Source organism: Ignatzschineria sp. 22MB058224, assembly GCF_058188435.1.
On the sequence record NZ_CP187366.1, the window covers coordinates 1983015 to 2040685 of the forward strand.

The 57671-nt window shown below is 39.9% G+C and carries 52 protein-coding genes (2 of these 52 cut by a window edge); 40 read left to right on the forward strand and 12 right to left on the reverse strand.

The genetic code is table 11. The features are described from left to right. From atpA to ACPF7B_RS08750, 8 genes are all read left to right on the forward strand, one after another. Positions 1–135, forward strand: the 3' portion of a protein-coding gene (gene atpA, locus ACPF7B_RS08715) for a F0F1 ATP synthase subunit alpha (RefSeq protein WP_490505418.1). The gene continues 1416 nt to the left of window position 1, outside the view; 135 of the gene's 1551 nt are visible here — the last part of the coding sequence; the start codon falls outside the window, past its left edge; the stop codon is at positions 133–135. A 46-nt stretch (positions 136–181) separates the two neighbouring features. Beyond that, on the forward strand, positions 182–1078 hold the full coding sequence (gene atpG / locus ACPF7B_RS08720; protein WP_490505419.1) for a F0F1 ATP synthase subunit gamma: 897 nt from the start codon (positions 182–184) through the stop codon (positions 1076–1078). Between the two features lie 44 nt (positions 1079–1122). Continuing rightward, entirely contained in the window at positions 1123–2511 is a 1389-nt protein-coding gene (gene atpD, locus ACPF7B_RS08725; protein ID WP_490505420.1) for a F0F1 ATP synthase subunit beta, read from the forward strand. 12 nt (positions 2512–2523) lie between these two features. Next, on the forward strand, positions 2524–2940 hold the full coding sequence (locus ACPF7B_RS08730) for a F0F1 ATP synthase subunit epsilon (protein ID WP_490505421.1): 417 nt from the start codon (positions 2524–2526) through the stop codon (positions 2938–2940). A gap of 60 nt (positions 2941–3000) precedes the next feature. Next, positions 3001–5067 (forward strand): polyphosphate kinase 1, encoded by a 2067-nt coding sequence (ppk1, locus tag ACPF7B_RS08735; RefSeq protein ID WP_490505422.1) that lies wholly within the window; start codon positions 3001–3003, stop codon positions 5065–5067. An 11-nt stretch (positions 5068–5078) separates the two neighbouring features. Further along, complete coding sequence (locus tag ACPF7B_RS08740) at positions 5079–6890, forward strand: SLC13 family permease (protein WP_490505423.1); 1812 nt, start codon at positions 5079–5081, stop codon at positions 6888–6890. A gap of 24 nt (positions 6891–6914) precedes the next feature. Beyond that, positions 6915–8111, forward strand: coding sequence for an amino acid aminotransferase (locus ACPF7B_RS08745; RefSeq protein ID WP_490505424.1), 1197 nt, complete (start codon positions 6915–6917; stop codon positions 8109–8111). Positions 8112–8317: 206 nt separating this feature from the next. After that, positions 8318–9301, forward strand: a complete 984-nt coding sequence (locus ACPF7B_RS08750) for a biotin--[acetyl-CoA-carboxylase] ligase (RefSeq protein WP_490505425.1) — start codon at positions 8318–8320, stop codon at positions 9299–9301. A gap of 101 nt (positions 9302–9402) precedes the next feature. On the opposite strand, the gene ACPF7B_RS08755 is transcribed toward ACPF7B_RS08750, so the two are convergent. The 3 genes from ACPF7B_RS08755 to ACPF7B_RS08765 form a co-directional block, all read right to left on the reverse strand. Continuing rightward, positions 9403–11988: a peptidoglycan-binding protein gene (locus tag ACPF7B_RS08755; RefSeq protein WP_490505426.1), complete on the reverse strand. Its 2586-nt coding sequence runs from the start codon at positions 11986–11988 to the stop codon at positions 9403–9405. Positions 11989–11991: 3 nt separating this feature from the next. Continuing rightward, a complete protein-coding gene (gene mnmG, locus ACPF7B_RS08760; RefSeq protein ID WP_490505427.1) occupies positions 11992–13908 on the reverse strand; it encodes a tRNA uridine-5-carboxymethylaminomethyl(34) synthesis enzyme MnmG in 1917 nt (638 codons plus the stop codon). Positions 13909–14082: 174 nt separating this feature from the next. Then, a complete protein-coding gene (locus ACPF7B_RS08765) occupies positions 14083–14667 on the reverse strand; it encodes an invasion associated locus B family protein (protein WP_490505428.1) in 585 nt (194 codons plus the stop codon). 178 nt (positions 14668–14845) lie between these two features. On the opposite strand from ACPF7B_RS08765, the gene gmk reads away from it, so the two are divergent. The 3 genes from gmk to ACPF7B_RS08780 all read left to right on the forward strand — a co-directional run bounded on the left by gmk (position 14846) and on the right by ACPF7B_RS08780 (position 18192). Next, positions 14846–15469: a guanylate kinase gene (gene gmk, locus ACPF7B_RS08770; RefSeq protein ID WP_490506521.1), complete on the forward strand. Its 624-nt coding sequence runs from the start codon at positions 14846–14848 to the stop codon at positions 15467–15469. A gap of 149 nt (positions 15470–15618) precedes the next feature. Beyond that, positions 15619–15849, forward strand: coding sequence for a DNA-directed RNA polymerase subunit omega (rpoZ, locus tag ACPF7B_RS08775; RefSeq protein ID WP_490505429.1), 231 nt, complete (start codon positions 15619–15621; stop codon positions 15847–15849). Between the two features lie 162 nt (positions 15850–16011). Next, entirely contained in the window at positions 16012–18192 is a 2181-nt protein-coding gene (locus ACPF7B_RS08780; RefSeq protein WP_490505430.1) for a RelA/SpoT family protein, read from the forward strand. Between the two features lie 82 nt (positions 18193–18274). On the opposite strand, the gene ACPF7B_RS08785 is transcribed toward ACPF7B_RS08780, so the two are convergent. Then, entirely contained in the window at positions 18275–19036 is a 762-nt protein-coding gene (locus tag ACPF7B_RS08785) for an RsiV family protein (protein WP_490505431.1), read from the reverse strand. Between the two features lie 215 nt (positions 19037–19251). Here ACPF7B_RS08785 and ACPF7B_RS08790 point away from each other — a divergent pair, with 215 nt between their 5' ends. From ACPF7B_RS08790 to ACPF7B_RS08810, 5 genes are all read left to right on the forward strand, one after another. Continuing rightward, positions 19252–20451: a JmjC domain-containing protein gene (locus ACPF7B_RS08790; protein ID WP_490505432.1), complete on the forward strand. Its 1200-nt coding sequence runs from the start codon at positions 19252–19254 to the stop codon at positions 20449–20451. After that, the gene (locus tag ACPF7B_RS08795) at positions 20444–20977 is read left to right on the forward strand and encodes a DUF192 domain-containing protein (RefSeq protein WP_490505433.1); all 534 of its coding nucleotides are present in this window, start codon (positions 20444–20446) and stop codon (positions 20975–20977) included. The genes ACPF7B_RS08790 and ACPF7B_RS08795 overlap by 8 nt, the downstream gene beginning before the upstream one ends. Positions 20978–21067: 90 nt before the next feature. Then, on the forward strand, positions 21068–21334 hold the full coding sequence (gene rpsO / locus ACPF7B_RS08800; protein ID WP_490505434.1) for a 30S ribosomal protein S15: 267 nt from the start codon (positions 21068–21070) through the stop codon (positions 21332–21334). Positions 21335–21569: 235 nt separating this feature from the next. After that, on the forward strand, positions 21570–23660 hold the full coding sequence (gene pnp / locus ACPF7B_RS08805) for a polyribonucleotide nucleotidyltransferase (RefSeq protein ID WP_490505435.1): 2091 nt from the start codon (positions 21570–21572) through the stop codon (positions 23658–23660). Between the two features lie 128 nt (positions 23661–23788). Next, positions 23789–24400 carry a histidine phosphatase family protein gene (locus ACPF7B_RS08810; RefSeq protein WP_490505436.1) on the forward strand — a complete coding sequence of 204 codons (612 nt, stop codon included), beginning with the start codon at positions 23789–23791 and terminating at the stop codon, positions 24398–24400. A gap of 21 nt (positions 24401–24421) precedes the next feature. Here the strand turns inward: ACPF7B_RS08810 and ACPF7B_RS08815 are convergent, their stop codons facing one another. Beyond that, the gene (locus ACPF7B_RS08815) at positions 24422–24676 is read right to left on the reverse strand and encodes a DUF2798 domain-containing protein (protein ID WP_490505437.1); all 255 of its coding nucleotides are present in this window, start codon (positions 24674–24676) and stop codon (positions 24422–24424) included. A 186-nt stretch (positions 24677–24862) separates the two neighbouring features. On the opposite strand from ACPF7B_RS08815, the gene ACPF7B_RS08820 reads away from it, so the two are divergent. From ACPF7B_RS08820 to ACPF7B_RS08840, 5 genes are all read left to right on the forward strand, one after another. Next, on the forward strand, positions 24863–25756 hold the full coding sequence (locus ACPF7B_RS08820; protein WP_490505438.1) for a LysR family transcriptional regulator: 894 nt from the start codon (positions 24863–24865) through the stop codon (positions 25754–25756). A 70-nt stretch (positions 25757–25826) separates the two neighbouring features. Then, positions 25827–27071 carry a D-amino acid dehydrogenase gene (locus ACPF7B_RS08825; RefSeq protein ID WP_490505439.1) on the forward strand — a complete coding sequence of 415 codons (1245 nt, stop codon included), beginning with the start codon at positions 25827–25829 and terminating at the stop codon, positions 27069–27071. A 147-nt stretch (positions 27072–27218) separates the two neighbouring features. Continuing rightward, positions 27219–28205, forward strand: coding sequence for an HlyD family secretion protein (locus tag ACPF7B_RS08830; RefSeq protein WP_490505440.1), 987 nt, complete (start codon positions 27219–27221; stop codon positions 28203–28205). A 14-nt stretch (positions 28206–28219) separates the two neighbouring features. Next, on the forward strand, positions 28220–29413 hold the full coding sequence (locus ACPF7B_RS08835) for an ABC transporter permease (RefSeq protein ID WP_490505441.1): 1194 nt from the start codon (positions 28220–28222) through the stop codon (positions 29411–29413). 58 nt (positions 29414–29471) lie between these two features. Then, positions 29472–30599, forward strand: a complete 1128-nt coding sequence (locus tag ACPF7B_RS08840) for an ABC transporter permease (RefSeq protein ID WP_490505442.1) — start codon at positions 29472–29474, stop codon at positions 30597–30599. 91 nt (positions 30600–30690) lie between these two features. On the opposite strand, the gene ACPF7B_RS08845 is transcribed toward ACPF7B_RS08840, so the two are convergent. Next, positions 30691–31206, reverse strand: coding sequence for a DUF1307 domain-containing protein (locus ACPF7B_RS08845; protein ID WP_490505443.1), 516 nt, complete (start codon positions 31204–31206; stop codon positions 30691–30693). A 162-nt stretch (positions 31207–31368) separates the two neighbouring features. Here ACPF7B_RS08845 and mnmC1 point away from each other — a divergent pair, with 162 nt between their 5' ends. After that, positions 31369–32691, forward strand: a complete 1323-nt coding sequence (mnmC1, locus tag ACPF7B_RS08850) for an FAD-dependent 5-carboxymethylaminomethyl-2-thiouridine(34) oxidoreductase MnmC1 (RefSeq protein WP_490505444.1) — start codon at positions 31369–31371, stop codon at positions 32689–32691. On the opposite strand, the gene phnD is transcribed toward mnmC1, so the two are convergent. The 4 genes from phnD to ACPF7B_RS08870 all read right to left on the reverse strand — a co-directional run bounded on the left by phnD (position 32651) and on the right by ACPF7B_RS08870 (position 36597). Further along, positions 32651–33649: a phosphate/phosphite/phosphonate ABC transporter substrate-binding protein gene (gene phnD, locus ACPF7B_RS08855; protein WP_490505445.1), complete on the reverse strand. Its 999-nt coding sequence runs from the start codon at positions 33647–33649 to the stop codon at positions 32651–32653. The genes mnmC1 and phnD overlap by 41 nt on opposite strands. A gap of 98 nt (positions 33650–33747) precedes the next feature. Then, positions 33748–34437 carry an MBL fold metallo-hydrolase gene (locus ACPF7B_RS08860; protein WP_490505446.1) on the reverse strand — a complete coding sequence of 230 codons (690 nt, stop codon included), beginning with the start codon at positions 34435–34437 and terminating at the stop codon, positions 33748–33750. A gap of 218 nt (positions 34438–34655) precedes the next feature. Next, entirely contained in the window at positions 34656–35552 is an 897-nt protein-coding gene (locus ACPF7B_RS08865; RefSeq protein WP_490505447.1) for a sulfite exporter TauE/SafE family protein, read from the reverse strand. A 76-nt stretch (positions 35553–35628) separates the two neighbouring features. Beyond that, a complete protein-coding gene (locus ACPF7B_RS08870) occupies positions 35629–36597 on the reverse strand; it encodes a quinone oxidoreductase family protein (protein WP_490505448.1) in 969 nt (322 codons plus the stop codon). Positions 36598–36849: 252 nt separating this feature from the next. Here ACPF7B_RS08870 and ettA point away from each other — a divergent pair, with 252 nt between their 5' ends. From ettA to tsaB, 3 genes are read left to right on the forward strand one after another with little or no spacing between them, the layout of a single operon-like run. Next, positions 36850–38520, forward strand: a complete 1671-nt coding sequence (gene ettA, locus ACPF7B_RS08875; RefSeq protein ID WP_490505449.1) for an energy-dependent translational throttle protein EttA — start codon at positions 36850–36852, stop codon at positions 38518–38520. 11 nt (positions 38521–38531) lie between these two features. Next, positions 38532–38699, forward strand: coding sequence for a zinc-finger domain-containing protein (locus tag ACPF7B_RS08880; protein WP_490505450.1), 168 nt, complete (start codon positions 38532–38534; stop codon positions 38697–38699). Between the two features lie 6 nt (positions 38700–38705). Then, complete coding sequence (gene tsaB / locus ACPF7B_RS08885) at positions 38706–39434, forward strand: tRNA (adenosine(37)-N6)-threonylcarbamoyltransferase complex dimerization subunit type 1 TsaB (RefSeq protein ID WP_490505451.1); 729 nt, start codon at positions 38706–38708, stop codon at positions 39432–39434. Positions 39435–39545: 111 nt separating this feature from the next. Here tsaB and ACPF7B_RS08890 read toward each other — a convergent pair whose 3' ends face one another. Next, positions 39546–41267, reverse strand: coding sequence for a proline--tRNA ligase (locus tag ACPF7B_RS08890; protein ID WP_490505452.1), 1722 nt, complete (start codon positions 41265–41267; stop codon positions 39546–39548). Between the two features lie 180 nt (positions 41268–41447). Further along, positions 41448–42662, reverse strand: a complete 1215-nt coding sequence (locus ACPF7B_RS08895; protein ID WP_490505453.1) for a M20 metallopeptidase family protein — start codon at positions 42660–42662, stop codon at positions 41448–41450. Between the two features lie 196 nt (positions 42663–42858). Between ACPF7B_RS08895 and ndhC the strand changes: the two genes are divergently transcribed. From ndhC to mog, 15 genes are all read left to right on the forward strand, one after another. Next, positions 42859–43212: an NADH-quinone oxidoreductase subunit A gene (gene ndhC / locus ACPF7B_RS08900; RefSeq protein WP_490505454.1), complete on the forward strand. Its 354-nt coding sequence runs from the start codon at positions 42859–42861 to the stop codon at positions 43210–43212. Continuing rightward, complete coding sequence (locus tag ACPF7B_RS08905) at positions 43203–43688, forward strand: NuoB/complex I 20 kDa subunit family protein (RefSeq protein WP_490505455.1); 486 nt, start codon at positions 43203–43205, stop codon at positions 43686–43688. Before ndhC ends, ACPF7B_RS08905 begins: the two co-directional genes overlap by 10 nt. Before the next feature lie 7 nt (positions 43689–43695). After that, positions 43696–44394 carry an NADH-quinone oxidoreductase subunit C gene (locus ACPF7B_RS08910; protein WP_490505456.1) on the forward strand — a complete coding sequence of 233 codons (699 nt, stop codon included), beginning with the start codon at positions 43696–43698 and terminating at the stop codon, positions 44392–44394. Positions 44395–44399: 5 nt separating this feature from the next. Continuing rightward, positions 44400–45665, forward strand: a complete 1266-nt coding sequence (locus tag ACPF7B_RS08915; protein WP_490505457.1) for an NADH-quinone oxidoreductase subunit D — start codon at positions 44400–44402, stop codon at positions 45663–45665. A 28-nt stretch (positions 45666–45693) separates the two neighbouring features. Next, on the forward strand, positions 45694–46215 hold the full coding sequence (locus ACPF7B_RS08920; protein WP_490505458.1) for an NADH-quinone oxidoreductase subunit NuoE family protein: 522 nt from the start codon (positions 45694–45696) through the stop codon (positions 46213–46215). Then, complete coding sequence (nuoF, locus tag ACPF7B_RS08925) at positions 46215–47501, forward strand: NADH-quinone oxidoreductase subunit NuoF (RefSeq protein ID WP_490505459.1); 1287 nt, start codon at positions 46215–46217, stop codon at positions 47499–47501. The genes ACPF7B_RS08920 and nuoF overlap by 1 nt, the downstream gene beginning before the upstream one ends. Then, entirely contained in the window at positions 47501–49831 is a 2331-nt protein-coding gene (nuoG, locus tag ACPF7B_RS08930) for an NADH-quinone oxidoreductase subunit NuoG (protein WP_490505460.1), read from the forward strand. The genes nuoF and nuoG overlap by 1 nt, the downstream gene beginning before the upstream one ends. Beyond that, entirely contained in the window at positions 49832–50884 is a 1053-nt protein-coding gene (nuoH, locus tag ACPF7B_RS08935; protein ID WP_490505461.1) for an NADH-quinone oxidoreductase subunit NuoH, read from the forward strand. Positions 50885–50905: 21 nt separating this feature from the next. Beyond that, positions 50906–51397: an NADH-quinone oxidoreductase subunit NuoI gene (nuoI, locus tag ACPF7B_RS08940; RefSeq protein WP_490505462.1), complete on the forward strand. Its 492-nt coding sequence runs from the start codon at positions 50906–50908 to the stop codon at positions 51395–51397. Between the two features lie 9 nt (positions 51398–51406). Next, on the forward strand, positions 51407–52087 hold the full coding sequence (locus tag ACPF7B_RS08945) for an NADH-quinone oxidoreductase subunit J (RefSeq protein WP_490505463.1): 681 nt from the start codon (positions 51407–51409) through the stop codon (positions 52085–52087). A gap of 1 nt (position 52088) precedes the next feature. Further along, complete coding sequence (gene nuoK / locus ACPF7B_RS08950; protein WP_490505464.1) at positions 52089–52397, forward strand: NADH-quinone oxidoreductase subunit NuoK; 309 nt, start codon at positions 52089–52091, stop codon at positions 52395–52397. Positions 52398–52399: 2 nt separating this feature from the next. Then, positions 52400–54406 (forward strand): NADH-quinone oxidoreductase subunit L, encoded by a 2007-nt coding sequence (gene nuoL / locus ACPF7B_RS08955; RefSeq protein ID WP_490505465.1) that lies wholly within the window; start codon positions 52400–52402, stop codon positions 54404–54406. Between the two features lie 18 nt (positions 54407–54424). Then, a complete protein-coding gene (locus ACPF7B_RS08960; protein ID WP_490506522.1) occupies positions 54425–55930 on the forward strand; it encodes an NADH-quinone oxidoreductase subunit M in 1506 nt (501 codons plus the stop codon). Between the two features lie 12 nt (positions 55931–55942). After that, a complete protein-coding gene (locus tag ACPF7B_RS08965; protein ID WP_490505466.1) occupies positions 55943–57403 on the forward strand; it encodes an NADH-quinone oxidoreductase subunit N in 1461 nt (486 codons plus the stop codon). A 103-nt stretch (positions 57404–57506) separates the two neighbouring features. After that, positions 57507–57671: the 5' end (the start) of a molybdopterin adenylyltransferase gene (mog, locus tag ACPF7B_RS08970; protein ID WP_490506523.1), read on the forward strand. The gene runs 405 nt beyond the window's last position; 165 of the gene's 570 nt are visible here — the first part of the coding sequence; the start codon lies at positions 57507–57509; its stop codon lies off the right edge, out of view.

Below are 57671 nucleotides of genomic sequence, written 5' to 3' on the forward strand. Positions count from 1 at the left end.
GTTTCAGCAAACGCAACAGACCAAGATCTCTTAAAAGACATCAACAGTAAAGGCGCTTACAATGACGAAGTTCTTGCAGCACTTGATAAAGTTGTAAGTCAATTTAAGAAAGGTGAAAGCTGGAAAACAGCATAACGGCTGTTTTCGAGTTGGTGTCAAATAGCAATTAGGTAGGAATTTCATGGCTGTTGGAAAAGAAATACGTAGTAAGATTAAAAGTATTAGTAATACTCAAAAAATTACTAGTGCGATGGAGATGGTTGCAGCAAGTAAAATGCGTGCTACGCAGATTCGCCGCAATAAATCTTTGCCATATGCTCAGCAAATCATTAAGCTCGCTGCGCATCTTGGTGAAGCAACACCTGAAGAGTTCAAACATCAATATTTGATTCCACGTGACACAAAACGTGTAGGAATTATCGTCGTTAGCTCAGATCGTGGCTTAGCAGGTGGCTTGAATAATAACTTATTTAAAGTCGTTGCTAATAAAATGAAAGAGTGGCATGAGCAAGGCATTGAGGTTGAGATTGCAACGATTGGGAATAAAGCAAATGCTTTCTTCTCACGTTTTGGTGGAAATCTTGTAGCATCGGTAAATAATTTAGGTGATACCCCCGCGTCTAAGGATCTAATTGGCGTCACAACCACAATGCTAGATCTTTTCCAAGATGGAAAAATTGATGAACTCCATGTTTTTGCTAACGAGTTTGTGAATACGATGACGCAAAAGCCGTCAGCGATCCAAGTGTTACCAGTAATCCCTGGGGCATTGCAAGATCGTTTGGGCTTTGAAAGCCTTGCGAGTAATTCAAGCTTAGCATGGGATTATGTCTATGATTCTGCGCCAGTAGAGCTTATGAATATTGTGTTAGATCGTTATATTGAATATGTTATTTATCAAGCAGTTGTTGAAAACGTTGCCTGTGAAATGGCTGCGCGAATGATAGCAATGAAGGCCGCAAGTGATAATGCTAGCGACTTGATTGATGAATTACAATTGGTATACAACAAAGCTCGTCAAGCAGCAATTACTCAGGAAATTACTGAGATTGTCAGTGGTGCAGCAGCAATCAATTAGTACGACGTTAACAAAAATTTGGGTTAAAGAGGTTTAGATAGAGTATGTCAGGAAAAATTGTACAGGTAATTGGTGCAGTTGTTGACGTGGAATTCCCACGTGACGCCGTACCAAGTATATATAGTGCACTGAAAGTCGTTGGCTCTAAAGACGATCTAGTCTTAGAAGTTCAACAACAATTAGGTGATGGAATTGTAAGAACAATCGCAATGGGAAGTTCTGATGGTTTACAACGTGGATTAGAGGTAGAGGATACACATAGCCCTATTTCTGTACCCGTTGGAGCAGGTACATTAGGTCGTATCATGGACGTTCTCGGGCGCCCAGTTGATTATGCTGGTCCTGTTGAAGCATCTGAGCATTGGGCGATTCATCGTAAGGCGCCAAGCTACGAAGACCAAGCAGGTTCAACAGAAGTTTTAGAAACAGGTATCAAAGTTATTGACTTACTCTGTCCGTTTGCAAAAGGTGGTAAAGTTGGTCTTTTCGGTGGTGCTGGTGTTGGTAAAACTGTCAATATGATGGAATTAATCAACAATATTGCTAAAGCGCATGAAGGTCTTTCAGTGTTTGCTGGTGTTGGTGAGCGTACTCGTGAAGGAAATGACTTCTATTACGAGATGAAAGATTCTAATGTACTTGATAAAGTTGCGATGGTGTATGGTCAGATGAATGAGCCACCTGGAAACCGTCTACGTGTAGCACTTTCAGGCCTTACAATGGCCGAGTACTTCCGTGATGAAGGTCGCGATGTACTTCTCTTTATCGATAATATCTATCGTTATACACTAGCAGGTACTGAAGTTTCAGCCCTTTTAGGTCGTATGCCTTCTGCGGTAGGTTACCAGCCAACACTGGCTGAAGAGATGGGTGTACTTCAAGAGCGTATTACCTCAACGAAAAAAGGTTCGATCACATCAGTACAAGCAGTATACGTACCCGCGGATGACTTAACTGACCCATCTCCGGCAACAACGTTTGCTCACTTAGATGCAACAATCGTTCTTTCTCGTGATATTGCTTCTTTAGGTATCTATCCTGCTGTTGACCCACTTGACTCAACATCACGTCAGCTTGATCCATTAGTTATTGGGCAAGAGCATTACGATGTAGCGCGTGGTGTACAGATGATTCTTCAGCGTTATCAAGAATTGAAAGATATCATTGCAATTCTTGGTATGGATGAGTTATCAGAAGATGATAAATTAACAGTATCTCGTGCACGTAAAATTCAACGTTTCTTATCGCAACCATTCCATGTTGCGGAAGTATTCACAGGTGCGCCAGGTAAATATGTTTCTTTGCAAGATACAATCACAAGCTTTAAAGCGATTTTAGCAGGTGAAGGTGATCATATTCCTGAGCAAATGTTCTATATGACAGGAAACTTTAACGAAGTTCTTGATCGTTACGCGAAAGAGAATAAGAAGTAATAAGGGGATAATATGAAAACTATCAATGTCACTGTTGTAAGTGCTGAGAAAGAGCTTTATGCCGGTGTTGCGACATTTTTTGCCGCAACAGCAGTTACAGGTGAGATAGGTGTTTATCCTGGTCACGTTCCGACTTTAGCGCAATTAAAGGCAGGTCAAGTTCGTCTAACACTAGAAGATGGTAAAGAGGAGATTATTTGGATTTCAGGCGGTCTGCTTGAAATTCAACCTCAAGAAATCATTGTGTTAGCGGACAGTGCTGAAAGGGCGAAGGATTTAGATGCCGTCGCTGTTGAAAAAGCTCGGGCTGAAGCTAAAGCTGTTCTTGAGTCAGGTGCTAAATCTGACTTGGATATCGAAAAAGCTCTGATTGAGCTGTCGTTAGCAAAATCTCAGCTAGATGCGGTTAACAGATTAAAAAGTTTTTAATAATTACTGAAAAGCCCGTCAGGTTGACGGGCTTTTTTTTCACTTGAGAGGGTAAAACCAATGGATGATTTACCATTCATTAATCGAGAAAAATCGATCTTGGCATTTCAAGAACGAGTTTTGAAACAAGCTGAAAATATTGAAACACCGCTTTTAGAACGACTCAATTTTATTACTATTGTCTCATCAAATCTTGATGAGTTTTTTGAGGTTCGGTTTGCGAATATCAAAGAACGTATTTTTGCTGGGGAAACTCATGTTGATGGGGATTCTGTTTTAGATTGGCAAGAGTCGATTAATCAACGAGTATCAGCTTTAGTACATGAGCAGTATAAAGTCTTTTCTCATGGAATTTTGCCGCTTCTTGAAAAAGAAGCAAATGTGAAATTTGTTAAGCGTAAAGAGTGGGATGATGAAGATCGTAATCAGTTGGATAATTACTTTCATGAGTCTATTAACCCGCTTTTGACACCTATTGCACTTGATGTTGCCCATCCTTTTCCTCATATTTACAATAAATCTTTAAATTACATTATAGAGTTGGAGGGAAAAGATACCTATGGTCGTGAAGTGGATACGGCAATGTTATCCCTTCCTAAAAATCTTCCGTCCCTTATCCTTTTAAAAAATAAGGGTACTGGTATACGTTTTACCTCTATTTGTGAAGTGATTCGAGATCAACTTACAACGATTTTTAATGGTTTTACTATTAAAGCTGCGTATCAATTTCGTGTCACTCGCAATAGCCATCTTTTTATAGATAAAGAGGAGCTTACTAATTTACACCAAGCATTGAAAGGCGAGCTACACCAGCGCAACTTTGGGCATGCGGTACGTCTTGAGATTAGCAAGCAGATGCCAAAACGGATCGAAAACTTTCTTGCAAAAGAGTTTGAGCTTCAAGATTCAGAAATTTATCCGATTCATCATTTTATCGATTTGACCCGTTTTAGAGAATTACGAACTTTTCTAAAAGGGCATACCGAACTTTTTTATCCTGAATTTCAACCCAAATATGCGGATAAATGGAAAGAAAAAGAGGATATTTTTGAAATAATTCGTACTAAAGAGCAGTTGTTTCATCATCCCTATGATAGTTTTGCACCAACTGTGCAGCTGTTAGAGGTAGCAGCAAAAGATCCTCAGGTTCAAATGATTCGTATGACCATTTATCGTACGGGTAATGATTCTCAATTAATGCAGCATTTAGTTACGGCTGCCAAAAATGGGAAAGAGGTGAATGTTGTCTGTGAGTTAATGGCGCGCTTTGATGAGGAAACGAATCTTGCCTGGGCTTCGATTTTAGAAGAAGCTGGTGCAAAAGTAGTGTACGGGATTTTTGGTTACAAAACGCATGCTAAAATGTTGCTAATTGTACGTCATGAGCCAACAGATGAGAATCCAGATCATCTTGAATATTATACGCATGTAAGTACGGGGAATTATCATACCGGAACGGCTAAGGTTTATACCGATTTTGCTCTGATGACGAGTGATCGTGACATTGCGCAAGATATCACGAATATTTTTGTGAATTTAGGGAGTTTAGGACGGCCGTCTACATTTCGTCGGTTATGGCAGTCACCTTTCACACTTTATGAAAACTTAATTTCTTATATTGATTTTGAAATTGAAGAGGCAAAAGCGGGGAGAGATGCTTATATTATTGCGCGAATGAATGCTCTTCTTGAAAAGAGTTTAATTGAAAAGCTTTATGAAGCCTCTAACGCGGGTGTGAAAATTGATCTGCTAGTGCGTGGCGCATGTTCATTACGGCCAGGATTAAAAGGATTTTCAGAAAATATTCGAGTAATTTCAATTGTTGGCCGTTTTTTGGAGCATTCGAGGGTATTTTGCTTTTGTCATGGTGGTGAACAACCACTTTTTATTTCAAGCGCCGATTGGATGCATCGTAACTTTTTCCGCCGAATTGAAATTGCTGTGCCCATTGTAAATGAAGCAATTAAAGCACATATTCTTCGAGAGGGACTACTCTCCTATTTTGATGATTATACGGCATGGATCTTAGATGGTGAAACAGGTGAATATTATCAACGTCCATTTACAAGTGAAGAACGAGCGACTATGCTTTCTACACAGGAAAAATTATTATTATCACGTGAGTAGATGAGGCCACAATGTTTACATTGTTTTCTGAACCACTAATTAACGGTATCACCAACGTACAACTTTATGCGTTGGTGATTTTGCTATGTAGTTTTATCGCTTTTATGATGGGACGTTGGCGTTTTGATGTTGTTGCTTTAGGGGCGCTATTAGCCCTTGTTCTTGTGGGCGTGATCCCGATAAATAATGCATTTTCTGGCTTTAGTCATCGTGCGGTAATTACCGTTGCATCCGTCCTTGTATTGAGTAATGCATTAGGTAATACGGGTGTTACCTATCATTTATCACAGCATTTAAGTCGTTTTTCAGATCGACCAGCACTATTAGTGTTAACGCTGACTGGTTTGGTCGCATTCTTTTCCGCATTTATGAATGATGTCGGAGCATTAGCACTTATTATGCCGGTTGCGATTCAAGTGTCGCAGCGCTATAAAATTCCAACATCCCGACTTTTAATGCCGATGGCATTTGCGTCCTTGCTTGGTGGAACCGTAACCTTAATTGGAACACCTCCGAATATGATTATCGCGCAATACCGGGAAACCGCTGATTCAACTGTTGGTGCTTTTACGATGTTCGATTTTTTACCAACAGGAATAGTCGTAGTCGTTGTAGGGCTACTTTATATCTCATTTATCGGATGGCGCTTAATTCCTGTACGGGGTGCGGATCGCCATGAACGACTTTTTGAAACAGATGATTATCTACTTGAAGCGACAATTACGCCTAATAACAAATTTATCGGTAAAACTATTCGTGATCTTGAAAAAGTGACGGAAGATCATGTTGAAGTGGTTACATTATTGCGAGGAGCCCGTCGTCTCTTATCGCCAAGTAAGGAAGAGAGTTTACGGGTAAATGATATTTTATTAATCGAAGGTCAACCAGAAGATCTGAAACAACTTGAGCTCTTAACGGGCGTTGATATCGATTTTTCAAAAGAGAATAAAGAGAAGCATGGTACAGATAGTATTGAAGTGCTTGAAGTGATTGTCAATCCTGGTGCGCGTATCACAAATGCTACAATTTCAGAGCTTTATTTAAAAGAGCAGTACAACATTAATATCTTAGGGATATCTCGACAAGGAGAGCGTATTCGACAGCGTTTTTCACGTTTAACACTAAAAGCTGGGGATATACTTCTTATTCAAGGATATAAGCGTGAATTACCGGAGATGATGAGTTATCTTGGTTGTCTGCCTTTAGCAGAGCGTAATATTCGTCTTAAGCCCTCTTCTAAAATGCTCCCGACAGCGGGGATTTTTGTGTTATCGATTTTAGCTGTTGCTTTTCAAATTTTACCGCCTCATATTGCCTTTCCGTTGGCGATTTTTCTCTTGATTATATTTAAATTAATTACTCTAAGAGAGGTTTATCAGAGTATTGATGGACCGCTAGTGGTACTTTTGGGGTGTTTTATTACGGTTGGTGCGGCTCTTGAATCAACTGGCGCAACAAATATTATTGTTTCATCCATTGTTCCGCTTTTAGAAGGACTTCCTGCTATGTTAGTATTGTCCTTAGTCATGTTAATTACAATGTTGGTAACGGATGTGATTAATAGTTCGGCAACAGCGGTGATTATGGCACCTATTGCAGTTGGAATCGCTAATATGATGGGTCATAGTATTGATCCATATCTAATGATTATTGCAATTGCATGCTCTTGTGCTTTTAATACGCCGATTGGTCATCATTCTAATACATTAGTGATGGGACCTGGCGGATATCAATTTGGGGATTATTGGCGAATGGGTTTACTGCTTGATCTATTGTTAATTATTACGGTAGTTCCTGCGGTTATGTACGTTTGGCCATTATAGTGAGTGAAGAGAGGAAAAGAAGCAATGAAATTATTTAATGAAGTCCCTTTAGCAGCTGATGATGCAATTCTGGGAGTCGTTGAGGCATATAAGAAAGATCCACGCGAAAAAAAAGTAAATTTAAGTATTGGTATCTATTCAGACCATGAAGGAAAAGTACCAGTTTTGAAAGCTGTACAAGAAGCTGAAAAATATCTTTTTGAACATCCAGAGCCGAAAGTATATTTGCCCATGAGTGGGCTTGGAAGTTATGTGGATTGTGTGCAAAAGTTGCTTTTTACGGAAGATCATTCACTTTATCAAGATAAACGTTTGGCAACGGTTCAATCGCTGGGTGGGACGGGCGCTCTAAAAGTCGGTGGTGACTTTTTATCTACCATTGTTCCAGATAGTACAGTGTATGTCTCTTCACCAACTTGGAATAATCACATCGCAATCTTTGAAGGCGCGGGTTTTAAAGTAGAGAGTTATCCTTACTTTGATCCTGAGACTAAAGGTGTTGCTTTTGATAATTTTTATCAATTTGTTTGTCAATTACCGATGAAATCAATTGTTGTTTTACATGCATGTTGTCATAACCCAACGGGCGCAGATTTAACGACAGAGCAGTGGCAAAAACTTGCACAAGTATTTAAAGAACGCGATCTAATTCCATTCTTAGATATGGCTTACCAAGGTTTTTCTAAGGGTATTCGCGAAGATGCTGAAGCGATTCATATTTTTGCTGAACAGAATATTCCGGTTTTTATTGCGACCTCATTTTCAAAATCATTCTCTCTTTATAGTGAACGCATTGGCGCGCTAACAGTGATTACTTCTAGCCAAGAAGAGCAGGAGCGTATCACATCACAGTTAAAAACAATGGTGCGGGCAATATACTCTTCACCTCCTGCCTATGGTGCGCAATTAGTTCATTATGTTTTGGCAAATCCCATATTAAGAACTTCTTGGGAAAAAGAACTAGCTGAAATGCGTGATCGTATTAAATCAATGCGCGCAAAATTTGTAGCACTTCTCAATAGTAAACAAGATAAAGTTGATTTTAGTTTTATTAATGCGCAAGCAGGGATGTTTTCTTACTCAGGACTTAGCTCAGATCAAGTTGAGAAAATGAAAAAAGATTATGCTATCTATACAGTTAACTCTGGCCGAATTTGTATTGCTGCATTGAACGATCAGAATATTGAGCTTGCGGCGGAAGCTGTTGTTAATGTATTATAATCTTATTTCATAGTGAATAATTTGTGGGGAAGTTGGCATGTCTGAAAGTGTATTTATTTACAAATTACCACTCTATATTATCGGTTTACTCTGCTTAACAGGCTGGGTTCTGCTTTTTGGAGTAATTTTCTTTAGCTAATTTAAAGAATTTTTAATGGAAAGAGTGCTTTATAATCGAAGCACTCTTTTTTATTGGGATATTAAAAATGACAAAAATGATGTTGATAGAGCGCTTGTTCAAGCTGGTTTCTCAGAAAGGGGAGTATTGTTTATCAGATCTCGCCTTAAACTTGCAGCTTGATGAGTCACAGCTTGAGACCGTCGTTATTTCGCTTGCATCATTGAGTGATTTTTATGAGTATAATCCAAGACGACAAAGCTTGATAACATTGATAAGCTATATACCTTTAGCTCAAGACTCCATTATTGCTTCTATCCCTTCTTTTATCGCTAATAAGATGCGTATTGCGACACTTTTTTCCACAGAATCGACGAATCTAGAATTAATAGGTAAAAAAGATTCGGTGTTTGATATTGATGTTGTTGTCGCTGAAATGCAGAAGAAAGGTCGTGGACGACGTGAAAAAACATGGGTTTCACCATTGGCAAAAAATCTTTATTTCTCATTAAAATGTCGATTTTCTCTAGACATTGCAGAGCAGCTAAATTCATTAAGTTTATATGTTGGTTTTGTTTTACTGCAGGCACTTAAAGCGCAAGGAGTGTGTGAGGCGAAGCTTAAATGGCCTAATGATGTCTGGGTCAATGGTCAGAAAATTGCAGGTATTTTGATAGAGAGCCAAGTCCGTGCAGGGATGATTGAGGTAGTGATAGGAATCGGTGTGAATAATCATCACGATCAGGGTCTTCAATTATTAGATAATCATCCAACTTGTTGCGAAGCAGTTTTGGGTAAGCCTATTGATCGCAATCAATTAGTTGCCAGTTTAGTGGAATCTATTTATCAATTATCGCAAGCGTATTTGAACAGATTACGATTACCAGATTTAGTTAGGGAATGGCCAAAATATAGCTGTTTTTATGGTAAAAAAATTCAACTTATTGCTGAAAATAAAACGTTATATGGAAAAGAGGTGGGTATTGATTATTCTGGGGCGCTCTTAATTGAGACGAGTAATGGGCAAGTTCAGCGTATCTATTCTGGTGAATACTCTTTAAGAGCTCGATAAGCGATGTAGTTCCCCTAATAATCGGCTTTCTAAGAAATATAAAAAAGCTCAACATTAATAATAATTAAGGTTGAGCTTTTGTACAGTACTATTGTGATAATTTATTTACAGTTCATCGAGAGAACGCGTCCATTTCGATAGAGAACTCGGCAGCTAGATCCATTTCGTTTACCACTGCACCAGTCAGCAGCCATCGTAATATTTTTTACCTTGCAGCCAACTACTGCCCCTGAATTATTTTTCATAATCTGTAATGTACCATTTACCGTGCTTGAGGGTGCATTAGATAGGATTTTTTCTTGCTGTAAGCCTTTTTGTAAACGTGGCGCGGTACCTGTTTTGCGTGTTGTTGCCGAGCTTGTAGAGGATGATTGTGAACCATTTCGGGTAAGTTTCTGTTCTAAGGCTGTTTTTAAGTCCATTAAAATGGTAGCCGTTACAATATCTGAAGCAGGTTTTTTTTGTGTCTTTAAGAATGCATTTAATTGTTTCTTGGAATTTTTACCAAAAATCCCATCTGGTTTTATTGGGTACCCCAATTTTTGTAGGTAGGCTTGCGCTTGTTTAGGTGCAGCTTTCTTAAAAGATTGTAGAAGGTTATTATCAATCTGATTACCTTTACTTAATCCTTGTTGTGAACGATATGTGCTAATTGCTTTTTCTGTCGCAGGCCCCATTTTTCCATCGGCTTTGCCATTAAGAACGCCAAAACCAATGAGGAATGCTTGCGTCTCCTTGATACTCTCTTCAGCTTCACGAAGCTTAATAACTTTTTCGTAGTACTCTTTTGAAAATTTAGTATCTTGCTCTTCATCAATCAGGATGAGATATGCAGGAATATCGAGTGATTCATTGACTTTATAGCCATAGCGGTTTTTTAAAATTCCAATAGCGCGGCGAGTCTTAGGACCTAAAGTTCCAGTAGGATCATCTTTCATATACTCGGTGCGTTTGAGATAACGTTGGAACTTATTGATATTTTCAATATCCAATTTTTCTTGAGTCTTCTTATCTAATTTTCCTGTTTGTGGAAGATTAAAAGCTTTTTGGAAGGCTTTTACAGCATTGGTGGTGGATGGGCCGGTTAAGCCATCAACAGTGCCAGATAAGAAACCTAGATAGGCTAATTGTAGCTGAGAAAGTGCAATATCTTCTTTACTTTTGGTATGAGAAAGGTCAAATTTTTTCACAGAAGAACGGTAAACCTCCTCATTCTTATTGCTATCAGCTTTGAGTTCTTGATCTTCTTCTGCAGAAACTGGCGAAGTTCCATCGTCAGTGACATCTTCAGGAGAGTCCGTAGGAATTTCCTCGCTATCTACCATTGGTTCATTGAGGTCAGTATTGAAAAGTGTAAGGAGTAATGCCGGTGTTAATTGTCCTACTTCTTCGGTATTGACAGATTTTTCATAGGCTTTGATTGCATTACGGGTGCCGGAACCGGTAATCCCATCAATTTCTCCTTCATATAATCCATCTTGTTTTAGGCGATATTGGACTAGACGATACATTATTTGGCGTAGAGGCGTTTGCCAACGAGGTAGAATCTCACCTGTTTCTTTTTGATTGAGAGCTTTTTCAAATGCACGAATTGCAGAGCGGGTTGCCGGGCCGTTGGCACCATCAAGTGGTCCCTCATAGAGATCTAAAAGGCTCAAGGCAACTTGTGCAAAAAAGATATCAGAGCGCTTAGCTTTAATTAAAATTTGATCGACTTCGGCGCGTGATAACTCAAATGGTCGTAGAGGTTCTTCAAGTTCCACGATACTTTTGAGGGCTATTCGGCCTTCGGGATCGTTCTCAATATCTTCAGCTTCTTCAAGGTTAGAGACGCTTACGGGGGGATTATCTTTTGCTAAAATAGAAAGGGCTCCCTGAGTTGCTGGTGCAAAAGGGAGAGTAATATCATTAGTGTTGTTGTCTACTTGGGGAGCTTCGGTGTCGGAACTAGCCGAATGTTGATCACTGTTGGGTACCTGTACTGTATTGGAGGTTATTGTCGTCATTGTAGTTGAAGAGCGATCTTTTGCGGCGGGTTCTTGAATGGAAGTTGTCTTTTCATTCTTAGGAGCTTCTTCAAGTGCAGATTTTTCTATTACTGTTGAGGTTTCCCGAGATGTTGTTTTGGCATTCTCAGGCAGGAAACGAGGGTTGAATAGATGAAATAAGACAATAGGAGCTAAAGTTCCTGTTTCCTGTAAATTTACACTTTTTTCATAAGCCCGAATCGCATTGCGGGTTGCAGTGCCATTACGGCCATCAATTGTTCCATTATAAAATCCGAGAAGTTGTAGTTGTCTTTGAACTGCCTTTCTGACTTCTGTTTCTAAAGGGCTCTCCCATTGAGGATGCGGAATACCATCAGCTTTCTGTCCAAGAGATTCCTGATACTTGCCAATAGCGATACGCGTATCTGAACCTGCCATACCATCAATTTTCATGGACGATGGATAATAACCCGCAATCCGTAACCACGTTTGGTTGGTAAGTGCTTTTGCAGAGCGAGGATTTTTTGTTAGTGCATCAATGTCTGCAGGCGATAAATCAAAATAAAGAGTAAATTCTTTAGATGTACTCAAAGCTTGCGGCTCCCTATTATTTGGGTTAGCCATAAGATTATTGGCAGAGATCAGTGATAGGGCGAGTATCGATGATAGTGCTATTTTGAGTAGTGATTTTCGCATCATGAATTAATCCTTTGTCTGTCTGTTTCTAAGAGGAAGTTTTCCTTTACGCAGATGAACCAGTATGAGTGAGATTGCCGCAGGTGTAACCCCTTGAATACGAGATGCTTGTCCAAGTGTTTCTGGTTGTGCTTGATTTAAGCGCTCTTGAATTTCGATCGATAAGCCTTCGATTTGACTGTAATCGATATTGGCAGGGAGCGCGGCATTTTCAAATTTTTGATTTCGCTTAATATCTTCAATACTACGTTGGATATAGCCTTCGTATTTCGTATGAATCTCAATTTTTTGAAGAACTTCTGATGAAAATTCTGTTAAATCAGGTCCTTGTGTATCATTTAATTCTATCAGTGTATCAAGATGTATTTCTGGGCGTTTTAGCAGATTGATTGCTCTGATATTTTGTTTAAGATCAATATTGTGCTCTTGTTGCACCTTTTGTCCTGCTGGGGAGTCAGCTCGAATCATCCAATCTTTAAATTGCTGTTCTGCTTTAGCGATCGACTCTTGTTTTTCGAGGAATTTTTCCCAACGATAATCATCTACTAATCCAAGCTCTCTGCCAATGGGAGTCAGACGTTCATCTGCATTATCTTCCCGTAAAATAAGACGATGTTCCGCACGTGATGTAAACATACGATAAGGTTCACGTACCCCAAGATTGATGAGATCATCAACCATTACTCCAATATAGGCTTCATGACGCTTGGGATACCATGCATCTTGCTCTAGGTAACGTCGAGCGGCATTTACTCCTGCTAGAAGCCCTTGTGCAGCGGCTTCTTCGTAGCCAGTTGTACCATTAATTTGCCCTGCAAAGTAGAGGTTTTCAATTGCTTTTGTTTCTAAAGTGAATTTAAGATCGCGAGGATCATAAAAATCATACTCAATAGCATATCCTGGGCGCGTGATATGAGCATTTTCAAGTCCTGGGATTGAACGGACAAGTTTTACTTGAATGTCGAAAGGAAGACTTGTGGAGATTCCGTTCGGATAATATTCGTGTGTTTCTAATCCTTCTGGCTCCAGAAAAACATGATGCTGATCTTTATCAGCAAATTTCATAATTTTATCTTCAACGGATGGACAATAACGCGGGCCTAACCCTTCAATTTTTTTATTATCGGCATACATTGGCGAACGATCGAGGCCGCTGCGAATAATGTCATGCGTTTGTTCATTGGTATATGTCGTCCAACAAGAGACTTGACGAGGATGCTGTTCACGTGATCCAAGATATGAAAACACCGGAGTTGGCGTATCGCCGGGTTGTTCTGTCATATTACTAAAATCGATACTTTTACCATCAATTCGTGGAGGTGTTCCTGTTTTGAGACGTCCTTTATGAAGTTGTAACTCTGCTAACTGATGGGCAAGTGTTATCGATGCGCTATCTCCCATGCGACCGCCACTATAATTTTCCATACCAATATGGATAAGGCCAGAAAGGAATGTTCCTGCGGTGAGAATGACAGTTTCTCCATGAAATCGAATACCTGTTTGTGTTACAACGCCGCAAACTTTATCACCTTTAAGAATTAAATCATCAGCCGCTTGTTGGAAAAGATAGAGATTGGGTTGGTTATCTAAAATTTTCCGCATCGCTGACTTATAGAGCGTTCTATCTGCCTGTGCACGTGTTGAACGAACGGCAGGGCCTTTAGATGCGTTTAAAATGCGAAATTGTATGCCCGCAAGATCAGTCACATGAGCCATAGCACCACCAAGCGCATCAATTTCTTTGACAATTTGCCCTTTGCCGATGCCACCAATCGCAGGGTTACAGCTCAGCTGGCCCAGAGTTTCAATATTATGTGTTAATAGAAGTGTTGGCACGCCTAATCGCGCTGCTGCAAGTGCCGCTTCCGTACCAGCGTGACCGCCACCGATCACAATTACGCCAAAATGTTGTGGATAGTCCATAGATAAATAGTGATGACTTATATTTCAATATATTAAATAGAGAAAGGCGGAAAATCTACGACTAAAATCGTAGGTTGGCCTTTAAGAAAAGAAAAATAGATAGATAATTATAATCTAAAAAAGGGATCGAACCAATGGCGATCCCTTCTGAAATAGTGCTATTTCTGTAAGTTTTTATTTTGCGGTTGCCTGTTTTGTTAAATCATCAAGTGCCGCAGTAAAACCTTTCATTGAAACATCAATTTTTACATTATTTGGATCCGGTCCTAAGAAGTCATGAGTATAGCTTACATTGAGTTTGTTAGAGCCTTTAAGTGTATTTAATACCTTTTCATCAACAATCGGTAAGCCTGTGATACAGCCATCAGGCAAGCAACGCTCAAAGCTTAAACCAGTAACTTTTGATCCGTCAATTTCGAGTTGTTTTCCATCAATTTTGAGTTCAAGACCGGGGATTAATAGTGCGCCAGGGAGGGCACTGAAAATTAATGTTGGGTTTTCACCAAGATAGACAACCGATGCTCGAAGAGCTTTGATTTTTTGCTTTTGTGTTTCATCTTCAGGATTCGTTAATTCGATATCTCCTGTTGTAGACATTAAGCAATTTTCAAAAGTTCCTTCAGGAGATTCATCTTGCAGGCATTCAACTTTCCAGTCGCCATGTTGTTTAAGATAAATAACTTCAGTCTGTCCTTGAGCTGATGCAATGCCGCCTAATAGTGCAACAATGCTTGCGCTTAATAATAAATTTTTCAACATAATTGAGTTTTACTCCAAATAATTAGGAACTAACTTGATATTAAATTGTGCTTTTAGCAAATTGAATAACATTACTAACGCTTTATTATATACTAGTTCAATAATCCTTCAAGAAAAGCCTCTATCTGAAAAATAAATAGAGAAGAGAGAAAGAATGCAAAGCACAAATAAATCAAATGTGGGGAAAGGTCTGCTATATGTTGTTTCAGCCCCCTCTGGTGGTGGTAAAACAACGTTAATTAATGCTTTAATGGCACAAGATTCGCGGATTACTCGTGCTGTCACTCATACCACACGAGCGCCAAGAGACGGTGAGGAAAATGGTATTCATTACCATTTTGTTGATGTGTCTGAATTTGAAAAGCTTATCGGTGAAGGGGCCTTTTTAGAATATGCTGAGGTCTTTGGTAATTTCTACGGTACATCCCTAAAAGAGGTGGAGAAGCATACGACCACGGGAAAGGATGTGGTACTTGTGATTGATTGGCAAGGCGCCGCATCCGTAAAAAAACTTATGCCGGAAGCAGAATTAATTTTTATTCTACCACCATCTATTGAAGCGCTTGCGAAACGTTTGAATGATCGCCAGCAAGACTCTGCTGAGGTTGTTGCAAAAAGGATGCAAGATGCGGTGAATCAAATGCAGCATTATGATAAATTTGATTATGTTGTAATTAATGATCAATTTGAGATCGCTTTAAAAGATATGGCACAGATCTTCGCAGTCAATCGTTTAAGGACATCTTATCAAAAGATGCAGAACCAACAGCTGCTCGTTGATCTGTTAGAAGAAAAAAGATAAAAAGCTCGGTATTTAAAGGTATAATGATCCACTGTCTGAAAAGTCATGATTCTCGAGATATCATACTTTTTATTTATAACGTTATTTGATAATAAAACTATTGTAGGCACCTTTTTGTGTCCTCTATGTTTCGAATTTTAGGAGTTAACATGGCACGTGTAACCGTTCAAGATTGTTTAGAAAAAGTAGATAACCGTTTTCAATTAGTCACGATTGCTGCAAAGCGTGCAAGACAATTGGAAAGGGGAGTAGAGCCGACAGTTGCAAGAACTAGTCGTGCATCAAAACCAACAGTGATAGCGCTTCGTGAAATCGCGAAAGGTGGTATTACGATTGATGAGATTAAGGCAAAAGATCAAGAGTACAACGTTGAGTTTTAATTTTTAACGATTGTGTTTATTAGGGTTGGTAAATAAATGCTTTAGAAAGAATATTTTAAATATAAGTTCATTTTCTTTAGATGATGTTGTCGACAAATAAAGGTATTATTCTTCATTGAAAGTATGCAGGGTAATTTTGAGGATGAAATCTGAGGAGCGAAAATGGAAAACATTCAACTTCCTCCTAATCTCCTTCCATGGCGTAAAGAATTTGAGATAAAAGTCGATCGTTTAGTGCGAATTATTCGACGCTATCTCACGCCAGAAGAGGTAGATGAGGTAAAACGAGCGTGTGTTTATGGTGCTTTTGCGCATCAGGAACAATTTCGCTCATCGGGCGAGCCTTATATTTTTCATCCTTTAGCTGTTGCACTTATTTTAAGTGAAGTACAAATTGATAAAGCATCTTTAGTGGGTGCTATTTTGCATGATGTAATTGAAGATACCGAAATTGGTTACGATGAAATCGCCACTGAGTTTGGTGATGAAGTTGCAAAAATTGTTGATGGTGTCACAAAGCTTACTCAGATTAAATTTCGCTCGAAAGAAGAAGCCAAAGCTGAAAACTTCCGCAAAATGATTCTTGCAATGACGAAAGATCTTCGCATTATCATGGTGAAGTTAGCAGATAGATTGCACAATATGCGGACACTAGGGTCGTTGCCAGCTTATAAAAAACGTCGTATTGCCTATGAGACGCTAGAAGTATATGCCCCGATTGCTGCTCGTCTAGGGATGTATGTTTTACAGGTTTATTTGGAGAATCTCTGTTTCGAAAATATCTATCCGATGCGTTATGCTGTTTTAGCAAAAGCAATTGAAGAAAAGTATGAAAATGAGAATCAAAACCTCACTAAAATTAAGGATACGATCTACGAACGACTTGTGCGCAGCAATATTTTATCCCGTATTTCAACACGTAAAAAGCACCTGTGGAGTATCTATAACAAGCTTAAAGTCAAAGGTAAAATTGAACTCGTTTATGATATTTTTGCGATTCGTGTAATTGTCTCTACCGTAGATGAATGTTATCGGGTTCTAGGAATGGTGCATCAACTTTATAAACCGATCATTGGTGGATTTAAAGATTATATTGCAATTCCCAAAGGAAATGGTTATCAGAGCCTTCACACTATCGTTTTCGGGCGTAATGGTTTGCCGGTAGAGGTTCAAATCCGAACGCGTGATATGCATGTGATAGCGGAAGCGGGAGCAGCAGCGCATTGGCGTTATAAAGATGCATATGAAGGGCAAGGTCACAATCAAATGCGAACGAATAAGTGGCTTGATTCTGTGACAGAACTCCAAGATAGTGGTGTCTCTTCTGAAGAGTTTATGGAAGCGATGAAGGCAAATCTTTTTCCAAAAGAAATTTATCTCTTTACGCCCAAAGGGCGTATTATTGAGCTCCCAAAAGGCTCAACGGGAATCGATTTCGCTTATGCCGTCCATACTGAGGTCGGGAATCACTGCCAAAAAATATTAGTAGACGGGCAAGAAGTTCCATTATCGCAATCTCTGCATAACGGTCAAACAGTAGAGATTATTACCGATCAAAATGCACATCCAACAGCTAAATGGCTTGATTATGTTGTTAGTGCACGAGCGCGTACGAGTATTTTGAGTTATCTTTCGAGGCTATCAGATAAGGAAGCTTATACTGCTGGGGAAGTACTACTTTTTGAAGAACTTGAAGCAAAAGGGGTTGTCCTTGATGACTTTACTCAAGAGGAACGAGATCTTTTACTTGAAGAGGTTGAGCTTGGAACAAAAGAAGAGTTATTAATGGCGATTGGCCGCGGGAAATATCCTGTCCATTATATCCTTAATCGATTCTTGGTGAAGCAAGGTTTGGCGGCAGAACTCCATGAAACATCGGAACTTGATGATGACGGATTGGAAGTATCAAATGACATTATCATTGGTGCTGAAAAGATGAAAACAACACTAGGACGTTGTTGTTATCCGCTACCGGGAGAATCGATTATTGGTTATCTTAGTCAACGTCATGGTATGGTTATTCATCAGGTTGATTGTGCAAATGTGGAAAACTATAAAAAGCAGACAGATCGCTGGATCCCTCTGGCTTGGAGCAAAAAAGCACAGGGTGATTTTCCAGTACAGCTAACTCTGCTTGCAAAAAATCGACGTGGAGCGATTGCTTCTGTGAGTGCAAAAGTGACAGAGATGAATCTCGATTTTGGTGAGTTTACCTCAGAACCTATTAGTGAGGAGCTTGTAAAAATTCGCTTTGTGGTTGATGTTAGTGATCGAAAACATTTAGCGGATATAATGCGTGAGCTACGACTATTGCCTCTTGTTGAACGAGTCTCTCGAAGATAGTTGCTAATATATGTTGGATTAGAATCTTAAAAGCACTATTGGACGCGTCGATAGTGCTTTTTGGTAAGTATTGAGATATTAGCTATTTCTGCCAATGACGTAAAATTGGCAGGAATGTATCTTTAATAATTCCTTGTAGCTCGTCGATATTCACAGTGATTTCGATGGGGCCTAGAGCATAAGGACCAATTTCATATTGATTGTAGAGAAAGGTTATGCCGTTTGAGGTTGGGGTAAAGTTTTGTGTAGAGAAAAACTCCCAAGATCCATCATCAAAATGGTCATCAATATTGATATCATATTCAGAAAATACTGTTCGAAGTGCTTCATATTGGAGGGATGCAAGGGTATTTTTTGCTTCTTCGTCGACTAGTAAATCTTCAAGCAGAATTATACTTTTGGTTTCTGTATCCAATAGATAGAACGTCAGTTGTTCATTGCCGTGTGCTGCACCTTTAAAGTAGGTTTCATTGCGTTCTAACAGCGCAATATAATTTTTATAGCGGCCTTGAGGTATAATATTTTGGCCAAGAAATTGTGTTTCGATCGTATTGAAATCAGGGTCGAATTCAATCATTGATTGCACAACTTCTTTCAAGTAAATATCGATTTGTGCTTTGATGTCATTTTGGGGATTGAAGTTTTTATCGCCAATTAAATTTTTCACAATAAATTCATTCACCCAATTGCTATTGGCAAATATCGGTAATGAGACCTCAATTGTAGAACATTCCAGCTCTTCTCTTGGATCTGTAAGGCAGGCGCTCTCTTCATATTTTAAGATTTCTTGAGCCAGGGAGATGCTTAGAAAACTAAGAAGAAAAATAGGGATTGTTTTTTTCATTGCCGATCCTAAATTTTGGTGTTAAAAACTGTTGGCACTATAGCAGATCGGAGCAATTCGGAGAATAGCGTGTCGATAATTTGAATAGAGAGTTTTGCGTCTTCTTAATTTGAAAGAATAATCTTGAGAGATATTTTTTGATGAATTAAGTTGGTACTCTTATGTATATCTCAGGTATTATGAGGTTATTATTCGCTTTTTAAAATGATGAAATCATGACAAACAAAACTCCATTAAAATTTCTTGGCGGTCTTACCGCATATGAGTTCTTAACTGAATATTGGCAGAAAAAGCCTCTCTTTATTAAGAATGCGTTTGCAAATTTTGAAGATCCTCTTACTGCTGATGAAATTGCTGGGTTGGCATTTGAACCCTTCATCCCGTCGCGTTTTATTTTTGAAGAGGGGGGTGAGCACCCTTGGCAGCTAAAAATGGGGCCAGCAAGTGAGGATGATTTTGAAAATTTATCTGATAAAAAGTGGATGCTCGTGGTGAATGATGTCGAGAAAAATCTTCCAGAATTAAAAGAGATGGTTGAGCCATTTGAGTTTATTGCTAATTGGCGTTTAGATGATTTACAAGTCAGTCTTGGAGATGATGGCGGTAATGTTGGAGCACATTGGGATGATTACGATGTTTTTTTAATCCAAGGTCAAGGGAAAAAACGCTGGCAGATTAGTTACGCTCCTGTATCTGAAGATGACTTTTTAGATGGCGTGGATATTCGCTTAATTGAGCATTTTAAACCAGATGAGGAATGGATTGTAGAACCAGGTGATATGCTTTATCTCCCTCCTCGTATTGGTCATTATGGTGTCAACATTGGCCGAAGTGTTACCTGGTCTGTTGGTTTTAGAGCGCCAAAACATCGTGAAATGTTGCGAGATTTTATGGAGATGAAATTTGAAAAAATTATGGAAGATGCTCGTTACAGTGACCCTGAAATAGAGGCTTCAGATAACTACGGCATATTGAGTGAAGATGCTATTGATCGTGTTGTGAATGTTATTCAGGAATCGCTTAAAACCGATCGTGAAGAGATTGCTAGGTGGTTTGGAGCTTTTATTACGGAACCTAAAATGTTTCAGGTGCCAGAGCCGATAGAAGAAGAGTTTTCAACAGATAGTATTTTAGAGTTTTTGGATGATGGCGGTTATTTAGAAGTCCATCCGGGGCTTACGTTGATCTATCGAATCGCAGTTGGTGAAGTAATTCTTTTTGCAAGTGGAAAGAGTTATTCTTTACCTAAATCAGAACTTAACTTTGTACGTATGATTGTAGAGAGTGATGAACTTAGTTATGAAGATCTTGAAGAGTTCTTAGATTCAGATATTGCACAGCAATTATTAGTACGATTAATTAAAGATGGCATTTTATTAATGGATGATGAGGGAGAAGATGATTTTGGTGAGTAATTCTCTAAAAAGATGGCTGATGATGTTGGGTATAAGCATCATTGTTGTATTTAACTTTGTGAAAGCTCAGTTGAGGGATACGCAAGAGTTACAAAATATCCAGCAGGCTAGGGAGGGGATTGTCAAACCAGCATTTGGTTTTTCACCAAGCTCTGGTTTACGAGAGGGAGAGATGCGCATTCATGATCAACCAATTATTGTAGAGCTAGCGCTTGATTCAGCTTCGCAAGCGCGGGGTCTGATGTTTCGGGAATCGATGCCGGAAGATCGTGGAATGCTCTTTATGTTTCCAAGAACTCAGTCACTCTCGTTCTGGATGAAAAATACTTTAATTCCGCTTGACATTATCTATATTGCAGAAAATGGTGATGTTGTTGATATCGCTAGTGCAGTCCCTTGTAAAACAGAGAACTGTCCAACATATCCAGCAAAAGCACCCGGAAAATATGTACTTGAGCTCAATGCGGGTGAGGCTCAAAAACGAGGATTAAATGTGGGTGACAATCTCATTTGGAAATGGAATTAAGCTTGGTGTTTTATAAGAAACGTACTATAATGCCGACAGTAAATGCTGTCATCGCCATTGACACTTTTATATATTTTGGAGTTTAAATTTATGTTAACAGCTGAGAAAAAAGCGGAAATCGTTAAAGATTTTGGTCGTGGTGCAAACGACACAGGTTCACCAGAAGTGCAAGTGGCACTTTTAACATTCAACATCAATGCGCTTCAAGCACATTTTGCTGTGAATAAAAAAGATCATCACTCTCGTCGTGGTCTTTTACAAATGGTTAACAAACGTCGTAAGTTGCTTACATACCTTAAATCAAAAGATTTAGGTCGTTATCAAGATCTTATCGATCGTTTATCATTACGTCGTTAATTGATAAATATGCAGTTTCTCGCAGGTTATACTCAGCACACTATCTATGCGCTAGGTGTAGTCTGTCCGTAGATTAAAGCCCTCGCATTTTTGCGAGGGTTTTTTATAGCATCTTTAAATAAAGATATCTGTAGGGGCACTGTTTTACGCTTTACAACGGGCTTAAACCGTAAAACAGTTCCCTTAGATTCTATAGTTCTTTATTTGAAGAGTCAGAGAATTAAAGAGGAAAATTATGAAATTAGAACCAATCGTTCAAGAGTTTATTTATGGTGGCCGTAAGGTCACAATCGAAACAGCTGAAATTGCCCGTCAAGCAACTGCAGCAGTTATGGTCGATATTGAAGGAACAACTGTGTTTGTATCTGTTGTTGCCTCTAAAAATGCCGACCCTTCACGTGATTTCTTCCCATTAACAGTGGATTATCAAGAAAAAACTTATGCCGCAGGTAAGATTCCTGGAGGTTTTTTCCGCCGCGAAGGTCGTCCTTCAGAGCAAGAGATCTTAATCTCACGTTTAATCGATCGTCCCATTCGTCCATTATTTCACGAAGCATTCACAAATGAAGTGCAAATCGTTGCAACGGTTGTATCTATCAATCCTGAGATCAGCACCGATATTGTTGCAATGATTGGAGCTTCAGCGGCACTTTCAATTGCTCGTTTACCATTTAATGGCCCATTAGGTGCAGCGCGTGTTGGCTATAAAGATGGTCAATACATCATTAATCCAACGCTGACAGAACTTAAAACATCTGATTTAGACCTTGTTGTCGCGGGTACTGAAAATGCAGTATTGATGGTTGAATCTGAAGCAAATCTTTTAAGTGAAGATGTCATGCTCGGTGCAGTGATGTTTGGTCATAACGAATTCCAAGTGGTCATTAAAAATATTCAAGAACTAGCTGATAAAGTAGATAATGAAAAATTCCCATTTGAAGTGCCTGAAGCGAATATTGCACTTCAAACTGCTGTTTCAGATATTGCGCGTAAAGACCTTGAGGCTGCATTTAAAATCACTGTAAAACAAGACCGTGGTGCCGCAATTAATGCTGCAAAAGAGAAAGCGATTGAAGCATTGGTGACAGGTGAAGAAGACGGCTTTACCGCAGCAGAAGTTGCAAATGAGATTGGGAATATCAGTGCACAAATTGTGCGTGGGCAGATTCTTGCGGGTCAACCTCGTATCGATGGTCGTGATACAAAAACAGTTCGTCCAATCGTTTCACGTGTTGGCGTGTTAAAACGTACACATGGTTCTGCGCTTTTTACACGTGGAGAAACGCAAGCATTAGTTGTTGCAACACTTGGTACAGAGCGTGATGCGCAAATTATTGATGCACTTTCAGGTGAATATAAAGAAAACTTTATGCTTCATTACAATTTTCCTCCATATTCAGTTGGAGAGACAGGTCGTGTTGGTTCACCAAAACGTCGTGAAATTGGTCATGGTAATCTTGCAAAACGTGGAGTTTCTGCAGTATTACCAAACATGGATGAGTATCCATATACAATTCGTGTTGTCTCTGAAATTACTGAATCAAACGGTTCAAGCTCAATGGCATCAGTGTGCGGAAGTTCATTAGCCTTAATGGATGCGGGTGTTCCTTTGAAAGCTCCAGTTGCTGGTATTGCAATGGGTTTAATTAAAGAAGGTGCGGATTATGCCGTATTAACGGATATTCTTGGTGATGAAGACCATCTTGGTGATATGGACTTTAAAGTTGCAGGTACTACTGACGGTATCACGGCATTACAGATGGATATCAAAATTGATGGTATCACTAAAGAGATTATGGAAACTGCGCTTTCACAAGCAAAAGTTGCACGACTGCATATTCTTGATGAGATGAATAAAGTGATTAGTCATTCACGTGAGTCAATTTCTGAGTTTGCACCACGCATTACAACAATTCGTATTAACCCAGATAAAATTCGTGATGTTATTGGTAAAGGTGGGGTTACAATCCGTGCAATTACTGAAGAAACTGGTGCAATTATTGAAATTGAAGATAGCGGTGAAGTGCGTATTTCAGCTGTGAATAATGACCAAGCTGAAGCTGCGAAAAAACGTATTGAAGAGATTACTTCTGATATTGAAATCGGTTCAGTATATGAAGCGCCAATTGTTCGTATTATGGACTTCGGTGCATTTGTAAACTTGCGTCCAGGACAAGATGGAATGGTGCATGTTTCACAAATTCCGTCAGAAGAGCGTATTCAAAATGTTGGTGATCATCTTGCAGTCGGTCAAGTTGTAAAAGTTAAAGTACTTGAAATTGACCGTCAAGGCCGTATTCGCCTTACGATGAAAGAAGTTGAGTAAATATAATTTAATTAACTTATTGATTATATTTAAGTTTTAATGATATATAAAACGCTAAGCTATGAACAATGGCTTAGCGTTTTATATTGATCAAGATTTATGGATTGGATAGATGGGGAATGACCACGATGAAGAAAATTACGATATATAGACATGCAGAGAGTGAAACAAACATTGGCGGTATTAGTAAGCCTAATGCAGAGATATTAATTACAGATGAAGGTCAACAAAAAGCGAAAATTTTGGCTCAATCAATTGTTGATAAGCCAACAAAGATTTATATCTCCGAGTTTATACGAACAAAACAATCAGCGAAGCCATTATGCTCTAAATTCAATCTCGAACCTCAGCCTTTAGCGCAATTAAATGAATTTAATACAATTAGTTTTGAGCTAGTAGAAGGATTAACAGGTGAGCAGAGAGTGCCGTTAACTCGTAAATACTGGGTTAAATCCGATCCAAATGCCCGATTTGGAAAGAATGCGGAGACGTTTAATGAGTTTACTAAACGCGTTATTGACTTTACCCAGGTGCTCAAAACACTTGAAGATGGAAGTATTATCTTTTGTCATGGTATGTGGATGAGTTATTTTTTATGGAGCCAACTAGGTAGGGGAAAAGAGAATAACCGATATGTAATGCGGAACTTTTTCCGATTCCATCAGAGTATTAAAATTGGTAATTTAGAGCCATTAACTGTTCTTATTCAAGGCGATGAACTTTTTATAAAATTGCGTTAAAACAATGCAATAACAACGACTTTATAATGTTTTTTTGATAAAAAACATTGCTAATTTGCGGACGATAGGTAGTAAAATTAGTACTGAAGGGAAAGCTATTAGCCAAGAGAACATCCAAGCATTTAGCCATTCGGTTACAGCAAATTTTTCCCAGCCAATACTCATAATTGTGCTGACAAAGGAAACGATGCATGACATTCCACAAGAGAGGAATAGTGGAACCAAGATATGCATCGCTTTAGACGGTAGTTTATATTTATCAAAGGTTGAGTGCATAGTATCTTTTAATATTATTATATTTTTAGGTATATTAAATGCGATAGTAGCGAGCAAGCCTTAGAAAGTCAATTACCATATAGATTTTATTAAGAGCGTAGGCATTTAATATCTGTTTTGTTGCGTCGTTGAGGTATAGTAGTTTCATAGATGTAATTGAATTTTTTCTTTGTAAGATAATAGGCAATGAATACTCGTCATTTAGAGGCTTTTTATGCGGTAATGGTTTGTGGCTCTATTTCAAGAGCGGCAGATATGTTGAATATCTCTCAACCAGCTGTCAGTAAAACATTAAAGCATGCTGAAATACGGCTTGGTTATCTATTGTTTGAACGAACCCGTGGAAAGCTCGTTCCAACAAAAGAAGCGCTGATTCTGTTTGACAAAGCAAAACTGATTTACGAAGAACTCAATGATTTACAGTCAATTGCCACGAATCTCGCTCAAAGTTCTCATGCAAAACTGTCGATGGGTTGTCTACCGAGTTTAGGTCTTAGTTTGATTCCGGAAGCAACAACACTTTTTTTAAAACAGCATCCCGATGCTCAAATTGAGGTTAGCACACATCATACGGGAGAGTTAATTCGGTTGTTAAGTGCTTATCAGCTTGATTTTGCGATCAGTTTTAAGCCGCTTCAGGAGCAAGGGATTATTTCGGTCCCTATTGCAAAAGTCCCTTTAGTCTATTTAGATGCGGTGTCCGTTGATGGTGTAGAAATAGACGTTGATGATATAGATGAAAATCGGTGGATTAATCCGGGTGCTGATTCTCTATCAATGTTGATCCATCAATATCGGACTTTCAAAACGGCGCAACTTAATGTTCATACCTATTATATGGCAGCGGAGTTTGTAAAGCGGGGTGTTGGCTGTACTATTAGTGATATTTTTTCAGCGATGGAAGTTTTACCATTATCCATGATTTACCCGCTTAAAAAGCCGATGATGCTGGAGCTTTGTCTTTTATATCGTTCTGATCGTCCATTACGTAAAATATCTAAAGATTATCAGAAGCTTATTCAGAAATATCTTCATAAAAGGCTCTTTGAGCATAACCAAAGGTTATATCTTCCTAGATAAATTCAATTGTGATCAATCTTAAAACAACGTCTAATGGATCATACCGATCTTAGAGGTTGAATAATAAAAGATGGCAAAATATATCACTGTTGTAGGTGGAGGAATAATAGGTCTCTCGACAGCGCTATCGGCAATTTTAAAAGGTACAAAAGTTACCTTAATTGATGCAGAATGTGGCGTTGGTGAAGGTGCAAGCTTTGCAAATGGAGGCCAGCTAAGTTATCGGTATGTTTCACCCCTTGCTGACAAAGGCGTGCTTTGGCAAGGGCTAAAATGGATGGGGAGATCAGACTCCCCCCTTAATTTACGAATAGAGCCTTCGTTATTTCAATGGCGTTGGCTCTATCGTTTTATTAAGGCTTGTAATGCAAAACAGAATGAAACAGGGTACCGAAATACTCTGCGCCTTGCTCTTTATAGTCAGAAAATTTTAAGTCAATGGCGTGAGCTTAATATTCTGGGGGATTTTGGTTGGAAACGTTCTGGTAAATTAATTATTCATCGTAATCGATGTGATTTTAATAAAGCAGTAAGGAAAATTGATCCCACTTTCCAAGAAGTTTTAACTCCTTTACAAATCTCCGCCTTAGAACCTGCTCTAAAAGGTATCGAAGAAACGTTAGTTGGTGGCATATATGCGCCTAGAGATGAAACAGCAGATGCCTATCAGTTTTGTCAAGCGATTCTTAAATTTTTGCAGTCTCATCCTGATTTCACTTTTAAAATGAACTGTAAAGTTGAGAGTATAATCATTGACAATGCAAAGGTGATAGCGCTTAAAACAAATCAAGGGGATGTCAAAGTTGACCATCTCGTAATTGCTGCCGGGAATGGTGCGCGTGCACTCCTTAAACCCATTGGCATTGATCTGCCAATCTATCCACTTAAAGGGTATAGTCTTACATTACCGCTAACACAAACAACAAAGTCTGCAATTCCTCTGCTCAGTGTTACGGATTATGCTCATAAGGTTGTCTATGCTCAATTAGGTAATGCTTTACGTATTGCGGCAATGGTAGATATTGGTTATGAAAAAGCAGGAACTCGAGAGAATCGTATCCGTGGTTTGTTCAAAATTGTTCAGAAAACTTTCCCGATGATTAAAAATATTGAGGATGCTAAACAATGGAGTGGATCACGCCCCTCAACGCCAGAGGGTCCCCCAATTTTAGGTCGGACAAAATATAAAAATTTATGGTTGAATGTTGGTCATGGAAGTCTCGGTTTTACTTTGGCGGCGGGTAGTGCAGAAGTACTGACCAGTCTCATTACTGATCATCGATCGGATATTAATCTTGAGGGATTGACTTGGTAATGTAAATAAACACTAATATATTTCCAATAAGTTAAAAAACTTTCTATAAGTTTGTTTTCTAATATAGGTGATAATAAATGAAGCATGATATTATATTCATTTAATGGGTATCTTTTTCGCTAACGATTTAAGTGGATTAATTTAATTATGCAAAACATCAAAACAACTATCGCCATTATTGTTGGGATTGTTATTCTTCTAATATGTACGTTATTTTATATCTCGAATCATCGTCCAGAATTAGTATTCCAAGGGGAAGTTGCAGCAAATCGTGTGGATATTTCCGTGCGAGTTCAGGGTCGTGCAACTGAGTGGGTTGCGGAACTTGGTGATAATGTTAAAAAGGGTGATCTTCTTTTAAAAATGGAAAGCCCAGCTCTTGAAGCTCAATTAGCAACTGCTCAAGCACAATACAATGTAGCGGTTGCAAATCGTGATGTTACTTATAGTACACGTCCTGAGACAATTGAGGCAATGCGTGCCCAATATGAGAAAGCAGAGTCAGATTTAAGACTTGCTAAAACAAATTTAGATCGGATGGAGCAAGCAGCGCCCAAAGGGGGGATTTCACAACAGAATTTAGATGTTGCTCGGAACTCCTTTAGTGCTGCTGTTGATGCCGCATCGGCCGCCAAGGCAAATTATGAGTTGGCGGTTAATGGTAGTAGTATCGAGCAAAAACGTCTAGCTGATGCGCAGGTAGAGCAGGCTTTATCTGCACTAAATCAAGTAAAAACAGATGTTGAAACTTTAACTGTATATGCACCAGCAGATGGACAAGTCACTGCCCGGGTGGTTGAAGTTGGTCAGCTTTATAATCCTGGGACGCCACTCTATTCATTAGTGAATATGGATGATCTTTGGTTAACATTCAATATTCGAGAAGATTATCTCAACTATGCAGCGGTTGGCGATCACTTCTCGATTTATGTGCCGGCATTAAAAAAAGATATTGAAGTCTATATTCAAGCAATTAATCCTTTAGGACAATTTGCTAATTGGCAAGCAACCAAAGCAACCGGTGATTTTGATTTAAGAACTTTTGAAGTGCGTGCAAAGCCGCTGAATAAAGTAGATGGGCTGTTACCAGGAATGAGTGTTATTGCAAACTGGAAATCTCGTCACAGTAATTAATCGAAGGAATGTTGATGAAACAGTCTGTTACGAAAAAAACAGTCCGAGAACATTTTTTTTCGGTACTCTATCGAGAGTTAAATTTTATCATGAGAGCAAAAGCACTACTCTTTTGCTTATTTTGTTATCCGCTTTTGGTAATTCTGTTTTTTACCTACTTGATGCATCAAGGAATTATTCAGCAGGCACCCATTACTGTTGTAGATATGGATAGAACAGTTGCTTCTCGTTCGTTGATTCATGATATTGCGGCGAAACCCGAGATATTAATTGCTCGCAGAGATAACTCTCTTTATGATGCAAAACAAGCCCTGTTATCTGGCGAAGTGTATGGAATTTTATTAATTCCTAATGATTATGAAAAAAATCTTCTAGCAAATGTATCACCTGAAGTGACTGCTTTTTATAATAATCAATATATGTCGGTTGGAAGTGCGCTTAACAAAGGTTTTTCTCAAGTATTAGCAGCGGTTACTTCTAATTATCAAAAAGATCGATTATTGTCTCAAGGCGTCGCGGGGAAGATTGCTCAAGAACAGTTATCACCTATAAAACTCGAAGCACATGCGGTATTTAATCCTACGTTAAATTATATCTATACATTAGTTAATGGTGTTGTACCAACACTGATTCAGATTCTTATTATGCTCACAATGGTTTATACAATGGTGCGTGATAAATATAAATCAGGTGGTGTAGTAGTACCGATAGCAATGGCAAATGGACGACTGAATCGTTATCTTTTTAACAAGATGTTGCCATACATCGTCTGTTTTTTTGTGGCGCATTTAGTGTTGGACGCTGTACTTGTTCTCTTTTTTGATCTCCCGCTTCGAGGCTCTGTTTGGTTGCTCTATATAGGGACATTGCTCTTCATCATTACCGCACAACTTTGGGCGATTTTTCTAACTCTTTGGTTACCGAAACGTGTTCTCAATTATGGAGCTGCAAGTAGTTTTTCTTCACCGGCATTTGGATTTGTTGGATTGTTTTTTCCACGAATTGCGATGGGCGGGTTTGCGATTGCTTGGGGAGCAATTTTACCGATTACATGGTATTCCGAGATTCGTTTAGATCAAACACTTAGAGGGCAAGAGTTACCTTATAACTTAGAACCATTACTATGGTTGGTGATCATTGGAATTGTTATCTATCTTTTGATCATGCTTCGTTTGCACATGATGTGTAAGAGGGCAAAACATGTTTAAGACTATTTTTCGAATTTTTTTACATGAGATACTCAACGTTTTTAAAATAAACGCCGTTATGAGTATCTTGATTACCGGTAGTGTGCTCTATTTTTTCTACTATCCAATTCCTTACGATAATGAAGAGGTACGCGAGGCACCAACCGTTGTAGTGGATCAGGATAATAGTACATTAAGCCGAGAGATTATTCGTAATTTAAATGCAACTGATAGTATTAATGTAGTGAATCATGTTTCGACGATGTCTGAAGCGGAACATTTGATGCGTAATCGTGAAGTGTATGCCATTTTATGGGTTCCTTTTAATTTTGAGCAAGATGTATTAAGTGGACGCTCTGCGGCACTCTCATATTATGGGGATGCAAGTTATGTGATTATTTATAGTAAAATCTCTTCTGCTGTTCAGTCTGTCGTGCGTGCGATGAGTCAAAAGATCGGAGCAAATCGGCAGATACAGCAAGGGATCGATCCTGCAATTGCACAGGGGAATAGCGCCCCTATTACACCCGTGATTGTGCCGCTTTATAATCCACAAAGTGGTTATGCTACTTATATTATTCCACCGGTGTATGTTCTGATTGTCTACCAATGCCTTTTTATCGCTGTCATGTTATCGGTGATTTTAACGAGACGTTCTGAGTTTGATCAATCCTTAGTGGCAGATCAAGCGATATCACCATTTGTAATAGCATTCTATACATTGGTTGGGAAGTGGCTAGCTTATCTGTTAATTTCAGGGTTGATATTTATAGTTTATATGGGGATAACTCCTATTTTTTACCAGTTACCGTTTCATGGCACGATCCGTAATTTGTTCGTCATAGGGGCTGTTTTCTTGTCGGGTACGATTTTTCTTGGTATTTTTGTTGGGCAATTTTTCCGAAAATTTGATGATATCTTTTTAATCGTAATGCCATCGAGTATGTTAGTGTTCTTTTTATCGGGGATGAGTTGGCCAAAAGAGATGATTCCAGATGGAATCTATTTTGTACGTAGTATTCTACCTGTCTATCCTGCAATTACGAGTATGATTACGATGAACCAGATGGATGGTACGCTCGAGAATGTTCGACCTCAATTGAATAATTTGATTATTCTGATGGGGGCATATAGCCTTCTGGCGCTTTGGGGATTGCGTCGTTATTATAAGAGATTGATAGTATCTATGCACAATTCTTCAAAGTAAACTTGAAAAGTACAATAAAAAAAGCTGGTGCTTGATGCACTAGCTTTTTTATAAATATTCATACACAATGATAAATTTTTTTAGGTTCAAGTTACTGTTGCTTTTTAAAGCCTGAGCTTTCTAAAAGCTCGCCAGTTGCTTTAAAGCTCACGCCTTGATTAGGATCGCCATCAATTGCAGAGCCAGGAAGTGAAGCTAATTGTGAGAGATCTGCTTTTGCAAGATCCACGGTAATATTTTCTTCCGCAGAAGTAGGGCCATAATTCATCTCATAGGTAATACCTTTGATTGATGAATAATCCATGTTGTTGGTTAATTCAGTGAGGATTTTTTTAGCTTCTTCAGCATTTGTCGCGCCAATAGCTGAATATTCAATTGTGCTGTTGGTAATTTGTTTAATAACTTTATCGTTTTCTCCGACGATAGTCATTTTAATTTTCACACCAGGTTGATCAATTTCGTAGACAGCTACTTCTTGGTTCTGGGTTGTGTTAACTGCCGTATCTGGAGATGATTTAGTGGTATCTGCATCTGTTTTGTTATCATTACAGGCAACAAGAAGAGTTGCTAGGGCTACACCAAGAGCCACTTTATAGAATTTATTCATTTTACAAACCTTTTATCAATAGTAAAATCGGGTGAAGTTACCCTATTGCTATATTTTATAGCACTATACAAGATTCTTCTAGCGCTATTGATAAAATGAAAAATATAATTAAATTTATTTAATGAATTTTAAGATTATCTTCTAAAAGAGTATTTCAAAATTATGAAAAAAATCCCCTGGTTGCAACAACCGAATCTTGATATATATTCATTCGATTATCAATCTTATTGTGTTGATTATGACTGCCTTGTGATCGGTGCAGGTATTGCGGGCGCTAGTTGTGCTTATGAGTTTGCAAAGCAGGGGCTACGCGTACTTGTGCTAGATAAAAATGTAGCTCCTGCTCAGGAAGGATCGGGAAATCCACAAGGGATGTTGTATCTTAAGTTATCCCCGAATGAAAATGAGCAAAATCGACTTGTGGTTGAAGGATTTCATTATACTCGATTAGTATTGCAAACTTTAACAGCGGAGGGCTTACTAATAAAAGGAAGAGATTGGGATGATTGCGGACTTATTCAGTTAGCATTTGCAGAACGTAAGCCAGAGCGACAACAGCAGTTATCAAGGCTTTATCCAAAAGCGCTTCTCTATTCTGTTACAAAAGAAGAAGCGGAAAGTATCGCGAATATTGAACTTGCTTCTGGAGGGCTCTTTTTTCCTACATCTGGGTGGGTAGCACCGCAAGCTTTTGTATTAGCACTATTGAATCATCCTAATATTACGTTGAAAAATAATCATACCGTAAGAGAAATTTTTAACCTGCCCATTTCAGAGAGCTCCCCATTATGGACTGTAGTAACGGATAAAAAAGATTTTACTGCGAAAGTTGTCATTCAGGCAATGGGAAAGAATAGTGGAGATTTGTTGCAATGTGCAAAAATCCCTTATCATTTTGCAAAAGGACAGACGTCAACATTTTCGAGCAAGACGGATTTGAAAGTGGTGATAAGTGGGAGAGGTTATATTGCCCCATCAATTGAAAAAGATGGAAATTTTCAGACGACTTTTGGAGCTACTTTTCATCATAATGATCGTGATATTGCAGTAACACAAGAAGATCACTGGGAGAATTTAAGGATGTTGAAAGAGAATGCTCCAGAGCTATGGCAAGCAATTATGAATGAAGAAGAGACAATATTCGATTCAATAACTGGACGTACAGCGTGTCGTGTTAGTGTAATGGGGTCTTTACCAGTAGTTGGCCCTATTGCCAATTATCCCAAATTTATGCAATCGTTTGCCAAAATCCGATTGGATGCCAAAGTGATTCCTGAAGTGAAAGTCCCGTGGGAATATGGTTTATATCTTTCTACTGCTCACGGTGCAAGAGGAATGATTACCGCACCTTTTTCTGCAAAATTACTCGCTGATAGCGTGTGTGTAAATAATCAAGATGGCGAGATGAATTTACAAGCTGATAATTTTCTTGCACAGTTACATCCTAACCGTTTTTACTACCGGGAATTACGGTTTGGTAAATAAGCTGGTTAATTTTTTCGGCATCTTTTAATAATGAACGAATGTAGGTCCAATCTTTTTGATAATTAATGGGGATAAATCGGTCCGCTCCTATAAACTCTTGCTGCATCGGTTCGCTAAAGCGATAGTCAAAAATACATTGGGTTAATTTGTGACGAAATTGTGGATCAAGATTATAAGCGTAACTCATTGCAGCAGAGGGGAATGGTTCACTTTGATAGATGATTCTGAAATCTCCCTCATTGACCCTGCCTCGGAGAATCATGCGTTGTAAAACATCGGAGGAGATAATCGCTGCATCATAATCGCCCGATTTAACACCTTGAGCAGAGAGATCATGTTTACTGGAGAAGACGATTTTATAATCGATTCCAGGGATGATCCCCTCTTTAGGTAGCAGTGCGAGACCGCCTAAATGTCCTGAGTTTGAAATGGGGTCTGTATGGGCAATACGTTTACCTTTAAGATCTGCCGGTTCTTTGTAAGGACTATCGCTTCGAACAATAATAATTAATCGTGAGTTAATGAGCCCATTTTCGTTTCCTTTAGCAGCGAAAGGAACGGCTCCTGCACGATTTACGGCCTCCACAGTGGTGCCAGAAGAGAGCCCTGCCACATGAAGAATTCCAGATCGCATAGCCTCAATTTCTGCTTCATTGCTCTGTGCTTGATAATAGATCACTTTGGTCTGTAAGCAGGATTCAAGATGATCCATGAAGCGAGAAATGCTGGCAGTGTAAGGAGTCATATCTTCAAAAGGTGAAAATGAGAGTATTAATGTTTTGGGAGTGATAAATTTTTCAGGGTCAGACGGTCTATCTGCGACTAGATTGAAATTATTGTCACAATATTTTTCAGAAAGATCACCTCTGTTATGGCACTCAATTGACTCACCATAAATGATGTTCATAGTATTAATAACTAACAGTATTATTAGACTAATTAATCTGAGATGGCTCATAGATCTTCCTTAATAAAATAATGTAGATTCACATATTATTGTTAAATAATATTATTATTTAACAAATGTTGCAATTGATTATTATAAATTTACATTTATTAACGAGACATACGATAATGAATAAATTCTTTTTTATCATTGAGTCGCTGCAAAAAAGGATTTGTTTTTAATTGATGTGCGATGGTATCCGTATCTGTTGGGCCGTATGCGTGACCTGTATGAATCACAAGATGGTGTGGGACTTCATTTTTAATTCGATTCAGTGAATTAAATAATGCTTCGGGATCTGATCCTGAAAGATCTGTTCTGCCGGCACCATCCACAAAAAGTGTATCGCCAGTAATAATATCATTACTAAGAACATAGCAGATTGAGCCAGGACTGTGACCGGGTGTTAAAATTATTTTGACGGATTCTTCTGCAAAATCAAGCGTGTCATTATCGTTCAGAGGAATTACATCATCAGGAAGCTCTCGAAAAGCAAGGGGGAGATCGTCTTTGGGGAAAGATTGGATATAATCGATTTCAACGGCAGATGCATATACAGGAATAGGAAAGTGCTCTCGCAGTGCTTTGACAGCGCTCACATGATCATGATGTCCATGGGTTAACCAAATTGCTTTGGGGGTTAATTTTAATTCATTAAGGCGATCGATAAAATAGAGTTCGTTCCATGCTGGATCGATAATGATTGCCTCCTTCGTTTTGCAATCTTCAATTATATGACTAAAGTTCTCATAGCGCTCATACACTTCGGAGTGGATTTTGTAACGAGGATTTTGATTCATCTCTATTCTCCAATTGCTTATATAAAATATTTATCCTATTGTGGTTATAGGATAACCTTTTATGAGTAAGAATCATTAATATAATTAAATCGTATTTTTAAAGAGTAGTAAAACTTTGTAAATATAGGAAGTTGTATTGCAAAAAAAATCGCCAATATCAATACGTGATAGTTGGCGATACATTGAGGTGTTGAATCTAATACGGTTGGGTCTATGTTTTAATGATTCATTTTTGAATGATTCATGGGTTCGTGATTGTTTTCTGGTGAGTGATTAGAATCTGGTACCATCATTTGTGAGTGGTCCATTTCTTGATGTGTTGTTTTTTCTTCGTCGTGAGAACTATGCCCATGCCCCATATGTTGCATCTGTTCTAAAATTTCTGAAGCACTTTTTTCACCTGATCGTATCTTATCAGTTTGTTGACTGACCATTACGGCACGTTTAGTGACCTTTTCTTCAGGAGCAATCCAACCAAGATAGTAGATAGCCATTATTAGAACGACTAAACCTGCGACCATGCGAACCCCTTTTTTTGCAAAAAAGTGTCCGACAAAATTTCCAAAAATTGCTAAACCAAGCATAATTGGCAATGTTCCGAGCCCAAAAGCAAACATAATTGCGGCCGATTTTGCAACAGAGCCAGCGCCCATTGCAACAGCAAGCGGCCCATAAACAGCACCACAAGGGAGAAGTCCCCAGATCATTCCTACGAGATAAGTCCCTTTAGCCGTGCGAATCGGGAAGAAGCGCTGAGAGAATTTTTGAATCGGTTTCCAAATGTATTGAAATGGTCTTTCAACCCAACTTAAAAATTGCGGCATTCCAAAAAGCTGGAGCGCAATAAAAATCATAATGGCACCGGCAACATAGCGGATGACATATTGAATGGCAGTAATATCCGATACAGATGCAGCAATTAACCCGCCGATAATGCCGAGAAGTGTATAGGTTGAAATGCGTCCTAGGTTGTAAAGAATTGCGGCAGGAATTCGTTTGTAGGAATTATTCATTCCTAAAATACCGATTACGGGACCACACATCCCCACACAGTGAGTTTGAGCGGCAAATCCTATAAAAAATGCTCCTGAAATCAGGGCAATAAATTCAGTCATGTGGATGTTTCCTCTATCTGTCTATAAAAAGTTTTTATAAAATAAAAGTGCTAGAAGATTTTCTAGCACTTGAAAATTAAGGGATTAAAACGGCTGAGCCAAGAATTTGACGATTTTCTAGCGCTTGATGGGCAGCACCTACTTCCGTTAGTGGAAATGTTTGTTGTAATGAAAGTTTTATTTTTCCAGACTCGAGGGCTAAAAACCATCGATCCATTACAGTTTGATAACGTTCTCTTGTGGCGGTATAGGCATTTAGGTTGGGGCGTGTCAAAAATAAGCTTCCTTTTTCTAAAAGCGTTAATGGAGAAATAGCTGGCGGAGCACCTGAAGCATTGCCAAATGAGACCATCATCCCTAAAGGCTTCAAGCAGTCGAGTGACTCAAGAAATGTCGCTTTTCCAACACCATCGTAAACGATATCCACTTTCTGAGGATATGCTTTTAATAGAACCTCAGAGAAAGAATTTTTTTGATAGTTAATAACTAAATCTGCGCCCAGTTTTTGACAAATTTCGGCTTTCTCTTCAGAGCTTACTGTTGTAATAACGGTTGCGCCAAGCGCTTTTGCCCATTGAATTAAAATCTGTCCAACGCCGCCAGCGCCTGCATGTACTAATATTGTGTGCTCCGATTTAGCCTGAAATAGGTCAAAGAGTAGATAGCTTGCCGTTCCACCACGAATTAGAGAAGATGCAGCCTCTTCAAAAGAGACATGATCTGGAATCTTAATCAAACGATCTGTTGCAATATTGCGCTCAGAAGTATAAGCTCCGAAAACGCCTGCATACACGACTCGATCACCAATATTCAATCCAGTAACATTATCACCAATAGCGGTAATAACGCCTGCTGCTTCTTGCCCAATTACAGTAGGCGTTTTGATAGGATAGAGTCCATCTCGATGATAGGTGTCGATAAAGTTTAAACCAATTGCCCGTTGTGTAATACGAACTTCGCCTGAGTTCGGTGCTGAAAGATATGTTTCTTCACAGATAAAGTTACTGATATCGCCCTGTTTATTTAAAGTTATTTGATAGCTCATTAGTGATACTCCTGCCACATTCATTATTGTTTTTTGCTTGAACTTCTAGATTTCGAGCATTATCTATGATTTAAAAATCTTTTGCCAATTTCCGACACAGATGTTTGATATTGCTCGATTTGCCAAATTAAATTGTTTGGAAAAGATTAATTTAAGTTGAGATAGGGTAGAATAACGGGGAATTTATTTGTATAACCAACTTTCTGCCGCGGATGTGTGAGGAGAAAGTTTGCTTAAGATAAGGACTTACATATGTCAGGACAATTTATCTACACGATGAACCGTGTGAGTAAAGTGGTACCGCCCAATCGTGAGATTTTGAAAGATATTTCGATCTCTTTCTTTCCAGGTGCGAAAATCGGTGTTTTAGGTTTAAATGGTGCTGGTAAATCAACGCTTTTACGCATTATGGCGGGTGTTGATACCAATATTCAAGGTGAAGCACGTGTTCAACCGGGTACAAAAATTGGTTTTTTAGAGCAAGAGCCGAAATTAAATGAAGCGTTAGATGTTCGCGGAAATCTTGAAGAGGCGCTTGGGGATATTAAAAATGCCCAAGAAGAGTTAAATCAGGTTTATGCAGCTTATGCCGAACCAGATGCGGATTTTGATGCACTTGCAACAAAACAAGCGGAATTAGAAGCCATTTTAGCCAGTAGTGACGGTCATAGTTTAGACCGGCAGTTAGAAATTGCGGCAGATGCTCTTCGTCTTCCACCAATGGATCGTGATATTGCAACGCTTTCAGGGGGTGAAAGACGCCGTGTAGCGCTTTGTAAATTATTACTTTCAAAGCCTGATATGCTCCTACTTGATGAGCCAACTAACCATCTTGATGCAGAGTCTGTTGCATGGCTTGAGCGTTTCTTGCACGATTATCCAGGCACGGTCGTAGCCGTCACGCATGATCGTTATTTCCTTGATAATGTTGCGGGCTGGATTTTAGAGTTAGACCGTGGACACGGAATTCCGTATGAAGGGAATTATTCCAGCTGGTTAGAGCAAAAGACACGCCGTTTAGAGCAAGAAGCGAAACAAGAAGAATCACGCGCGAAAGCGATTAAGAAAGAGCTTGAGTGGGTTCGTCAGGGTGTCAAAGGTCGTCAAACGAAATCAAAAGCACGTTTAGCGCGTTTTGAAGAGCTTGAAAGCCAAGAATTTCAGCAACGTAACGAAACAATGGAAATCTATATTCCACCTGGACCACGTTTAGGGGATTTGGTTATTGAAGCTACGGATGTTGCGAAGGCTTTTGGAGATAAGCTTCTTTATGAAAATTTAAGCTTTAATCTTCCAAAAGGAGGAATTGTTGGTGTTATAGGTCCAAATGGTGCTGGTAAGTCGACACTTTTTAAACTCATGACGGGGCAATTAGAGGCTGACAATGGTACTTTCCGTGTTGGAGATAGTGTGCAATTAGCGTACGTTGATCAGAGTCGTGATACGCTTGACCCTAAGAAAACGGTTTGGGAAGAGATTTCAGATGGGTTAGATATTATTCGCGTTGGAACCTATGAAACTCCATCTCGTGCATATTGTGGGCGCTTTAACTTTAAAGGTTCTGACCAACAAAAATTAATTGGTGATCTTTCAGGTGGAGAACGTAACCGTGTGCATTTAGCAAAAGTTCTTCGTTCTGGTGGCAACGTTATTCTTCTTGATGAGCCGACGAATGATCTTGATGTTGAAACATTACGAGCGCTTGAAGATGCGATCTTAGCATTTGCTGGTTGTGTAGTTGTAATTTCGCATGACCGTTGGTTCCTAGATCGAATTGCGACACATATTTTAGCGTTTGAAGGAAATTCTCATGTAGAATGGTTTGAAGGAAATTACGAAGAATATGAGGCGGATCGCCGTCGCCGTTTGGGTGATGATGCCGATCGTCCGCAACGTATTAAGTATAAGCCAATATCACGTTAAGGAGAAAAATCATGGCATTAGATCAAAAAAAAGTAGAACTCAATAATGACGAGCTTCCTATCTGTTGCCCACCGATTGAGGTAGAAGCGTGGGGTTATCATCCTCGTGTTTATCTAGCTCCAAGTCATGATGGTAAAGTAAAGTGTCCTTATTGTAGTACTGAGTATATTGTTGAATAATCGCGCATGAAAATTTTAGCAGTTGATGCTTCAACGGAAGCGTGTTCAGCAGCAGTGTATGTGAATGGGGAGATTGTCGAGCGTTTAACCGTCGCTCCCCGTAAGCATATTGAACTTCTGATGCCGATGGCAAAAGAGGTTATGGATGCGGCTGAATTAAATTTTAAAGATTTAGATGGTTTAGCATTTGCCGTAGGCCCCGGAAGCTTCGCAGGTTTACGGATCGCCTGTGGTTTTATTCAAGGGTTAGGGGCGGGCTTAAGTTTACCCATTGTCCCAGTATCAACACTTGCGGCCTTGGCTTTTCCAGTATTAGAAGAGCATCCTGAGGCGATTGTTATGCCGATGCTCGATGCAAAGATGAATGAGGTGTACTGGGGGCTGTATCGTTTTGATCAAGATGGTGATATCGAAAGTATTGAGAAAGACCAAGTCGGTACATTAGCGTCAATTTACGACCATTTTTCTGATAAAGAGATTGAAGTCCTTGGGATAGGGGATGGTTGGGCGTTAGATGAAGCAGCAGTCGAGCGTTTACATGCGAGCATGATTGTTGATCGCCATTATCCTCGAGCGGGAGATATTGCGCTATTAGCACGTCGAGACCTTGAAAGAGGTTTAGGGCTTTATGCTGATCAAGTCTCACCGGTTTATCTTCGTCATAATATTGCGTTAACGATTGAAGAGCAGCAAGCATTGCGCGATGCGAAGCTAGAAGGTCAAACAGAGAAATAATCCAAATTTCTCACAATAATGGATTTTAACTTTTAAATATATAAAGTAGAAGAAAAAAGAAAACCGCCTATTGGGGCGGTTTTACTGTATGTGCAATATGAGCTTACAGGCCTATTGGATAGGTTTAATTGCTAAAGTTTCTTGCATAAATGGAATAACATCCTCTAAAGCAATCATAGTCGATTCGGCATCCGTCCGTGCTTTAAATTCAATTTCTTGATTTTTAAGGCTACGATCGCCAATTACTAAACGATAAGGAATACCTATCAACTCATGATCACTAAATGCTTCGCCAGGACGAATGTTGCGATCTTCTAGAAGAACATCAACGCCTAATGATAAAAGTTCATCGTAGAGCCTATCAGTGACCGCTTTTACCTCGTCTGATTTGCCGTAATTCATTGGAATTAAAGATACTGTGAATGGTGCAATTGCCTTGGGCCAAATGATGCCGGAATCATCATTACGTTGTTCGATAGCAGCAGCAACAATACGGGTAACGCCAATTCCATAACAGCCCATCTGCATGACTGTTGCCTTTCCATTTTGGTCAAGAACAGTTGCATTCATGGCTTGTGAGTAGCGATCGCCAAGTTGAAAGATATGGCCTACTTCAATTCCGCGTGCAATTGCGATTTTTCCTTTACCACAAGGCGATGGATCGCCTTCTTTAATTTCACGAAGGTCGAGAACTTCAGGTTCAGGAAGATCGCGACCAATATTGACGTTAATATAGTGGAAGCCAGTTTCATTTGCGCCACAGCTAAAGTTGCTCATGAGCGATGCTTGGCGATCAAAGATCATTTTAATAGGAAGATCGACAGGTCCAATAGAGCCTGGTGTTGTATTGAGTGTTTGTGCAATTTCTTCATCGCTTGCAAATGTTAATGGAACCGCAAATAGACCACTGTTTTCGGCTTTTACTTCATTAAGTTCATGGTCACCCCGTAAACAAACAGCGATTAATTCGCCGGCTTTTTTACCATGAAGAATAAGGGTTTTTAGATGCATTTCCGGGGGAGAGTTGAGGAATTTTGCTAAATCTTCAATAGAATGCACGTTTGGTGTTTCAAGTTTTTTAAGTACGCCTGTTGCTTCACCCCGAGTTCCGACAGCAATAGCTTCAGCTGCTTCAACATTTGCGGCGTAATCAGATTCGGTAGAGTAGACAATCGCATCTTCCCCCGCTTGAGTAACAACATGGAATTCTTGAGATTTACTACCACCAATTGCACCTGAATCTGCCCAAACAGCACGATATTCGAGTTCTAATCGGTCAAGAATATTGCTATAAGCGGTATACATTTTATTGTATGTCTCGTCTAACGATTCGGCATCGATATGGAATGAGTAAGCATCTTTCATTAAAAATTCACGAGAGCGCATAACGCCAAAACGGGGGCGAATTTCATCGCGAAATTTCCATTGGATCTGATAGAAATTGATCGGAAGTTGACGATAGCTTTTAAGTTCTTGGCGTGCAAAATCGGTAATAATCTCTTCATGCGTCGGACCTAAACAGTAATCACGCATATGACGATCCTTAAAGCGCAATAGCTCCGGACCAAATTTTTCCCAACGACCTGATTCGATCCATAATTCTGCAGGTTGTGCTGAAGGCATTAACATTTCTAAAGCACCTGCTTTATTCATCTCATCGCGGACGATATTCTCAGTTTTTTGTAAAACTCGCAGGCCTAAAGGGCTCCAGCTATAAATTCCGGAGGTTACACGGCGGATGAGGCCGGCTCTTAACATTAATTGATGCGATTTGATCTCTGCGTCATTAGGCGTATCGCGTAATGTATTAATTAAGAATTGACTTGTTTTCATGATTTCGTTGTCGTCGTTTTAATTTCAAAAGAATGCCGAACAGATCGGACATAAAAAATGTAGTGTAGGGAGAAACATTTTATAGCGCAATGATTTATTCATTGCACTTAGATATTATCTCATCTACAAAAGAATGCAGGTGTAAAAATGTTATTGGTTTTTTATTGATCTATATCAATTTTATTGAGTGTTGTTTTTCTGATTTAGAAAATGAAGTGCTAAGGATGCCCATACTGCCCCCCCGACGATAATATTGTCATCATTAAAGTCGTATTGGTCCGTATGGAGTCCAACGAACTTATTATCTCGATCATTACCGATATAGAAATACGCACCGGGACAGGCATTTAGCATAAATCCAAAATCTTCAGCCCCCATTGAGGCCGGTTTTTTCTCATTAATATATTCAGGTGTTATGAGTTCTTTAATCGCTGCTATTGCAATATCTGTTTCATGATCGTGATTGATAGTTGGGATGTAACCATCGATAAGATTAACTTTACAGCTTGCACCATAAGCAGATGCGATGCCTTCAGAGAGTTCATGGATGCGTTTTTTAACGCGATCGCGGATATCAAGATCAAAGTAGCGCAGTGTTCCGAGTAAAGATACTTGATTAGGAATTACGTTATTCGCATGGCCGCCATGAATAGCGCCAATAGTAATAACGGCAGAATCAAGCCCAGAGATATTACGAGAAACAATGGATTGTAGTCCAACAACAATTTCAGAAGCGACAAGTACTGTATCTACGGTTTGATAAGGATGCGCTGCATGACCACCTTTTGAAAACACATCGATATGTACTTCGCAAGTTCCCGCCATTTGAGGACCTTTTTTAATCAGAATTTCCCCCTGTTTTGCGCCAGGATAATTATGAATGGCATAGACAGCGTCGACAGGGTATTTATCGAATAGTCCCTCTTCAACCATTCTCCTTGCACCGGCTTGATCTTCTTCATCTGGTTGAAAAATCAGAATAATTGTGCCATCGAATGTCGCCTCATCTACTAAATATTTTGCGGCGGCAAGTAACATTGTTGTATGGCCATCATGCCCACAAGCGTGCATTATTCCTGGGTTTTTAGAGGCATGAGCAAAGTTATTTTTTTCTTCGATAGGGAGTGCATCAATATCGGCTCTAAGAGCGACTCGCCGACCATTTTTGATATCTCCTTTTTGTAAAATACCAATAACGCCTGTTTCGGTGAAGCGTTCTGTGGGAATTGCCCATTGCTCAAGTAGATTTTCGATGAAGGTTGCTGTCTGATTTTCCTCGCGAGATAGTTCAGGATTTTGATGGAGAGTTTGACGTATCTCTCGAAATTGTTCTTCATGTGACTGAAGAAATTGAAGAATGGAAGAATCAGTGTTTTGGAAAATTTTGCTCAGCATCAGTGTACCTTCAATTTTTATGTCAAGTATAATTTGGATCAGGCTTTAATTTTGTCGTTTTATCCATTAGTATAGATAGCTTAGGATACAATTTCATGTCAAAGTTTTGAAGCATATTCGGGATTTTCCCGGTAGGCTTTGCACTTGTTTATATCAATTGATGATTAAAAATCAGAGTCTTGGAGGAAAATAAGCTATGATGGAATACCTTCCAGTAGCGGTATTTGTGGGCTTTAGTATCGCTTTCGCCGGCGTTCTTGTAGCACTCGGTTACTTTTTGAGCCCCAGTAAACCTAACGCTGAAAAGCTGTCTCCATATGAAAGCGGATTTGAGGCATTTGAAGATGCCCGAATGAAATTCGATGTCCGCTTCTTTCTTATCGCAATTCTTTTTATTGTTTTTGACTTAGAGTTAATCTTCCTAATACCGTGGGCTACCGCGTTAAAGTTAATAGGACTTCCCGGCATTATGGCTGTGGTACTGTTTCTTGTGCTTCTAACCGTTGGTTTTGCGTATGAGTGGAAGAAAGGGGCGCTTGAATGGGATTAGAAGCTAGATTAGAAGAGGGATTTGTTACAACAACTCTCGATTCTGCGATTAATTGGGCAAGGACAGGTTCATTATGGCCTGTGACTTTCGGGCTTGCTTGCTGTGCGTTAGAGATGATGCATGTCGGAGCAGCAAGATATGACTTAGATCGATTTGGTGGGGCTGTATTTAGAGCATCGCCAAGGCAAGCAGATTTAATGATCATTGCGGGGACTTTGACAAATAAAATGGCGATCCCACTTCGTAAAGTTTACGATCAGATGCCAGAGCCTAAATGGGTGATTTCTATGGGGTCTTGTGCTAATGGTGGTGGTTATTACCATTATTCTTACTCTGTTGTGCGAGGTTCAGATCGAGTGGTTCCTGTGGATGTTTATGTTCCAGGATGTCCTCCAACAGCTGAAGCGTTGATGTTCGGAATCTTACGGCTTCATGAAAAAATCAAACGCACTAGCACAATTGCACGTTTAGGGTAGGTGAAAGATGGCTAAGTTTATTCGAAACCCAGAAGAATTACTCGAAACGCTCGGATCAGTTCTTGGGGATGAAATTTTAAAATCTGTACTGCATGTAGGTGAAGTAACAATTACTGTTGCTCCTGCAAGTCTTCATTCTGTAATGGAGACGTTACGGCATCATGATGAGCTTAAGTTTGAACAAGTTTCCGATATTACTGCTGTGGATTATGCTGCTTACGGTTTAACTGAATGGGATGTGGAAGCATCAAATCATGGATTTAGTCGAGGAACGGTGCCTGGCGCTGTTGGTCGTGCAGGTGAACAGCTTGAAGCAACAGCACACAAAAAAGAGATGTCGGAGCGCTTTGCGGTGGTTTATCATCTTCTATCATTAACGCATAATGCTCGTCTACGTGTTAAAACTTATGTTAATGGCGAACAGAACAATGTGATTCCTATGGTTGATTCAGTATCGGATATTTGGAATGGTGCAAATTGGTATGAGCGTGAAGTTTTCGACATGTTCGGTATCGCATTCAGGAATCATCCAGATTTACGTCGTATCTTGACAGACTATGGCTTTATTGGTCATCCCCTGCGTAAAGATTTTCCACTCACAGGAAATGTTGAAGTCGTGTATGACGAAGAGTTACGCCGAGTGGTTTATCAGCCGGTCTCTATCGAGTCAAGAGTCAATATTCCACGAATGATTCGTAAAGGGTAGGGGTTATGTCAGTAGCAACAAATATTGAAAATTATACAATCAACTTCGGGCCTCAGCATCCGGCAGCGCATGGAGTAATGCGGATGATTTTGGAGCTTCGCGGTGAAACAGTTGAGCGTGCAGACGTTCATATTGGTTTGCTTCATCGTGGAACTGAAAAGTTGATGGAAGCAAAACCATATACACAGTCAATCGGTTATCTTGATCGTTTAGATTATTGCTCATGCTTGAATAACGAGCATGCTTTTGTTTTAGCGGTAGAAAAGCTATTAGGTATTGAAGTGCCCGTACGTGCGCAATATATTCGTGTGCTTCTTGATGAAGCGACGCGCATTATGAATCACTTGATGTGGTTAGGGGCGCATGGTCATGACTTAGGGGCAATGGCAATGTTGCTCTACTGCTTCCGTGATCGTGAAGAGTTATATGATGCGCAAGAAGCGATTACAGGCGCCCGTATCCATCCTTTTTACTATCGAGTCGGTGGCGTAGCGAAAGATCTACCGAATCAGATGCCACAATATGCACCAAGTAAATTCCGATCGAAAAAGAAATTAGCACGCATTAATGCAGCGCGACAAGGTGATGTATTAGATTATCTTGATGATTTCTGTGACCGTTTTGTGAATAAACATATGGTGGAATACCGTGATCTGTTAGTCGGTAATCGCATTTGGAAAGGGCGTGTTGTAGGAATTGGTGTTGTCTCTGCCGAAAGAGCCATAGAGCTTGGTTTCTCAGGTCCGATGCTGAGAGGCTCTGGCGTTGCCTGGGATTTACGTAAAACGCAACCTTATTCTGTCTATGATCAATTAGAATTTGATGTTCCTGTTGGCGTGAATGGTGACTGTTACGACCGTTTCTTAGTGCGTTTAGAAGAGATGGTGCAATCGGCAAAAATCATGAAGCAATGTATCGCTTGGCTTCGTGAGAATAAAGGTCCTGTTATGAGTGAGGATAGTCGTGTAACGATTCCTCAGCGCCGTGATGTCAAAGAAGGAATGGAATCCTTAATTCAGCAATTTAAAGTTTTTACTGAAGGTTTTTGTGTGCCTGAAGGGGAATCCTATGCAGCTATTGAGCATCCAAAAGGAGAATTTGGAGTATACCTTGTGTCAGATGGTGCCAACAAACCTTACCGAGTAAAACTAAGAGCACCGGGGTTTGCGCATATTGCTGCAACAGAAGAGATGGGACGTCATCACATGTTATCAGACTTAGTTGCAATTATCGGGACACAAGATCTGGTATTTGGTGACATAGATCGCTAATGGACGAAGAACAGGAATGGTTGCAAAGATGAAAAATAAAGAAAGTATTTTAAGTAGTCATGCTAGAGCAGAAATTGATCGCTGGCTTGCTCGTTTCCCTGAAGATCGGAAACAATCGGCACTTCTTGCTGCGCTTCGTGAAGTGCAACATGAAAATGATGGCTATCTCACGACAGAGCTAATGGATGCGGTTGCGGCGTATCTTGATTTACCACCTATTGCGGTGTACGAAGTTGCATCTTTCTACTCAAATTTTGAGTTAAAACCATGCGGTAAAAATGCACTGTTAATCTGCACGAATATTTCATGTATGCTCCGGGGGGCTGATGAAATCTTAGCGCATGTGGAAAATCGTTTAGGAATAAAGGCCGGGGAGTCCACTCCTGACGGTCTTTTTTCACTTAAGAAAGAAGATGAATGTCTAGCTGCATGTACCGCCGCACCAGCAGCGCTTATCAATCATGAGTACCATGAGAATTTAACGATTGAGAAAATTGATGAGATTCTTGATCGTATCGAATCTAGAGCAGACAATAAAGAGGCAAACTAATGGTTAGAAATGAAGTTTGTTACTTCACACTCGGGCACGATAAGCCATGGTCTCTTGAGACTTATGTGAGCTTAGGCGGCTATGATGGGTGGAAGAAGATACTAAGAGGTGAACTCTCGAAGGAGGAAGTTATCGAAATGGTCAAAGCTTCAGAGCTTCGTGGCCGTGGCGGTGCAGGATTTCCAACAGGTGTGAAATGGAGCTTTATGCCGAAAAACGACGATGGCAGCAGCTATCTTGTTTGTAACTCGGATGAATCAGAGCCTGGCACCTGTAAAGATAGAGATATTCTCCGTTTTAATCCGCATGCATTAGTTGAAGGGATGGCGATTGCTGCTTTCGCAATTGGTGCGAAAGTGGGATATAACTATATGCGTGGGGAGTTTAGCGAAGAGCCATTTAAACGATTTGAAGCCGCTGTACAAGAAGCGCGGGATGCAGGTCTTTTGGGTGAGAATATTCAAGGTAGTGGCATTTCGGTAGATCTGTTTGGTGCGCTGGGTGCTGGTGCATATATTTGCGGTGAAGAAACAGCTCTCTTGGAGTCTTTGGAAGGTAAAAAAGGGCAACCTCGCTTTAAACCACCATTTCCAGCGGCAGTTGGTCTTTATGGAAAACCTACGACAATTAATAACTGTGAGTCGCTTTCATCTGTTGGCCGTATATTACGTAACGGTCCTGAATGGTTTAAAAATCATGGTATTCCCGGTGCTGGTGGTCAAAAGATTTTTTCAATCTCTGGTCATGTTGAAAAACCAGGAAATTATGAGATCCCGATGGGGACACCATTTAAAGATCTATTAAATTTAGCAGGTGGTGTTTGGAAAGGTCGTAAATTAAAAGCGGTTATTCCAGGTGGTTCCTCGGTTCCTGTTGTTCCAGCACATATCATGATGGAAACGAATATGGATTATGATTCAATTGCGAAGAAAGCCGGTTCCATGATGGGTTCTGGCGCGGTTATCGTAATGGATGAAACAACTGATATGGTAAAAGCTTTGCGAGTCCTTTCTAGTTTCTACTTTAAAGAATCATGCGGTCAATGTACACCATGCCGAGAAGGAACAGGTTGGTTGTTACGAATTATGGATCGGATTCTGAAAGGGGAAGGAAAACCTGAGGATCTAGAGCGTTTAGAGCATGTTGCAAATAATATCGGTGGACGTACTATTTGTGCGCTTGGAGATGCAGCAGCAATGCCTGTACTCAGTTTTATAAAACACTTCCCAGAGGAGTTCAAATACTATATTGAACATGGGAAAAGTATGATTGAGGGGGCCCAATAATGAGTAATGAAAAAATATTTACCGTCAACATTGATGGTAAGGAATTTCAGGCACCTGCGGGCACGATGTTGATCGAAGTGGCAGATCGTGAAGGAATTACAATTCCACGCTTCTGCTATCACGATAAGCTATCCATTGCTGCAAGTTGCCGAATGTGTTTGGTTGATGTAGAACGGATGCCAAAACCTGCACCCGCTTGTGCAACTCCGATTATGGATGGCATGATTGTTCGTACTCGTAGTGAAAAAGCACGTGCAGCGCAAAAAGCGATTATGGAGTTTTTACTGATTAATCACCCACTTGATTGCCCTATTTGTGATCAGGGTGGTGAGTGTGAACTGCAAGATTTCTCTGCTGAGTATGGCCAAAATCACTCAATTTATATTGAGGAGAAGCGTCATTTAGAAAAAAATGATATTGGTCCTTTAGTTGAAACTTATATGAATCGTTGTATTCAATGTACTCGCTGTGTACGTTATGGCGAAGAAATTGCGGGAATGCGCGAGCTTGGTGGACTAGACCGTGGCGATCGTTTAGAAATTTCAACCTATATTCAACATGCGCTTGTTTCTGAAGTATCGGCAAACATTATTGATATTTGTCCTGTGGGTGCGTTGACGGCAAAACCGTCAAAATATGGTGCACGCCCTTGGGAATATATGAGTCATGACTCGATTAGCATGCATGATGGTATCGGTACTAATACTGAAGTCCACACTTTACGTGGAAAGGTTGCACGTGTTGTTGCCCGCCGTAATGATGAGATTAACGAACCATGGATTTCAGATAGAGATCGTTTTAGTTATGAGTCGATTAATAGTCATGATCGTGCACATCAACCGTTAATCGATGATGGTCATGGAAACCTAGAAGTGGCAACGTGGATTGATGCACTTCAAGCAACCAAGTTACTTTTAGAAGGGGCAATTGAGAAGCACGGTGTCGATCAAGTGGGGATCTTTGTATCGCCGATGGCATCTGTTGAGGAGATGCAACTTGTTAAAGAGTTTGCGAAGAAACTCAATATCACAAATGTTGATTATCGTTTTAATCAACGTGATTTCTCAGGTGATAAGGGCGAGAAAGCATATCGTTCATTGGGTGTGCCAATCAAAGATGTGAATAGACTTGATTCGATCTTCTTAATTGGTGCAGACCCTCGTATGGAAACGCCGGTATTGGCGATTCGTGTGCGTGATGCGGTTAATCATGGCGCGCAAGTCTCAATGTTAGCAAGTTATAGTGCTGATCAACTTCATAAAATGAATGCAGAGATTATCGCCCATCCATTTGATTGGGTAAATGAGCTTTCAGCGATTTTATTGAAGGTTGCAAGCCTAAAAGGCACTGAGATTTCAACTGCATTAACATCGTTTTCAGATTCACAAGCACTTAATAGTGAAGCAGTGAATACAATTGCGGAGCAATTAGTGCAAGGTGAACGAGAATGGATTGTTTTAGGCCATGATGCAATTAGTCATCCGCAGTTTGCGACACTTCGTGCTATTGCATCTGAGCTTGCACGTATTACGGGCGCAAAATTAGGCTACTTTACACAAGGATCAAATAGTTCAGGAGCTGCAATTACGGGCCTTACCACCGTAGGCAAAAACAGTAGCACAATGATTGAATCACCCCTTAAAGCTTATGTACTAGTGGGAGCGATTGATCCTGAGTTTGATTTTGTAGAAAGTGGGAAAGTTGTTTCAGTGTTAGAACAGGCAGAAGCGGTAATTGCTATTACACCTTTTGCAAGTGAAACCATCAAAAAACTCGCAAATGTGGTGTTACCGGGTACTGCATGGCTAGAAAGTCCAGGAAGTTTTGTAAATCTTGAAGGTCAATTACAGTCACTTCAAGCAACGACGATGCCACAAGGTGAAGCGCGTCCTATCTGGAAAATCCTACGTGTTCTTGGCAATCAATTGGAGTTACCAGGCTTTGAATATGTAAGCTCTGAAGAGATTCTTACTGCATGGTTAAAGCAGAATGAACAAGCCTTGCAGCTTCAGGATAATCAATTGGAAGAACTTATCTTTGAAGCGAAAGATCTTATCAAAACAGGGCTTCTTGCGGTGCCAACAACATCACTCTATTCGACAGATGCCTATGTTCGTCGAGGGAAAGCATTACAAAAAACGCCTCTAGCGGCAAGAGCACGAATCGCATTTAATAATAGTGTTGATGAATCTCAAGTGATGGCAATTCTCAATTCAGAGAGTCGCTTTACTTCACGCGTTTCACCGAAAGTTGCAGTAGGTTGCGTGCGTATTCCAACAGAATATGCTGGTAAAACACCATTTTATCAATCAATTAAGGGGGCAAATTAGATGGATATCATAATGGCTATTATTCATTATCCTCTCGTTTGGGCTCTATTGAAAACATTGGCAATTTTTTTACCGATTGTTTTATCAGTAGCGTATTTAACATTTGCAGAGCGTAAAGTGTTGGGATATATGCATATTCGTTTAGGTCCAAATCAGGTAGGGCCAAAAGGATTGCTTCAACCATTTGCCGATCTTTTGAAAATGCTTTTTAAAGAGTGGATTATCCCATCAGCAGCGAATAAAAAAATGTTTCTTATCGCACCGTTTGTTGCGGTTACCACTGCATTTGCAGTATGGGCGGTTATCCCATTTCAAGATGGTTGGATCAGCTCGGATATGGATTCGGCAATTTTATATATCCTCGCAATGACTTCTCTTGGGGTGTATGCATCATTGATTGGTGGTTGGGGATCTAACTCAAAATTTGCAATGTTTGGAGCAATTCGTAGTGCTGCGCAAGTTGTTTCCTATGAGCTTGCTTTAGGATTCGCGCTTATTACCGTTGTGATGATTTCAGGAAGCTTAAACTTCTCAGAGATTGTTAAAGCACAATCAGGTTCACTTGGATTAGTTGATTGGTACTTCATTCCATTGTTACCAATGGCAGTGATCTATTTTATCGCAGGGTTAGCGGAATTAAACCGCGCACCATTCGAGGTGACAGAAGGTGAATCGGAAATCGTTGCTGGTTACTTTACGGAGTATTCTGGTACGGGCTTTGTAACCTTCTATCTTGCAGAATATACCAATATGATCTTGATGTCGGCGCTGATGAGCCTTCTGTTCTTCGGAGGATGGTTAGCACCACTTTCGGGGGTGGAAGCAATTGCGAATATTCCTGTTATTTCATTCTTAGCACAAGATAGCCTTTTCTGGATGATTCTAAAAATGGCATTCTTCCTCTTTGCAATGATTTGGGTTCGTGCAACCTTCCCAGGTTATCGTTATGACCAAATCATGCGCTTAGGTTGGAAATTCTTTATTCCAATTGCGCTAATCTGGATTGCAGTGGTTCTCGTGATGTATGGCGTCGGTTTAAAACCCTGGTTTTAAAGGAATAAGGTAGGACAATCAATGTTTAGATATTTAAAATCACTCTACGAGACATTTACGTTAAAAGAATTACGTAAAGGTTTAGGAATTACCTTACGTTATTTCTTTAGACCGAAATATACCGTTGAGTATCCCTATGAAAAAACACCACAGTCAAATCGGTTCCGTGGTCTTCATGCACTTCGTCGTTACCCTAATGGGGAAGAACGTTGTATCGGTTGTAAGCTTTGTGAAGCAGTTTGCCCAGCATTAGCTATTACGATTGATACGGAAGAGCGTGATGATGGTACACGCCGTACGACTCGTTACGATATCGATCTTTTCAAATGTATCTTCTGTGGATTATGTGAACAGGCATGTCCAGTAGATTCAATCGTGCTGACCCGTGTATTTGAATATCACATGGAAGAGAAAGGCGAAAATATCATCACTAAAGAGACGCTTCTTGCGCTTGGCGATAAGTACGAAGTACAAATCGCAGCAGATAGAGCGCTCGATTCAAAATTATACTAGGGGGAGACGATGTTATTTAAGATACTATTTTATCTCTTCGCGCTGATTACGATCTACTCAGCAGTTCGCGTCGTGAGTGCGAAAAATACGATGACATCAGTCCTTCATCTCATCTTGATTTTTGTGATGATTAGCTGTTGTTGGTTATTGTTGCAGGCAGAATTTTTAGCGTTATCGCTGATTATTATCTACTGTGGCGCCGTGATGGTCTTTTTCCTTTTCGCTGTGATGATGCTTGATATCCCGCACGATATGTTAAAAGAAGGATTTGTTAAATACTTCCCGATTGCTTTATTAGTAGCGGTGGTTTTTATTGCAGAAATTCTCATCGTTGTTTTAGGCGGTGATAGTTTTATTACTCATAAATTTGCTCTTCAAGGTGGGGTTGAATCAATTCGTGAAGGCGCGGAGTTAACAAATGCTCAAGAGCTGGGTGTTCTGCTTTATACAGAATATATCTATGCATTTGAAGCGACAGCGTTAATTCTATTAGTGGCGATGATCGCGGCGATTGCATTAACTCGCCGAGTAGGACCACTTCGTCGTAAAGATGTTCCCGTAGGTTTCCAAGTAAAAGCAAATCCTACAGAACGTGTTCGTGTGGTGAAGATGGATTCTGCAATCCTTGCACCGGCTCCGGTTAAAGAAGAGAGCGCAGACACAGAAGCAGAAGAAGGGGAGGAAAAGTAAAATGAATTTAGTCATTGACGATTATATTATTCTCTCGACGATTCTTTTTGGAATCAGTGCGGCGGGGATATTTATTAATCGCAGAAATTTGATTGTATTGCTCATGTGTATCGAGTTGATGCTACTTTCAAGTAGCACGCTCTTTGTGGCATTCTCTCAATTCTCCGGCGATCTCCATGGTCAAATCTTTGTATTCTTCACGTTAGCGGTTGCCGCTGCTGAAGCTGCAATTGGGTTGGCGATATTAGTATTAGTGTTCCGCAATCGTGGCAGCATTAATGTTGATGAAATTACTGAATTAAGAGGTTAGCAATGGAATTTAAATATATTTATCTCTTAATTGTATTGCTTCCACTCTTTGGTTCGATGATTGCGGGTCTTTTCTGCCGTGTGATCAATCAGAAAGTTGCGCATAGTGTTACGATCTTATTTGTTGCAATAGCAGCAGCATTATCGATCTATTCATTGATTGAGCATATGTCGGGTAGAGCACCAATTTTTGATGAAAACCTCTATACGTGGATGAATACTGGTTCATTAAGCGTAGGTGTTGGCTTTATGGTCGATAACCTTACTTCGATGATGATGGTCGTCATTACGTCTGTATCGACGATGGTTCATATCTATTCGATTGGTTACATGAAAGGAGATCCTGGGTATAACCGCTTCTTTAGTTATATCTCGCTCTTCACCTTCTCCATGTTGATGCTCGTAATGTCGAATAACTTTATGCAGCTCTTCTTTGGTTGGGAAGCTGTCGGCCTTGTTTCATATTTGCTTATTGGTTTCTGGTTTAAAAAACCAACGGCAACATATGCGAACATGAAAGCCTTCTTGGTAAATCGCGTTGGGGATTTTGGATTCTTAATTGGTATTGCCTGTGTAGCATATATGACAAGTTCATTAACCTACACCGATGTTTTTGCAAAACTCGATTCAGCACCGAATACAATCCACTTTCTTGGTACAGATTGGAATATCATGACCTTCGCAGCAGTCTTCCTTTTTATCGGGGCAATGGGTAAATCAGCGCAAGTTCCACTTCATGTATGGCTGCCTGATTCAATGGAAGGTCCGACACCGATCTCAGCTTTGATTCATGCAGCAACAATGGTTACTGCGGGAATCTTTATGGTTGCAAGAATGTCACCGATTTATGAGCTTTCAACAACAGCGCTTTCGATGGTGATGATCCTCGGTGCGATTACCGCGCTCTTTATGGGAGTATTAGGTCTTTTCCAACACGATATCAAACGAGTTATCGCTTATTCAACGATCTCTCAGCTCGGTTATATGACTGTCGCTCTTGGTGCTTCAGCTTACTCACTGGCTGCATTCCATTTAACAACGCATGCATTTTTCAAAGCTTTGCTCTTCTTAGGTGCCGGTTCAGTGATTATCGGTATGAGCCATGTCCAAGATATGCGTTTCATGGGTGGGCTTCGTAAACGAATGCCAATTACATGGATTACCACATTAATCGGTGCGCTTGCACTTGTGGGGATGCCATTCTTCTCAGGTTACTATTCAAAAGAAGGGATTATCTGGTCGCTTGAGCACAGTACAACCTTCGGTTCAAAATTTGCACTAATTTCACTTGAGATCGGGGTATTTATGACGGCACTCTATACCTTTAGAATGTACTTCTTAGTATTCCATGGTAAAGCGCGTTATACCGTTGATGAATCTTTAGGTCACGATCATCATGGTGACGATGAAAGTGTGCTGCCTGAAACACCAAAAGAGTCTCCATGGGTTGTCACACTTCCATTAATACTTCTTGCGATTCCATCTGTGATCCTTGGTTGGTACATGGCGCCAATGATGTTTGAAAATACCTTCCTAGCAGAGTCTGTTTACATTAATAACGCGGTGAATCCCGCAACTGAAGTGATGAAAGCAGGCTTCCATGGTTCATTGGAAATGACAAAAGAAGCATTAACTGCACCAGCGTTTTACCTGACACTAGCGGGGATCTTTACTGCTTGGTACTGCTTCTTAATTCACCCGAAAGTGGCGGTTAAAGGTCGTGAACTTCTTGAGAAAATAGGCCTTTATAAAGTATTTGAAAACAAATACTACTTTGACGATGTGAATCAAAAATTCTTTGCCAATGGTGCGGTCGGTCTTGGTCGTTTCTTTTGGACAAAAATTGATGACAAAATCATCGATCAAGGCATAGTATTTGGAGCTGCACGAGTTGCATCGGTTGTAGGCGCTGGTATTCGCCGTATTCAAACTGGGTACATCTACCATATGGCATTCTTAATGGTAGTTGGGTTGTTGGCGCTTATGACTTGGGTCGTATTTTTTAACTAGGAATATACAATGGAACTAATGCACATCTCTTGGTTAAGTTTAGTCATTTGGCTTCCGATTCTCGGAGGACTAATCGTACTCGCAGTCGGGAATGAACCAGCGCGAGTACGCTGGCTCTCTTTAGCCTTTGCTATTCTTGCTTTTATTATTTCGTTACCACTTCTATTCCTGTTCAGTCCTGATGTGAGTGGTATGCAATTTGTTGAACAAATTGTTTGGAGTTCGGAACTTGGAATTAGCTATCACTTAGGTGTTGATGGTTTCTCCATGCCGTTCGTTGTCTTAACAACATTTGTCACAATCCTTGTGGTTGTCGCGGGTTGGGAAATTATTAAGGATCGTCCAAATCAATATTTTGCGGCATTCTTAATTCTTGAAGGCTTGATGAATGGTATCTTTGCTTCGGTCGATGGAATTCTTTTCTATGTATTCTTCGAAGCGATGTTGATTCCAATGTTCTTAATTATCGGTGTATGGGGTGGCCCGGGTCGTATTACTGCGGCGTTGAAGTTCTTCCTCTATACATTCTTAGGTTCAATTTTTCTCTTAATTGCCTTGATCTACCTCTATCTTCAAAGCGGTACGTTCGACATCTTAAGTTTCCAAAACCTTGAATTAGCAGAATCAACACAAAAATGGTTATTCTTGGCATTCTTAGCAGGTTTTGCGGTGAAAGTTCCGATGTTCCCAGTTCATACTTGGTTACCATCGGCTCACGTTGAAGCACCGACAGGTGGTTCTGTTATTCTTGCGGCGATTACGCTTAAGATAGGTGGTTATGGTTTTGTTCGCTTCATGTTACCGATTGTACCGTTAGGGGCAGCGTACTTCGCATGGTTTATCGTTGTATTGAGTGTAATTGCAATTCTCTATATTGCACTTGTAGCACTTGTTCAACGCGATATGAAGAAAATGATTGCTTATTCATCTATCTCTCATATGGGATTTGTGACTTTAGCATTTATTCTTCCTGTGGCGATGTTAGGTGGCGGAAGTCTCGATGAGGAAGCAATGCAGATGGCATTACAAGGCGGCATGATGCAGATGATTTCGCACGGTCTTGTATCGGCGGGTATGTTCCTCTGTATCGGGGTTATGTACGATCGTATTCATTCACGTGAGATAGCTGATTACGGCGGAGTCATCAATGCGATGCCGGTCTTTGGGGCCTTCTTTATCTTCTTTGCGATGGCAAACTCAGGACTTCCAGGAACCTCAGGTTTTATCGGTGAGTTCTGGACAATCTTAGCGAGCTTCCACTTCTCTGTTTATGTAGCGATTTTAGTAGCGCTTTCACTTATTTTGAGTGCAGCATACAATTTATGGCTTACAAAACGCGTGATTTTAGGGGATATCGTTCATGATCATGTTCGTCAGATGAAAGATATCAATGGTCGCGAGTGGTTCTTGCTTGGTTCATTAGCAGTTCTAGTCATTCTCTTAGGAGTTTGGCCAGATCCGATTGCAAACTTAATGCAATCAACGATTGATGGACTCATTACTCACTTAACAGGTCAATTCTAAAGGAAGTTAAAAATGAAGGAATTAAATCTGATAGATCTACTCGTTGCTCTTCCTGAGATCTTTTTAATGGGTATGATCGTTATCATCTTGTTATATGAGAGCTTGAACAAGAATGCAAAACAATCAATGCTCTTAACATTGAGCTTGATTGCACTATTTGGAACGGCGATTGTCGGTATATTCCAATACAATTACGATATTACCGGCGGTATTATTGATAATGGTGCATTCTGGTTTGGTGAAATTAATTATAATCCACTGACAACACTGATTAAAGTTGCGATGGTTATCATTGTCGCTTTCGGCTTGGTGTATAGTTATACACGAGCTGAAAATGATGTTGTTACTGCTGAATACTATATTCTTGTGTTGCTTAGTTCGCTTGGGATGCTTGTGTTAGTCGCGGCAGGTAGTTTGCTTACAATCTATGTTGGTTTAGAGCTAATGTCTCTGCCGATGTATGGTTTAGTAGCACTCAACCGTCGTAGTAACAAGAGCACTGAAGCGGCAATGAAGTACTTTGTTATGGGTGCTCTATCATCAGGAATTTTACTATTTGGTATGGCGCTTCTTTACGGGGCAACTGGTTCATTGCAAATTGCGGATATCCAAGCAACGATTTTAAGTAGTATGACGGGAAGCCAATCACGCTTGATTTTATTCTCTGCCGTATTCTTAATTGTAGGTACTGTCTTTAAGCTCGGTGCTGCACCATTCCATGGTTGGGTGCCCGATGTTTATGAAGGAGCGCCGCTTCCTGTGGCGATGTTTATTGGTGCTGCACCAAAAGTCGCGGCCTTTATGATGGGTGTGATGATTCTTCTTGGTGGCTTAGTCGAGTTTGCAGGTAATTGGCAACCATTTATCATTGCAATTGCCATTATCTCATTCTTAATTGGGAACTTTGTAGCACTGAAACAGGATAATATTCGTCGTATGCTCGGTTATTCCGCAGTATCGCATGCTGGATTTATCATTTTAGGGCTTCTAGTTGTCGAAGGCAGTGATGAAGCATTTAGTTCTGGTCTCTTCTATGCGATTACGTATGCGATCACAACGACAGCGGCCTTTGGTTTCATGCTTTCAGTAAAAGTTAATGGAAAAGAGATTCAACATATCGATGATCTGAAAGGCTTTGCGCGCAAACACGCATGGTATGGGATCTTAATGGCGGCAGTTATGTTATCGATGGGCGGTATTCCATTCTTCGTTGGCTTCTACGCAAAATTAGTTGTACTAAAAGCAGCATTTAATGCGGGTTATCTATTTACGGTTATTATTGCGCTTCTAACGTCAGTTGTAGGGCTCTATTACTACCTTCGTGTAGTAAAAGTAATGTTCTTTGATGAAGAGAATAAAGGTCGTGAATTGACGATTGAAGCAACGGGCTTAAGCCGCGTATTCTTCAATATTAATGCGCTTTTATTAATTGTGCTTGGAATTGCACCATCGCTATTACTCTCATTATTCTAAGGGTCTGTGAGTCCCGCAACGTTATAAGATAATTGCTTTAATGAATAGGGCGCATTCAATTGAATGTGCCCTTTTTTAAAAATTTGAAATTAAGGAGAAAATGATGCAGACAATTACGATTGGAGTTGTATCCGTGTCAGATCGAGCAAGTCAAGGGATCTATCAAGATGAAGGGATTCCTCATTTAAAAGAGTGGCTTTCAAAAGCGATTAGGAACCCAATTGAATTTCAAGAACGATTGATTGCCGATGAACAACCATTAATTGAA

Excerpts from the sequence above, each read along its gene's own strand:
- atpG (WP_490505419.1), top strand. The coding sequence starts at position 182 with ATGGCTGTTGGAAAAGAAATACGTAGTAAGATTAAAAGTATTAGTAAT.
- atpD (WP_490505420.1), top strand. The coding sequence starts at position 1,123 with ATGTCAGGAAAAATTGTACAGGTAATTGGTGCAGTTGTTGACGTGGAA.
- ACPF7B_RS08730 (WP_490505421.1), top strand. The coding sequence starts at position 2,524 with ATGAAAACTATCAATGTCACTGTTGTAAGTGCTGAGAAAGAGCTTTAT.
- ppk1 (WP_490505422.1), top strand. The coding sequence starts at position 3,001 with ATGGATGATTTACCATTCATTAATCGAGAAAAATCGATCTTGGCATTT.
- ACPF7B_RS08740 (WP_490505423.1), top strand. The coding sequence starts at position 5,079 with ATGTTTACATTGTTTTCTGAACCACTAATTAACGGTATCACCAACGTA.
- ACPF7B_RS08745 (WP_490505424.1), top strand. The coding sequence starts at position 6,915 with ATGAAATTATTTAATGAAGTCCCTTTAGCAGCTGATGATGCAATTCTG.
- ACPF7B_RS08750 (WP_490505425.1), top strand. The coding sequence starts at position 8,318 with ATGACAAAAATGATGTTGATAGAGCGCTTGTTCAAGCTGGTTTCTCAG.
- ACPF7B_RS08755 (WP_490505426.1), bottom strand. The coding sequence starts at position 11,988 with ATGATGCGAAAATCACTACTCAAAATAGCACTATCATCGATACTCGCC.
- mnmG (WP_490505427.1), bottom strand. The coding sequence starts at position 13,908 with ATGGACTATCCACAACATTTTGGCGTAATTGTGATCGGTGGCGGTCAC.
- ACPF7B_RS08765 (WP_490505428.1), bottom strand. The coding sequence starts at position 14,667 with ATGTTGAAAAATTTATTATTAAGCGCAAGCATTGTTGCACTATTAGGC.
- rpoZ (WP_490505429.1), top strand. The coding sequence starts at position 15,619 with ATGGCACGTGTAACCGTTCAAGATTGTTTAGAAAAAGTAGATAACCGT.
- ACPF7B_RS08780 (WP_490505430.1), top strand. The coding sequence starts at position 16,012 with ATGGAAAACATTCAACTTCCTCCTAATCTCCTTCCATGGCGTAAAGAA.
- ACPF7B_RS08785 (WP_490505431.1), bottom strand. The coding sequence starts at position 19,036 with ATGAAAAAAACAATCCCTATTTTTCTTCTTAGTTTTCTAAGCATCTCC.
- ACPF7B_RS08790 (WP_490505432.1), top strand. The coding sequence starts at position 19,252 with ATGACAAACAAAACTCCATTAAAATTTCTTGGCGGTCTTACCGCATAT.
- rpsO (WP_490505434.1), top strand. The coding sequence starts at position 21,068 with ATGTTAACAGCTGAGAAAAAAGCGGAAATCGTTAAAGATTTTGGTCGT.
- pnp (WP_490505435.1), top strand. The coding sequence starts at position 21,570 with ATGAAATTAGAACCAATCGTTCAAGAGTTTATTTATGGTGGCCGTAAG.
- ACPF7B_RS08810 (WP_490505436.1), top strand. The coding sequence starts at position 23,789 with ATGAAGAAAATTACGATATATAGACATGCAGAGAGTGAAACAAACATT.
- ACPF7B_RS08815 (WP_490505437.1), bottom strand. The coding sequence starts at position 24,676 with ATGCACTCAACCTTTGATAAATATAAACTACCGTCTAAAGCGATGCAT.
- ACPF7B_RS08820 (WP_490505438.1), top strand. The coding sequence starts at position 24,863 with ATGAATACTCGTCATTTAGAGGCTTTTTATGCGGTAATGGTTTGTGGC.
- ACPF7B_RS08825 (WP_490505439.1), top strand. The coding sequence starts at position 25,827 with ATGGCAAAATATATCACTGTTGTAGGTGGAGGAATAATAGGTCTCTCG.
- ACPF7B_RS08830 (WP_490505440.1), top strand. The coding sequence starts at position 27,219 with ATGCAAAACATCAAAACAACTATCGCCATTATTGTTGGGATTGTTATT.
- ACPF7B_RS08835 (WP_490505441.1), top strand. The coding sequence starts at position 28,220 with ATGAAACAGTCTGTTACGAAAAAAACAGTCCGAGAACATTTTTTTTCG.
- ACPF7B_RS08840 (WP_490505442.1), top strand. The coding sequence starts at position 29,472 with ATGAGTATCTTGATTACCGGTAGTGTGCTCTATTTTTTCTACTATCCA.
- ACPF7B_RS08845 (WP_490505443.1), bottom strand. The coding sequence starts at position 31,206 with ATGAATAAATTCTATAAAGTGGCTCTTGGTGTAGCCCTAGCAACTCTT.
- mnmC1 (WP_490505444.1), top strand. The coding sequence starts at position 31,369 with ATGAAAAAAATCCCCTGGTTGCAACAACCGAATCTTGATATATATTCA.
- phnD (WP_490505445.1), bottom strand. The coding sequence starts at position 33,649 with ATGAGCCATCTCAGATTAATTAGTCTAATAATACTGTTAGTTATTAAT.
- ACPF7B_RS08860 (WP_490505446.1), bottom strand. The coding sequence starts at position 34,437 with ATGAATCAAAATCCTCGTTACAAAATCCACTCCGAAGTGTATGAGCGC.
- ACPF7B_RS08865 (WP_490505447.1), bottom strand. The coding sequence starts at position 35,552 with ATGACTGAATTTATTGCCCTGATTTCAGGAGCATTTTTTATAGGATTT.
- ACPF7B_RS08870 (WP_490505448.1), bottom strand. The coding sequence starts at position 36,597 with ATGAGCTATCAAATAACTTTAAATAAACAGGGCGATATCAGTAACTTT.
- ettA (WP_490505449.1), top strand. The coding sequence starts at position 36,850 with ATGTCAGGACAATTTATCTACACGATGAACCGTGTGAGTAAAGTGGTA.
- ACPF7B_RS08880 (WP_490505450.1), top strand. The coding sequence starts at position 38,532 with ATGGCATTAGATCAAAAAAAAGTAGAACTCAATAATGACGAGCTTCCT.
- tsaB (WP_490505451.1), top strand. The coding sequence starts at position 38,706 with ATGAAAATTTTAGCAGTTGATGCTTCAACGGAAGCGTGTTCAGCAGCA.
- ACPF7B_RS08890 (WP_490505452.1), bottom strand. The coding sequence starts at position 41,267 with ATGAAAACAAGTCAATTCTTAATTAATACATTACGCGATACGCCTAAT.
- ACPF7B_RS08895 (WP_490505453.1), bottom strand. The coding sequence starts at position 42,662 with ATGCTGAGCAAAATTTTCCAAAACACTGATTCTTCCATTCTTCAATTT.
- ndhC (WP_490505454.1), top strand. The coding sequence starts at position 42,859 with ATGATGGAATACCTTCCAGTAGCGGTATTTGTGGGCTTTAGTATCGCT.
- ACPF7B_RS08905 (WP_490505455.1), top strand. The coding sequence starts at position 43,203 with ATGGGATTAGAAGCTAGATTAGAAGAGGGATTTGTTACAACAACTCTC.
- ACPF7B_RS08910 (WP_490505456.1), top strand. The coding sequence starts at position 43,696 with ATGGCTAAGTTTATTCGAAACCCAGAAGAATTACTCGAAACGCTCGGA.
- ACPF7B_RS08915 (WP_490505457.1), top strand. The coding sequence starts at position 44,400 with ATGTCAGTAGCAACAAATATTGAAAATTATACAATCAACTTCGGGCCT.
- ACPF7B_RS08920 (WP_490505458.1), top strand. The coding sequence starts at position 45,694 with ATGAAAAATAAAGAAAGTATTTTAAGTAGTCATGCTAGAGCAGAAATT.
- nuoF (WP_490505459.1), top strand. The coding sequence starts at position 46,215 with ATGGTTAGAAATGAAGTTTGTTACTTCACACTCGGGCACGATAAGCCA.
- nuoG (WP_490505460.1), top strand. The coding sequence starts at position 47,501 with ATGAGTAATGAAAAAATATTTACCGTCAACATTGATGGTAAGGAATTT.
- nuoH (WP_490505461.1), top strand. The coding sequence starts at position 49,832 with ATGGATATCATAATGGCTATTATTCATTATCCTCTCGTTTGGGCTCTA.
- nuoI (WP_490505462.1), top strand. The coding sequence starts at position 50,906 with ATGTTTAGATATTTAAAATCACTCTACGAGACATTTACGTTAAAAGAA.
- ACPF7B_RS08945 (WP_490505463.1), top strand. The coding sequence starts at position 51,407 with ATGTTATTTAAGATACTATTTTATCTCTTCGCGCTGATTACGATCTAC.
- nuoK (WP_490505464.1), top strand. The coding sequence starts at position 52,089 with ATGAATTTAGTCATTGACGATTATATTATTCTCTCGACGATTCTTTTT.
- nuoL (WP_490505465.1), top strand. The coding sequence starts at position 52,400 with ATGGAATTTAAATATATTTATCTCTTAATTGTATTGCTTCCACTCTTT.
- ACPF7B_RS08960 (WP_490506522.1), top strand. The coding sequence starts at position 54,425 with ATGCACATCTCTTGGTTAAGTTTAGTCATTTGGCTTCCGATTCTCGGA.
- ACPF7B_RS08965 (WP_490505466.1), top strand. The coding sequence starts at position 55,943 with ATGAAGGAATTAAATCTGATAGATCTACTCGTTGCTCTTCCTGAGATC.